Annotated in this window: 59 protein-coding genes, 4 tRNA genes and 1 rRNA gene (1 of these 64 running past the window's edge); 6 read left to right on the top strand and 58 right to left on the bottom strand. The window is 58.1% G+C overall.

The features are described from left to right. Positions 1 to 826: the 5' portion of a sugar nucleotide-binding protein gene (locus ACZYR5_RS25865; protein ID WP_489092217.1), read on the bottom strand. Its footprint begins 59 nt before the window's first position; only the first 826 of its 885 coding nucleotides appear in the window; its start codon is at positions 824 to 826; the stop codon falls past the left edge of the window. 213 nt (positions 827 to 1,039) lie between these two features. Here ACZYR5_RS25865 and ACZYR5_RS25860 point away from each other — a divergent pair, with 213 nt between their 5' ends. Continuing rightward, positions 1,040 to 5,359 carry a DEAD/DEAH box helicase gene (locus tag ACZYR5_RS25860; protein WP_489092216.1) on the top strand — a complete coding sequence of 1,440 codons (4,320 nt, stop codon included), beginning with the start codon at positions 1,040 to 1,042 and terminating at the stop codon, positions 5,357 to 5,359. 13 nt (positions 5,360 to 5,372) lie between these two features. Here the strand turns inward: ACZYR5_RS25860 and ACZYR5_RS25855 are convergent, their stop codons facing one another. Then, complete coding sequence (locus ACZYR5_RS25855; protein ID WP_489092215.1) at positions 5,373 to 7,514, bottom strand: mechanosensitive ion channel family protein; 2,142 nt, start codon at positions 7,512 to 7,514, stop codon at positions 5,373 to 5,375. Positions 7,515 to 7,713: 199 nt separating this feature from the next. Between ACZYR5_RS25855 and ACZYR5_RS25850 the strand changes: the two genes are divergently transcribed. The 3 genes from ACZYR5_RS25850 to ACZYR5_RS25840 are packed head-to-tail and all read left to right on the top strand — an operon-like array spanning position 7,714 to position 10,788. Then, the gene (locus tag ACZYR5_RS25850) at positions 7,714 to 8,523 is read left to right on the top strand and encodes an endonuclease/exonuclease/phosphatase family protein (RefSeq protein WP_489092214.1); all 810 of its coding nucleotides are present in this window, start codon (positions 7,714 to 7,716) and stop codon (positions 8,521 to 8,523) included. Next, positions 8,520 to 9,827: a cardiolipin synthase ClsB gene (gene clsB / locus ACZYR5_RS25845; RefSeq protein ID WP_489092213.1), complete on the top strand. Its 1,308-nt coding sequence runs from the start codon at positions 8,520 to 8,522 to the stop codon at positions 9,825 to 9,827. The genes ACZYR5_RS25850 and clsB overlap by 4 nt, the downstream gene beginning before the upstream one ends. Beyond that, positions 9,814 to 10,788 carry a lysylphosphatidylglycerol synthase domain-containing protein gene (locus tag ACZYR5_RS25840; protein WP_489092212.1) on the top strand — a complete coding sequence of 325 codons (975 nt, stop codon included), beginning with the start codon at positions 9,814 to 9,816 and terminating at the stop codon, positions 10,786 to 10,788. The genes clsB and ACZYR5_RS25840 overlap by 14 nt, the downstream gene beginning before the upstream one ends. A 1-nt stretch (position 10,789) precedes the next feature. Here ACZYR5_RS25840 and ACZYR5_RS25835 read toward each other — a convergent pair whose 3' ends face one another. From ACZYR5_RS25835 to ACZYR5_RS25825, 3 genes are all read right to left on the bottom strand, one after another. Continuing rightward, on the bottom strand, positions 10,790 to 11,539 hold the full coding sequence (locus ACZYR5_RS25835) for an alpha/beta hydrolase family protein (RefSeq protein ID WP_489092211.1): 750 nt from the start codon (positions 11,537 to 11,539) through the stop codon (positions 10,790 to 10,792). Further along, positions 11,529 to 12,638: a DUF3182 family protein gene (locus tag ACZYR5_RS25830; RefSeq protein WP_489092210.1), complete on the bottom strand. Its 1,110-nt coding sequence runs from the start codon at positions 12,636 to 12,638 to the stop codon at positions 11,529 to 11,531. Before ACZYR5_RS25830 ends, ACZYR5_RS25835 begins: the two co-directional genes overlap by 11 nt. A gap of 176 nt (positions 12,639 to 12,814) precedes the next feature. Further along, entirely contained in the window at positions 12,815 to 13,807 is a 993-nt protein-coding gene (locus tag ACZYR5_RS25825; RefSeq protein ID WP_489092209.1) for a GlxA family transcriptional regulator, read from the bottom strand. A 95-nt stretch (positions 13,808 to 13,902) separates the two neighbouring features. Between ACZYR5_RS25825 and ACZYR5_RS25820 the strand changes: the two genes are divergently transcribed. Further along, a complete protein-coding gene (locus ACZYR5_RS25820) occupies positions 13,903 to 14,451 on the top strand; it encodes a cysteine hydrolase family protein (RefSeq protein ID WP_489092208.1) in 549 nt (182 codons plus the stop codon). 84 nt (positions 14,452 to 14,535) lie between these two features. Here the strand turns inward: ACZYR5_RS25820 and ACZYR5_RS25815 are convergent, their stop codons facing one another. Continuing rightward, a complete protein-coding gene (locus ACZYR5_RS25815) occupies positions 14,536 to 15,045 on the bottom strand; it encodes a single-stranded DNA-binding protein (RefSeq protein ID WP_027617696.1) in 510 nt (169 codons plus the stop codon). Between the two features lie 9 nt (positions 15,046 to 15,054). Further along, a complete protein-coding gene (locus ACZYR5_RS25810) occupies positions 15,055 to 16,452 on the bottom strand; it encodes an MFS transporter (RefSeq protein WP_489092207.1) in 1,398 nt (465 codons plus the stop codon). Between the two features lie 188 nt (positions 16,453 to 16,640). On the opposite strand from ACZYR5_RS25810, the gene uvrA reads away from it, so the two are divergent. Further along, positions 16,641 to 19,475: an excinuclease ABC subunit UvrA gene (uvrA, locus tag ACZYR5_RS25805; protein ID WP_489092206.1), complete on the top strand. Its 2,835-nt coding sequence runs from the start codon at positions 16,641 to 16,643 to the stop codon at positions 19,473 to 19,475. A gap of 66 nt (positions 19,476 to 19,541) precedes the next feature. On the opposite strand, the gene bfr is transcribed toward uvrA, so the two are convergent. The 51 genes from bfr to rrf form a co-directional block, all read right to left on the bottom strand. After that, positions 19,542 to 20,006 (bottom strand): bacterioferritin, encoded by a 465-nt coding sequence (gene bfr, locus ACZYR5_RS25800; RefSeq protein WP_489092205.1) that lies wholly within the window; start codon positions 20,004 to 20,006, stop codon positions 19,542 to 19,544. Between the two features lie 149 nt (positions 20,007 to 20,155). After that, positions 20,156 to 21,610, bottom strand: coding sequence for a catalase (locus ACZYR5_RS25795; RefSeq protein ID WP_489092204.1), 1,455 nt, complete (start codon positions 21,608 to 21,610; stop codon positions 20,156 to 20,158). Positions 21,611 to 21,833: 223 nt separating this feature from the next. Then, positions 21,834 to 22,220: a 50S ribosomal protein L17 gene (gene rplQ, locus ACZYR5_RS25790; RefSeq protein WP_003176402.1), complete on the bottom strand. Its 387-nt coding sequence runs from the start codon at positions 22,218 to 22,220 to the stop codon at positions 21,834 to 21,836. Positions 22,221 to 22,262: 42 nt separating this feature from the next. Further along, positions 22,263 to 23,264, bottom strand: a complete 1,002-nt coding sequence (locus tag ACZYR5_RS25785) for a DNA-directed RNA polymerase subunit alpha (protein ID WP_007924176.1) — start codon at positions 23,262 to 23,264, stop codon at positions 22,263 to 22,265. 26 nt (positions 23,265 to 23,290) lie between these two features. After that, positions 23,291 to 23,911: a 30S ribosomal protein S4 gene (rpsD, locus tag ACZYR5_RS25780; protein ID WP_027617691.1), complete on the bottom strand. Its 621-nt coding sequence runs from the start codon at positions 23,909 to 23,911 to the stop codon at positions 23,291 to 23,293. 18 nt (positions 23,912 to 23,929) lie between these two features. Then, positions 23,930 to 24,319 (bottom strand): 30S ribosomal protein S11, encoded by a 390-nt coding sequence (rpsK, locus tag ACZYR5_RS25775; protein ID WP_002555466.1) that lies wholly within the window; start codon positions 24,317 to 24,319, stop codon positions 23,930 to 23,932. 30 nt (positions 24,320 to 24,349) lie between these two features. Next, positions 24,350 to 24,706, bottom strand: coding sequence for a 30S ribosomal protein S13 (rpsM, locus tag ACZYR5_RS25770; RefSeq protein WP_042729624.1), 357 nt, complete (start codon positions 24,704 to 24,706; stop codon positions 24,350 to 24,352). A gap of 130 nt (positions 24,707 to 24,836) precedes the next feature. After that, positions 24,837 to 24,953, bottom strand: coding sequence for a 50S ribosomal protein L36 (rpmJ, locus tag ACZYR5_RS25765; RefSeq protein WP_002555468.1), 117 nt, complete (start codon positions 24,951 to 24,953; stop codon positions 24,837 to 24,839). Positions 24,954 to 24,977: 24 nt separating this feature from the next. Next, the gene (secY, locus tag ACZYR5_RS25760; protein WP_027617690.1) at positions 24,978 to 26,306 is read right to left on the bottom strand and encodes a preprotein translocase subunit SecY; all 1,329 of its coding nucleotides are present in this window, start codon (positions 26,304 to 26,306) and stop codon (positions 24,978 to 24,980) included. Next, a complete protein-coding gene (gene rplO, locus ACZYR5_RS25755) occupies positions 26,307 to 26,744 on the bottom strand; it encodes a 50S ribosomal protein L15 (protein ID WP_003228720.1) in 438 nt (145 codons plus the stop codon). A gap of 3 nt (positions 26,745 to 26,747) precedes the next feature. Beyond that, entirely contained in the window at positions 26,748 to 26,924 is a 177-nt protein-coding gene (gene rpmD / locus ACZYR5_RS25750; RefSeq protein ID WP_003176408.1) for a 50S ribosomal protein L30, read from the bottom strand. 2 nt (positions 26,925 to 26,926) lie between these two features. Next, positions 26,927 to 27,427: a 30S ribosomal protein S5 gene (rpsE, locus tag ACZYR5_RS25745; protein WP_010566852.1), complete on the bottom strand. Its 501-nt coding sequence runs from the start codon at positions 27,425 to 27,427 to the stop codon at positions 26,927 to 26,929. Between the two features lie 3 nt (positions 27,428 to 27,430). Then, a complete protein-coding gene (rplR, locus tag ACZYR5_RS25740) occupies positions 27,431 to 27,781 on the bottom strand; it encodes a 50S ribosomal protein L18 (protein WP_003186037.1) in 351 nt (116 codons plus the stop codon). Positions 27,782 to 27,791: 10 nt separating this feature from the next. Next, the gene (rplF, locus tag ACZYR5_RS25735) at positions 27,792 to 28,325 is read right to left on the bottom strand and encodes a 50S ribosomal protein L6 (protein WP_025129400.1); all 534 of its coding nucleotides are present in this window, start codon (positions 28,323 to 28,325) and stop codon (positions 27,792 to 27,794) included. A 12-nt stretch (positions 28,326 to 28,337) separates the two neighbouring features. Further along, positions 28,338 to 28,730 carry a 30S ribosomal protein S8 gene (rpsH, locus tag ACZYR5_RS25730; protein ID WP_003186040.1) on the bottom strand — a complete coding sequence of 131 codons (393 nt, stop codon included), beginning with the start codon at positions 28,728 to 28,730 and terminating at the stop codon, positions 28,338 to 28,340. A 208-nt stretch (positions 28,731 to 28,938) separates the two neighbouring features. Continuing rightward, the gene (rpsN, locus tag ACZYR5_RS25725; RefSeq protein WP_027617689.1) at positions 28,939 to 29,244 is read right to left on the bottom strand and encodes a 30S ribosomal protein S14; all 306 of its coding nucleotides are present in this window, start codon (positions 29,242 to 29,244) and stop codon (positions 28,939 to 28,941) included. A gap of 13 nt (positions 29,245 to 29,257) precedes the next feature. Continuing rightward, positions 29,258 to 29,797: a 50S ribosomal protein L5 gene (rplE, locus tag ACZYR5_RS25720; protein WP_003210069.1), complete on the bottom strand. Its 540-nt coding sequence runs from the start codon at positions 29,795 to 29,797 to the stop codon at positions 29,258 to 29,260. A gap of 20 nt (positions 29,798 to 29,817) precedes the next feature. After that, positions 29,818 to 30,132, bottom strand: a complete 315-nt coding sequence (gene rplX / locus ACZYR5_RS25715) for a 50S ribosomal protein L24 (RefSeq protein ID WP_003186046.1) — start codon at positions 30,130 to 30,132, stop codon at positions 29,818 to 29,820. Positions 30,133 to 30,143: 11 nt separating this feature from the next. Beyond that, positions 30,144 to 30,512 (bottom strand): 50S ribosomal protein L14, encoded by a 369-nt coding sequence (gene rplN, locus ACZYR5_RS25710; protein WP_008089810.1) that lies wholly within the window; start codon positions 30,510 to 30,512, stop codon positions 30,144 to 30,146. Between the two features lie 23 nt (positions 30,513 to 30,535). Next, positions 30,536 to 30,802: a 30S ribosomal protein S17 gene (rpsQ, locus tag ACZYR5_RS25705; RefSeq protein WP_003176419.1), complete on the bottom strand. Its 267-nt coding sequence runs from the start codon at positions 30,800 to 30,802 to the stop codon at positions 30,536 to 30,538. A 2-nt stretch (positions 30,803 to 30,804) separates the two neighbouring features. After that, positions 30,805 to 30,996 carry a 50S ribosomal protein L29 gene (rpmC, locus tag ACZYR5_RS25700; protein ID WP_002555481.1) on the bottom strand — a complete coding sequence of 64 codons (192 nt, stop codon included), beginning with the start codon at positions 30,994 to 30,996 and terminating at the stop codon, positions 30,805 to 30,807. Then, complete coding sequence (gene rplP, locus ACZYR5_RS25695) at positions 30,996 to 31,409, bottom strand: 50S ribosomal protein L16 (RefSeq protein ID WP_003228729.1); 414 nt, start codon at positions 31,407 to 31,409, stop codon at positions 30,996 to 30,998. Before rplP ends, rpmC begins: the two co-directional genes overlap by 1 nt. Positions 31,410 to 31,421: 12 nt before the next feature. Beyond that, on the bottom strand, positions 31,422 to 32,108 hold the full coding sequence (gene rpsC / locus ACZYR5_RS25690) for a 30S ribosomal protein S3 (RefSeq protein ID WP_007970424.1): 687 nt from the start codon (positions 32,106 to 32,108) through the stop codon (positions 31,422 to 31,424). Positions 32,109 to 32,121: 13 nt separating this feature from the next. Then, positions 32,122 to 32,454: a 50S ribosomal protein L22 gene (gene rplV, locus ACZYR5_RS25685; protein ID WP_003103908.1), complete on the bottom strand. Its 333-nt coding sequence runs from the start codon at positions 32,452 to 32,454 to the stop codon at positions 32,122 to 32,124. Positions 32,455 to 32,465: 11 nt separating this feature from the next. Continuing rightward, a complete protein-coding gene (rpsS, locus tag ACZYR5_RS25680; RefSeq protein WP_002555486.1) occupies positions 32,466 to 32,741 on the bottom strand; it encodes a 30S ribosomal protein S19 in 276 nt (91 codons plus the stop codon). A 16-nt stretch (positions 32,742 to 32,757) separates the two neighbouring features. Then, positions 32,758 to 33,582: a 50S ribosomal protein L2 gene (gene rplB, locus ACZYR5_RS25675; RefSeq protein WP_007924198.1), complete on the bottom strand. Its 825-nt coding sequence runs from the start codon at positions 33,580 to 33,582 to the stop codon at positions 32,758 to 32,760. Between the two features lie 14 nt (positions 33,583 to 33,596). After that, on the bottom strand, positions 33,597 to 33,896 hold the full coding sequence (gene rplW / locus ACZYR5_RS25670) for a 50S ribosomal protein L23 (protein WP_002555488.1): 300 nt from the start codon (positions 33,894 to 33,896) through the stop codon (positions 33,597 to 33,599). Then, positions 33,893 to 34,495: a 50S ribosomal protein L4 gene (rplD, locus tag ACZYR5_RS25665; RefSeq protein WP_003228735.1), complete on the bottom strand. Its 603-nt coding sequence runs from the start codon at positions 34,493 to 34,495 to the stop codon at positions 33,893 to 33,895. The genes rplW and rplD overlap by 4 nt, the downstream gene beginning before the upstream one ends. Positions 34,496 to 34,507: 12 nt before the next feature. Beyond that, on the bottom strand, positions 34,508 to 35,143 hold the full coding sequence (gene rplC / locus ACZYR5_RS25660) for a 50S ribosomal protein L3 (protein WP_003228738.1): 636 nt from the start codon (positions 35,141 to 35,143) through the stop codon (positions 34,508 to 34,510). 80 nt (positions 35,144 to 35,223) lie between these two features. Continuing rightward, positions 35,224 to 35,535: a 30S ribosomal protein S10 gene (gene rpsJ / locus ACZYR5_RS25655; protein ID WP_003186070.1), complete on the bottom strand. Its 312-nt coding sequence runs from the start codon at positions 35,533 to 35,535 to the stop codon at positions 35,224 to 35,226. Between the two features lie 141 nt (positions 35,536 to 35,676). Beyond that, on the bottom strand, positions 35,677 to 36,870 hold the full coding sequence (gene tuf / locus ACZYR5_RS25650) for an elongation factor Tu (protein WP_027617687.1): 1,194 nt from the start codon (positions 36,868 to 36,870) through the stop codon (positions 35,677 to 35,679). Between the two features lie 30 nt (positions 36,871 to 36,900). After that, on the bottom strand, positions 36,901 to 39,006 hold the full coding sequence (fusA, locus tag ACZYR5_RS25645; RefSeq protein WP_489092203.1) for an elongation factor G: 2,106 nt from the start codon (positions 39,004 to 39,006) through the stop codon (positions 36,901 to 36,903). Between the two features lie 30 nt (positions 39,007 to 39,036). Next, on the bottom strand, positions 39,037 to 39,510 hold the full coding sequence (rpsG, locus tag ACZYR5_RS25640) for a 30S ribosomal protein S7 (RefSeq protein ID WP_027617685.1): 474 nt from the start codon (positions 39,508 to 39,510) through the stop codon (positions 39,037 to 39,039). 108 nt (positions 39,511 to 39,618) lie between these two features. After that, entirely contained in the window at positions 39,619 to 39,990 is a 372-nt protein-coding gene (rpsL, locus tag ACZYR5_RS25635; RefSeq protein WP_003186084.1) for a 30S ribosomal protein S12, read from the bottom strand. A 217-nt stretch (positions 39,991 to 40,207) separates the two neighbouring features. Beyond that, positions 40,208 to 44,407: a DNA-directed RNA polymerase subunit beta' gene (rpoC, locus tag ACZYR5_RS25630; RefSeq protein WP_489092202.1), complete on the bottom strand. Its 4,200-nt coding sequence runs from the start codon at positions 44,405 to 44,407 to the stop codon at positions 40,208 to 40,210. Positions 44,408 to 44,471: 64 nt separating this feature from the next. Further along, positions 44,472 to 48,545 carry a DNA-directed RNA polymerase subunit beta gene (gene rpoB, locus ACZYR5_RS25625; RefSeq protein WP_489092201.1) on the bottom strand — a complete coding sequence of 1,358 codons (4,074 nt, stop codon included), beginning with the start codon at positions 48,543 to 48,545 and terminating at the stop codon, positions 44,472 to 44,474. A 220-nt stretch (positions 48,546 to 48,765) separates the two neighbouring features. Beyond that, positions 48,766 to 49,131 (bottom strand): 50S ribosomal protein L7/L12, encoded by a 366-nt coding sequence (rplL, locus tag ACZYR5_RS25620; protein WP_018925654.1) that lies wholly within the window; start codon positions 49,129 to 49,131, stop codon positions 48,766 to 48,768. 78 nt (positions 49,132 to 49,209) lie between these two features. Further along, complete coding sequence (gene rplJ / locus ACZYR5_RS25615; protein ID WP_489092200.1) at positions 49,210 to 49,710, bottom strand: 50S ribosomal protein L10; 501 nt, start codon at positions 49,708 to 49,710, stop codon at positions 49,210 to 49,212. Positions 49,711 to 49,909: 199 nt separating this feature from the next. Further along, a complete protein-coding gene (rplA, locus tag ACZYR5_RS25610; RefSeq protein WP_489092199.1) occupies positions 49,910 to 50,605 on the bottom strand; it encodes a 50S ribosomal protein L1 in 696 nt (231 codons plus the stop codon). Then, complete coding sequence (gene rplK / locus ACZYR5_RS25605; protein WP_003176435.1) at positions 50,605 to 51,036, bottom strand: 50S ribosomal protein L11; 432 nt, start codon at positions 51,034 to 51,036, stop codon at positions 50,605 to 50,607. Before rplK ends, rplA begins: the two co-directional genes overlap by 1 nt. 117 nt (positions 51,037 to 51,153) lie before the next feature. Further along, entirely contained in the window at positions 51,154 to 51,687 is a 534-nt protein-coding gene (gene nusG / locus ACZYR5_RS25600; RefSeq protein WP_010443972.1) for a transcription termination/antitermination protein NusG, read from the bottom strand. Positions 51,688 to 51,696: 9 nt separating this feature from the next. After that, complete coding sequence (secE, locus tag ACZYR5_RS25595) at positions 51,697 to 52,065, bottom strand: preprotein translocase subunit SecE (RefSeq protein WP_064680062.1); 369 nt, start codon at positions 52,063 to 52,065, stop codon at positions 51,697 to 51,699. A gap of 45 nt (positions 52,066 to 52,110) precedes the next feature. Beyond that, a tRNA-Trp gene (locus ACZYR5_RS25590) sits at positions 52,111 to 52,186 on the bottom strand. Positions 52,187 to 52,239: 53 nt separating this feature from the next. Next, complete coding sequence (gene tuf / locus ACZYR5_RS25585) at positions 52,240 to 53,433, bottom strand: elongation factor Tu (RefSeq protein ID WP_489092198.1); 1,194 nt, start codon at positions 53,431 to 53,433, stop codon at positions 52,240 to 52,242. Positions 53,434 to 53,518: 85 nt separating this feature from the next. After that, positions 53,519 to 53,594 (bottom strand) — tRNA-Thr (locus ACZYR5_RS25580). A gap of 26 nt (positions 53,595 to 53,620) precedes the next feature. Continuing rightward, positions 53,621 to 53,694 (bottom strand) — tRNA-Gly (locus tag ACZYR5_RS25575). 25 nt (positions 53,695 to 53,719) lie between these two features. Beyond that, positions 53,720 to 53,804 (bottom strand) — tRNA-Tyr (locus ACZYR5_RS25570). 143 nt (positions 53,805 to 53,947) lie between these two features. Beyond that, a complete protein-coding gene (locus ACZYR5_RS25565) occupies positions 53,948 to 54,391 on the bottom strand; it encodes a hypothetical protein (RefSeq protein WP_489092197.1) in 444 nt (147 codons plus the stop codon). A gap of 8 nt (positions 54,392 to 54,399) precedes the next feature. Further along, entirely contained in the window at positions 54,400 to 55,149 is a 750-nt protein-coding gene (locus ACZYR5_RS25560) for a pantothenate kinase (RefSeq protein WP_489092196.1), read from the bottom strand. Further along, positions 55,139 to 56,098, bottom strand: a complete 960-nt coding sequence (gene birA / locus ACZYR5_RS25555) for a bifunctional biotin--[acetyl-CoA-carboxylase] ligase/biotin operon repressor BirA (protein WP_489092195.1) — start codon at positions 56,096 to 56,098, stop codon at positions 55,139 to 55,141. The genes ACZYR5_RS25560 and birA overlap by 11 nt, the downstream gene beginning before the upstream one ends. 135 nt (positions 56,099 to 56,233) lie before the next feature. Continuing rightward, positions 56,234 to 56,336, bottom strand: a 5S ribosomal RNA gene (gene rrf / locus ACZYR5_RS25550); the annotation flags it as partial.

Raw genomic sequence — 56,336 nt, 5'->3', positions numbered from 1 at the left:
GCTTGATCCCGAAAGTGTGCAGAATTTTCTTGCAGGCCAGCACCGCATGTTGCGGCTCTTCGGCGGCATCCGGACGCGCCGCGTGGGCCTGGGCGGTCGGTGCTTCAATGGCCAGCGGGTGCAGGGTACGGGCCTCGGTGAGGATCGCCTGGCCCAGCGCCAGCGGGGTGGTCGCCTCGTGCCCGGCGTAGTGGTAGGTGCCCCACAGTGGCGCGGCGCAATCGAGTTGCTTGAGCACCGAAATGATCACTCGCGCGGCGTCATCCACCGGGGTCGGGTTGCCCCGTCGATCATCGGCCAGCAGCAGCTCTCCGGGCTGTTCGGCGCGCGCGAGGAAGCGCCCGAGGGAGCCTTCGGCGCTGTCGTCGAGCAACCAGCCGAAACGCAGCATCACGTGCTGCGGACAGGTCGCGCGCACGCTTTGCTCAATGCGCCACAACGCCTGTCCGCGCAGGCCCAGTGGCACCGGTTCGTCTTTTTCGCTGTAGGCGGTGGCCCGCGAGCCATCGAATACCCGATAGCTGGAAGGCTGGATCAGCACGATGTTGTGGTGCTGGCAAAGTTCAGCCAGGCGCTCCACCGCGCGTTCCTGTCCGGCCAGGCGTGCCTCGGGCACTTGCTCGGCCTGGAACCAGTCGAAGTAATAGGCGAGATTGATCAGCGCGTCCGGACGCGTGTCGTCGAGCAGTTGCGTCAGGCTCGCGGCGTCCCAGCCGTCTTGCGGGGGACGAGGGGCGAGGAAACCGATGTCTTCCTCCGCACCGAGGCGAATCAGCGCCTGCCCAAGGGCATTTCCGCCACCCAGTAACATAAGGCGCATTCGCATAGAGTCAGCAGGCCCAGTCTGTTGGAAACGATGAGTGTAGCGACAGCGCCCACAGGCTATGCCGCTGAGAGATGCCAGAATCGTGACATTTTGCGGGTTTAATACGCAACCGTCACCCGTAAAGTATAGAACGCGCGGGTAACGGCCCAAGTCACGGCAGTTATAAGGCCCTGCCACTTGCAACTTGGAGCGGGCGGTCGCATAACTTGACCCATGAATCTCCCCGCAGCCACGCCGCCCGTGCTCGACGGTTTTCATTCTGCCGTCAGCGCCTGGTTCACCCGCACGTTCCCTTCGGTCACCGCCGCCCAGGCGCGCGCCTGGCCGCTGATTCGCCAGCGTCGCTCGACGCTGATCGCCGCACCCACCGGCTCCGGAAAAACCCTCACCGCCTTTCTCGCGGTGATCGACGATCTGGTCCGGCAAGGGCTGGTGCTGGGTGGCGAGCTGCCCGACGCCACCCTGGTGGTCTACGTCTCGCCTTTGAAGGCACTGTCCAACGACATCCAGATCAACCTGCAAAACCCGCTGGCCGGCATCAGTGAACAGTTGCTCCGCCAGGGCTATCCCGAGTTGCGCATCCGTACAGCGGTGCGCACCGGCGATACGCCGCAGAAGGAGCGTTCGGCGATGCGCAAAAGCGCGCCGCACATTCTGGTGACCACCCCGGAATCGCTGTACGTGCTGCTCGGCTCCGACTCCGGCCGGCGCATGCTCGCCAGCACGCGCACGGTGATCGTCGACGAAATCCACGCCATCGCCGCGAGCAAGCGCGGCAGCCATCTGGCCCTGAGCCTGGAGCGTTTGCAGGCGCTGTGCGACGAGCCGCTGATGCGCATCGGCCTGTCCGCTACACAAAAGCCGATCGAAGCGGTGTCGCGATTCCTGGTGGGCACCGACCGACCTTGCGAGATTGTCGACATCGGCCACGCCCGCCCCCGGGACCTCGCCATCGAAGTGCCGCCGGTGCCGTTATCGGCGGTGATGGCCAATGACGTCTGGGAGCTGGTCTACAACCGCATCGCCGAGCTCGCCCGGGAACACCGCACCACACTGATTTTCGTCAACACCCGGCGCCTGGCCGAGCGCTTGAGCCGCCACCTCAGCGAACGGTTGGGCAAGGACGCGGTGGCGGCGCACCATGGCAGCCTGGCCGGGGAGTTTCGCCTGGACGCCGAACAGCGGCTCAAGCGCGGCGACTTGCAGGTGTTGATCGCCACCGCATCACTGGAACTGGGGATCGACATTGGTGATGTCGACCTGGTCTGCCAGATTGCCTCGCCGCGCTCGATTGCCGGCTTTCTACAGCGGGTCGGGCGTTCCGGGCACCAGGTCGGCGGCACGCCCAAGGGCCGGTTGTTCGCCACCACCCGAGACGACCTGATCGAGTGCGCCGCGCTGCTTGATTGCGTGCGTCGCGGCGAACTCGACAACCTGCTGATTCCGGTGGCGCCGCTGGATGTGCTGGCCCAGCAGATCATCGCCGAGGTCAGTTGCCAGGAATGGCAGGAGCAGGCGCTGCTCGCCGTGCTGCGCCGCGCTTCACCCTACGCTGCGCTGGACGAGACCCACTACCAGGCCCTGCTGAAGATGCTCGCCGAGGGCTACAACGGCCGCCAGGGTATCCGCAGCGCCTACCTGCACCGCGACGCCGTCAGCGGCAATCTGCGTGGCCGGCGCGGCGCCAGGCTGACCGCCGTGACCAGTGGCGGGACCATCCCCGACAACGCCGACTACGCTGTGCTGCTGGAACCTCAAGCGCTGAACATCGGCAGCGTCAACGAAGACTTCGCCGTGGAAAGCATCGCTGGCGACGTGTTTCAACTGGGCAATACCTCTTATCGAATCCTGCGGGTGGAAACCGGCAAGGTCCGGGTCGAGGACGCCCAGGGCCAGCCGCCGACCATCCCGTTCTGGCTCGGGGAAGCGCCGGGGCGCAGCGCCGAGTTGTCGTTCGCCGTGGCACGCCTGCATGGGCAGCTCGACGAACTGCTGGGCGCCAGCCCCGGTGATTTGCAGCCGAGCCTGGACTGGCTGACCGAAACCCTCGGCCTGGACCTGGCCAGCGCCGAACAGATCGTCGAATACCTGGCCCCGGCGCGCCTGACCCTGGGCGCCCTGCCGTCCCAGGACACGCTGCTGATGGAACGCTTTTTCGACGAGTCCGGCGGCACTCAACTCATCATCCACACACCCTTCGGCAGTCGCATCAACCGAGCCTGGGGCCTGGCGCTGCGCAAGCGTTTCTGCCGTACCTTCAACTTCGAGTTGCAGGCCGCCGCCAGCGAAGACGCAATCGTGCTGTCGCTGTCCACCAGCCACAGCTTCGAGCTCGACGAGATCTGGCGTTACCTGCACAGCAACAGCGCCGAGCAGGTGTTGATCCAGGCACTGCTGGATGCGCCGCTGTTCGGTGTGCGCTGGCGCTGGAATGCCGGCGTGGCTCTGGCGCTATCGCGCTACAGCGGCGGACGCAAAGTGCCACCGCAAATCCAGCGGATGAAGAGCGAAGACTTGATCGCCAGCGTCTTTCCCGACCAGATCGCCTGCCTGGAAAATCTCGCCGGCGAACGGGAAATTCCCGACCACCCGCTGGTCGAGCAGACCCTCGACGATTGCCTGCACGAAGCCATGGACAGCGAAGGCTGGCTGCGGCTTCTGCGACGTATGGAACAAGGCGAGCTGCGCCTGATCAGTCGCGACCTGCCGGCGCCTTCGCCGTTGGCGGCGGAGATTCTCAGCGCCCGCCCCTACACCTTCCTCGACGATGCGCCGCTGGAGGAACGCCGTACCCAGGCGGTGCTCAACCGGCGCTGGAGCGACCCGCAATCCACCGACGATCTCGGCGCCCTCGACCCGCAAGCCATCGAGGCGGTCCGCGAAGAAGCCTGGCCGCAACCGACCCGCGTCGATGAAATGCACGAAGCCCTGATGAGTCTCGGCGCCATCAGCGATGCCGAGGTGGCGCTGGACGAACGCTGGCCGGGGTGGCTGCAACAGTTGGCGGAATCGGGCCGCGCCAGTCGCTTGCGGATCAATGCCGATCAAGGCCTGTGGTTGGCGCTGGAGCGGCTGACCTGCCTGCAGGCGATCTATCCTCAGGCGCCTCTGCAACCACCCCTCGGCGCCCTGCCGGGGTTTGACGAAAACTGGGACCGCGACGAGGCCTGTGTCGAGCTGATCCGCGCCCGCCTCAGTGCCTTCGGCCCGCTGACGGTCAGCGCGATCGGCGGACCGTTGGGGCTGCCCGACAAGCAGGTCGAACAGGCCCTGGCGCAGCTGGAGCGTGACGGTTACGTGCTGCGCGGACGCTTCAGTCCGGGCGCCACCACGGACCAATGGTGCGAGCGGCATTTGCTCGCGCGCATTCACCGTTACACCGTGAAGCGCCTGCGCCGGGAAATCGAGCCGGTGGCCCTGCAGGACTTCATGCGCTTTCTGTTCGACTGGCAGCACCTGACCCCAGCCACTCAAGGCCAGGGCAGCGCGATGTTGCCGGTGATCGTCGCGCAATTCGAAGGCTACCCGGCGGCGGCCTCGGCCTGGGACAGCGACCTGCTGCCCGCGCGACTCAAGGGTTATTCAGGCGCCTGGCTGGACGAACTGTGCCGCAGCGGCAAACTGGTCTGGACTCGCCTGAGCGCCCGGCACAAGGCCGCCAGCGTGGCCCTGCGCAGCACGCCGATCCTGCTGCTGCCACGCGCCCAGGTGCCGCTGTGGAGCAGCCTGACCGAGCAAGCGCAAGTCAGTGAGCTGTCACCCAAGACGCAAAAAGTGCATCAGGCCCTGAGCCAGCACGGCGCACTGTTTTTTGATGAACTGCTGCACGAGGCCCATCTGCTGCGCAGCGAGCTGGAGATCGCCTTGCAGGAGTTGGTCGGCGCCGGGCTGGTCAACGCCGACAGCTTCGCCGGCCTGCGCGCGCTGATCACGCCGGCGAGCAAACGCCAGGCACGCAGCCCTCGTCGCGGGCGGGGGGCGTTGATCGGCGGCATGGACGATGCCGGGCGTTGGGCATTGTTGCGCCGCGGCACTGGGTCGACACCGTCCAGCGTGCCCACTGACACCCTCGAACATATCGCCATGACCCTGTTGCGCCGCTACGGCGTGGTGTTCTGGCGCCTACTGGAACGCGAGGCGGACTGGCTGCCGAGCTGGCGTGAATTGCTGCGCACCTTCCATCGCCTGGAGGCCCGTGGCGAGATTCGTGGCGGGCGTTTTGTCAGTGGCCTGGCCGGTGAACAGTTCGCCCTGCCGGAAGCGATTCCGTTGCTGCGCGAAGTGCGCCGCCGGCCCCACGATGGCAGTCTGGTGAGTATCTGCGGCGTCGATCCGCTGAACCTGGTGGGCACCGTTCTGCCGGGGCAGAAAGTCCCGGCGCTGGCGAGCAATCGCCTGGTGTTCCGCGATGGCGTGCCGGCGGCGGCGGAGATTGCCGGGGTGCAGCATGTCTGGCTGCAGCTCGATCAGCCGCAGCACCTCGAACTGCAGCGCACGTTGACCCAATACCGCGTCGCCCCCGCTGCCGACTAAGCCGCCGAGCGAATCAGGAATGCAGCGGCGATTTCGGCATCACCAGCACTGAATCGTCCTTGCCAACATCGTCCCGTTGCGCGCTGTCGTCGGGCGTATCCGCATGCCGCTCATGCATCAGCACCTGCTGTGGATAAGTCTGCGCGAAATGCACCCAGGGGCAGTTATCCACAAGCTTTTTCAGGCTCAGGTTGAAGGCGCGATTCACGGCGTACTGACCGCCGGACACGGTGCGGAACTGCGCGGTCAGCACCACGCCGTTAAGGTCCATTTTGTCGACCCCGAACACCTCCAGCGGACCTTGCAGGTTGTACTTGAGGAACGGGTCGTCGCTGATCGAGCGCCCCGCTTCGCGAATCAGCGCGATGGCTTTGTCGACATCGGTGTCGTAGGTGAATTGCACCGAGAAGAACGCAAAGGCGAACTGCCGGGACTGGTTGGTCACCGCCTTGATCTGGCCAAACGGCACCGAATGCACGAAGCCCTTGCCGTCGCGCAGGCGCAGGGTGCGGATGGTCAGCCCCTCGACCGTGCCGGCGTGACCCGAGTCGAGCACCACCCAGTCGCCGATCGACAGGGTGTCTTCGATGATGATGAACAGCCCGGTGATTACGTCCTGGACCAACTGCTGCGAACCGAAGCCGATGGCCAGGCCGACCACCCCGGCACCGGCGAGGAACGGCGCGACGTTGATCCCCAGGTTGGCCATGGTGGTGATTGCGCAAATCACTACCAGGATGATTTTGATCGCGTTGCGCAGCAGCGGCAGGATGGTCTTGATCCGGGTGCTGGGCTGGCGCGCGTTGCGCTTGCTGACCTGCGGCTTGAGGGCTTCGCGGATGGCGGTGTCGAGCACCACCCAGACCATCCAGGTCACCAGGAAAATCAGGCCGATGCGACTCAGCGAATCACTGATGGCCCGGCCAATGGCGTTGCTCACCGCGAATTCGAACAGTGAAACGCCCCAGATCCGCCCGAGGACATCGATAAACACCACCGCCATGACAATCCGCAACAAGGCGTGGGACAGGCTCAGGAAGCGCTCCCTGTAGGCCCCGCCACGCTGCACCGCCAGCGCCCCGGGGGACTTGAACAGGTGCTGGAGCATGGTGCTGATGAACACCGTGGCAATCAGCAGGATGGTGGTGAACAACGCACAGCGCAGGACTTTCTGATTGTCATCACCGATCCCGATCAGGTTGATCAGCGACACCAGCACCATCAACAGAATCGGCCAGTACCAGATCCCGGAAAATATCCGCAGGGTCTCACGCAATGCCGGTTGGCTGCGCCGTTGGGCCAGCGGCAGGATGCGGATCAACTGCCCGACGGGCCGGCGCAAGCGAATCACCAGCAAGCCGAAAATGATCGACGCCGACATGCCGGTAAACACCGCAATACTGTCGGTGAGGTTGTCGCCGAGGCGATTGGCGATCTGCGGGCTGGTCAATGCATCGCTCAAGGCCACCAGAAAGCCCATGGCGAACAAGGGCCGGGGGCAGTTCTGGCGAATGATCTGCACCGCGCGGCGTTTGTGCCCGACGTTGAACAGCACCACCAGCGACAGCAGCAACGAGGCGGCGAAAATCCCGGCGCTGGTGGCGTACGCCAGGCTCAACGCCAGCGCCCGACCGGCGGACGGTTGCAGGAAGTGGCTGCAATACAGGGTCACCGGCAAGCTGATAAACGCCGGCAGACTGTAGGGCAACACGTAGCCCAGCAAACCCTGGGCACGCTCGCGATTGCGCAGCAGTCTCGACTGGGCGCAGCGCCTGGCAAGCAAGCCGCCGAGCAACCAGAGCGCGGCAAACACCGCGCACCAAGCCGCACTTAACAAGGCAAAGTCACGGGCCACGCTCCAGGTGGAACGCGGCGATGGCTGATTGACCAACTGGTCCACCTCATCCGCCGCGCGATCCGCACGCTCGCGCCAGGCCTCGACCAGGTGTTCGTTGATGTCGAGTTTTTCCTGGACGTCATCGATGCTCGAACTGATCGCCCCAAGCAACCCGCCCTGCACCAGAGGTTCGGCTTTTTCCGCGGCGGCGGGATCCTTGCCGGTCACGGCGGCCACCCCGGGCAAGGCGGCGAGCGCTTGAGTGCTGCCGATACTCAGGAGTATCGCCAGGCCTATCGTGGCTTTGAACTGAGACAAGGCGCGTCGCTCCTGTTCAACGATGACAATGGTTAGAGAAGATCGCTGCCTTCAGCTACAAGTTCCAGCGTGAATTTCCCACACGCCTGCCGGCTGCTTTCCATGCCTGCCGCCGGTAATGCCAGCGAAACTTTCCGCCTCGCCCGACAGTCATCCACTCACAGGGGGGTAGCCCGAGACTAGCAGGCGGGGAGGATCCATGGCGGTGTTTGACAGCAATGGCGAGCAAGCCGGTGCGCCCGAGGCGGCGCACGAATGCAGCGCCGCGATTCGTCGTTTTACCGTGCTGACGGTCAATACCCACAAGGGGTTTGCCGCGCTGAACCGGCGCTTCATTCTTCCGGAATTGCGCGAAGCGGTGCGCAGCGTGTCCGCCGACGTGGTGTTTCTGCAGGAAGTCCACGGCACCCACGAACACCATCCCCAGCGCTACAGCAATTGGCCGAGCATGCCGCAATACGAGTTCCTCGCCGACAGCCTCTGGCCGCAGTTCGCCTATGGCCGCAACGCGGTGTACCCCGCCGGCGATCACGGCAATGCGCTGCTGGCGAAATTCCAGATCATTCGCCACGACAATCTGGATGTCAGCATCGACGGCCACGAGAGCCGCGGCCTGCTGCACTGCGTGTTGCGCCTGCCGGGCAGCGAGCAACCGCTGCATGCGATCTGCGTGCACCTGGGCCTGCGCCAGGCCCATCGCGATCAACAACTGGCGCTACTGCTGCAGCGCCTCGACGAGCTGCCGGAAGACGCCAGGGTGATTGTCGCCGGCGACTTCAATGACTGGCGCCAACGCGCCGATGCCGTGCTCAAGCCCTGGGGCTTGCGCGAGGTATTTGGCGAACATCACGGCCAGCCCGCACGCAGTTTTCCGGCACGCCTGCCGTTGCTGCGCCTGGACCGCATCTACCTGCGCAATCTCACCGCCCACCGCCCTAAAGTGCTGGCCTCGCGTCCGTGGTCGCACCTTTCCGACCATGTCCCGCTGTCCGTGGAGATCGAACTATGAGCAGCACACCGCTGGAAAAAAACCGCTTCGAGCCAGCGGCCCCCAGCGCCGAGACACCGGCCATCGAGCGCGCCCTGAGCGATCTCGACTATGGCTGGCACGGCAACAATCGCGTCGAGTTGCTGGAGAACGGCGAAGCCTACTTCCCCAGGGTGTTCGAGGCCATGCGCCAGGCCAGAAGCGAAATCCTGCTGGAGACCTTTATTCTGTTCGACGACAAGGTCGGCAATGAGCTGCAGCAGATTCTGATCGAGGCGGCGCAGCGCGGGGTGCGTGTCACCGTGAGTCTCGATGGATTTGGCTGTGGTGAACTGCCCCAGGCATTTCTCCTGGCAATGTGCGACGCCGGCGTCCACCTGCAAATCTTCGACCCGGCGCCGCGACGCCTGGGTATCCGCACCAACTGGTTCCGTCGCCTGCACCGCAAGATAGTGGTGGTAGACGGCGCCACTGCGTTTATCGGCGGCATCAATTTCAGCGCCGATCATCTGGCGGATTTCGGCCCTGAAGCGAAACAGGACTATGCCGTCCAGGTCGAGGGCCCGGCAGTGGTCGACATCCACCATTTCGCCCTGCTGCAAAGTGGTCGCCATTCCAGGGCGCGCTACGGCTGGCTGCGCCGCAAGCGCCGGCGCACGGAACTGGCGCTTAACGATCACGATGGCCAGGTGCGGCTGGTTTATCGCGATAACAACGAGCATCCGCGCGACATCGAAGACGTCTATCTGCAGGTGCTGCGCAGCGCGCAACGCCGGGTGATCATCGCCAATGCCTATTTCTTCCCCGGCTACCGCTTGCTGCGCGAGATCCGCAATGCCTCACGACGCGGCGTCGACGTGCGGCTGATCCTCCAGGGCCAACCGGACATGCTGGTGGCCAAGCTCGCGGCCCGCCTGACCTACGATTACCTGCAGCAATCCGGGGTGAAGATCTACGAATACTGCGACCGCCCGCTGCACGGCAAGGTCGCGCTGGTGGATGAGGACTGGAGCACGGTCGGCTCGAGTAATCTCGACCCGCTGAGCCTGTCGCTGAACCTGGAAGCCAACGTGCTGATTCGCGACCGGGCGTTCAATCGCGAGTTGTTCGAGCGCCTCGATGAGCTGAGCAATCACCACTGCAAAGTCATGCCCACCCCCGAATCGCCCCGCGGTTTGCTGTGGCGCATGACCATCGGCTTCCTGGCGTTCCACTGCCTGCGCCATTTCCCCGCCTGGGCCGGCGGTTTGCCCGCGCACAAACCCCGTCTGCAGCCCTTGAAGCCCATGCCGCAGGTTCGTGATGACCGCCATGAATCGCTCTGAATCGGCGGCGGCGGCCCACTCCCCGTCACGCTGGACACGCCTGAAAAAACCGCTGACGGCGCTGTTCTTCCTGGTGTTGATCGTGCTCTTCACCATGCTCGCCCGGCGCATCGACTGGAACGAAGTCTTCGCCACCCTCGGCGACTTCAAGGTGCGCACGCTGGTCATTGCCTCGGCCATTACCCTGTTGAGCTTCCTGACCTACGCCTGCTTCGACCTGATCGGCCGCACCTACATCCGCCAGGACCTGACCTGGCGGCAGATCCTTCCAGTCGGGGTCATCAGTTATGCCTTCAACCTGAATCTCAGCGCCTGGGTTGGCGGCATCGCCATGCGCTACCGCCTGTACTCACGGCTCGGTGTCAGCAAGGGCAATATTGCCAAGATCCTCGGCCTGAGCCTGGCCACCAATTGGTTCGGCTACATGCTGGTGGCCGGGGCGATTTTCAGTAGTGGCCTGGTGCATATGCCACCTGGCTGGAAACTCAGCAGCACCGCGCTGCAAGGTGTGGGCATCCTGTTACTGCTGCTGAGTGCCGGGTATCTGGCGGCGTGTCGGTTTTCCAACCGGCGCGAATGGGCGATTCGTGGCGTGGAAATCAACTTGCCCTCACTGCGCATGGCGGTGTTGCAACTGGCGCTGGGCGCATTGAACTGGTCGTTGATGGCGGCGGTGATCTTCACCTTGTTGCCGAGCAAACTCGATTACCCCTTGGTGCTGGGGGTGTTGCTGATCAGCGCCATCGCCGGCGTCATTACCCATATTCCGGCGGGTCTCGGTGTGCTCGAGGCGGTGTTCGTCGCGCTGCTGCAGCACCAGGCATCGCGCGGCAGTCTGGTCGCCGGGTTGCTGGCCTATCGGGCGATCTATTTCCTGTTGCCGCTGCTGATCACCGTGGCCATGTACCTGGTGGTGGAAGCCAAGGCCAAGGCGCTGCGGATCGAGAAGAAACCGTCCTGACTCACAAGATACGCAGGCGCTCGCCGACCACCATTTCGGTCACCCAGTCGACCAGGATCGAGGTGTACGCCTGTTGCGCCACCGGCTCGCTCAAGGCGTGGTCGGCGCCGTCGATGATGCGGTGAGTCAGCGAGTGCGTCTGCTGGCATGCCGCGCGGTAACTCATGATGGTGGCGTGGGGCACAAAGCTGTCGCTTTCCGACTCCACCAGCAACACATCACCGGTGAACTGTGAACAGGCGTGCAGCGCCCGATTGCTGTCGGCGCGCACCAGCGTGCTGCGGTAATCCAGCAGGTCCTGTTTGTCGAGGTCGCGCTTGGGGGTGTGCCATTGCTCGTCGCGGTACAGCGCCGGCACGCGAAGCGCCAGCCAGCGCACCGGGCGCAGGGTGGTGAGGATGGCCGCCAGGTAGCCGCCATAGCTGGTGCCGACTACCGCCACCGCCGAGGTATCGATGGCCGGGTGCGCCAGCAGGCGATCGTAGGCCGCCAGCAAGTCCTTGAGATTATCTTCGCGGGTGACCCGCGCCAGCGGAATTCCGACGTCACCGGTGTGCCCGCGCAAGTCGAAGGTCAGGCACACGCAGCCCAGCCCGGCGATGCCTTTGGCGCGTTCCAGGTCCCGCTCCTGACTCCCGCCCCAACCGTGCACGAACAACACGCCCGGCACCTTGGATTTGGGGCTGAGGAAGGTCGCGCTCATCTGTTCATCGTCGATGTCGATTTGAATGCTTTCGCTTCTAGCCGTCATAAGAGTTGACCGTTACGTATTTGAGAAGGAATTCGCTGTTCTCCGCCGGGCCGCGATACACCTCGATCGCCCCTGCCGGCAGTGGTGAGTCGAGGTAGGTTTCTACCGACGACACGCGAATCGCCTTCAGCCCGGGGTTGTTGACGAAGCGTTGCAGCGCGGCCACTTCAGCACTGCTGGCGCCTCCCATGCGCCAGGATTGTTCAAGCACCCCGCTGCAGCGTTGGCCCTGGGCATCCAGGCCCTGGGCAATGTCGTAGTTGCGCCGCGAGGCGTAGAAACCGGGGTAGGCTTCGTCCGCAGCGGCGTCGAATACCTGGGCCTGCTCGATGGCCAGGCGCACGTCGTCAGCCAGCTCCAGGGCGAGCAAATCGTCGTAGTAGCCCTGCACCACCAGCAGGTCAGAGCCGCCGTAGACCTGCTCACCCTGCCCGTCTTCGGTCAGATATTGCTGCCCGCAGTAACTGAGCACGGTGTCGCCGAAAAAGCTCTGGCCGACGCTGTGGGTGATGACCTTCTTGAGGTCCTGCTCCAGCACCACGCCGCTGGCGAACTGTTCGGCAATTTCGGGGCGCTTGAGCAACTGCCGCAAGGCATCGAGGTCACGAATCACCTCCTGGCCGCGGCCGGCGCAGGCGTGAATCGGTTTGAGGCGGATCGGCCCATGCGCCAGCAACTGCTCGGCAGCAGGTTGGGCATCGTCGAGGGAGAACACGCTGATGCCGTCGAGCACCACTTTGCGCACGCGCTCGGCGAACAGCGGCGCCCAGCCCGGGGGGGCGATCGCATCGCGGCTCAGCAAACCATGGGTAATGGCTTTGGTGCAGATGAAGTCATGGTCGACGTAGCCGCCCCACAGGTCCTCCGGCCCGCTGACGCCCAACTGCCGGGCGGCGGCGCCACCCACCAGAGTCTGGGTTGGCAGCAGGTACAGGTCGTGCCCGTCATGCAGCGTCGGGTCGTAGCTGCCAGCAAAGGGCAAACCGAGAATCTGCGCCAGCCAATGGGCCAGCTTGCGGTTAGTCTCGACCTCATGCCGGGGCGCCTGAGGCCGGGTCGAGTGCGCGACCACCTGTTTGTTGCGGTTCTTCGGGGTCATGCGTCCCCCTTCGCCTGCGCTCGATGGATATAGCTTTGGGAATTGCAGGGATCGGGCCAACACCTCAACGCGTCTGGGGCTAGTACCAGACAGGCACTACGGCGTTGGGTAGTGGCTCAGCGCCTGCCTTATTCTGCACGACCTTTCTCGACTTTCCGGCGTTTTGCACGATGGCACTAACGCGCCACTGCCGCTGGCGTCACGCCGAATCGACTGCGGTAATCGCTGGGTGCCAACCCGGTGATCTTTTTGAACGTGGCGCGGAACGCTCCCGGATCGGCATAGCCGACATTCCAGGCGATGTGGTCGATGGTGCCGTTGGTGAACTCGAGCATTTCCCGGGCTTTGCCAACCCGCAGGTGCTGACAGTACTGGGTCGGTTTCAGTCCGGTGGCGGCACGAAAGCGCCGCAGGAAGGTGCGCTCCTCCAAACCCGCCTGTTCGGCCATGGCCGTCAACGAAACCTCCACCGCGCCATTGGTTTGCAGCCAGTGCTGGACCTTGATAATCGCCCCATCGCCATGACTGAGAATGGGCGCAAAGTTGCTGCCGCACTGGCTCGCACTGTCGCTGTGCTCGACCACCAGGAAGCGCGCGGTACCGGTCGCGACGGTGGGGCCCAGCAGCCGGTCGACGAGGCGCAGGCCCAGCTCCGACCAGGCCATCAGGCCAGCAGTGGTAATCAGGTCGCCATCATCGACGATAGGCTTCTCGGCATTCAGCCGCACCTTGGGATAACGCTCGGCGAATTGCTTGGCCGAAGTCCAGTGGGTGGTGGCACTGCGCCCGTCGAGCAGACCACTCTCCGCCAGCAGGATCGAACCCACGCACACCCCCCCCAAGGTCGCGCCGCTGGCGTGTTGCTCGCGCAACCAGTGGAACAGCGCTGGGGATGCCTGGCCCTCGGAAAAACCAGCGATCGACGGCGGAATCAACAGCGCCATCAACCCGCCCTCTTTCCCGGGGACACTGTCGAAGACTCGTTGCGGTGCGTGTTCGGCGTCCGCCTGCCAATGACTGACCCGCAGCACCGGCAATGACGCGCTCTGGTATTCGGCGGCAATGCGATTGGCGACGCCGAACAGGTCGGTCAAGCCATGGACCGCCGCCATCTGTGCGCCGGGATAGATCAGCACGCCCATCTCGACGACTGTGCGTTCTGCGCCCATTGTCAGTTTTCCCCTTGTTATTGTCGGTGCGGCCAATTCTCGATGCGCGTGGCAGCTTCGATACTGAGCTCACACACATTGCAGAGGAAACACCCATGGCCAAGCAAGCGCTCATCGTAGTCGATATCCAGAACGACTACTTCCCTCAAGGCAAATGGCCACTAGTGGGTGCCGACGCCGCTGCCGACAACGCCGTACGCCTGATCAAGGCCTTCCGCGATGCTGGCGATTCGGTGGTGCATATCCGCCACGAATTCACCTCCGAAGAGGCGCCGTTTTTTACCCCGAACTCCGACGGCGCCAAGCTGCACCCGAAAGTGCTCAACCGTGACAACGAACCGGTGGTGCTCAAGCACTTCGTCAACTCGTTCCGCGAAACCGAACTGAAGTCCATCCTCGACGAACAAGGCATCAAGGAACTGGTGATCGTGGGCAGCATGAGCCACATGTGCATCGACGGCGTCACCCGCGCGGCGGCAGATTTCGGCTACAGCGTCACCGTGATCCACGACGCCTGCGCCACCCGTGACCTGGAATTCAATGGCGTCGCGGTGCCGGCAGCGCAGGTGCATGCGGCATTCATGGCGGCCCTGGCGTTTGCTTATGCCAGCGTGGTATCAGCTGACGAATTCCTTGCCGCCTGAGTCTTCATAGACCGTCAGCTACCCATAAAAAAACCCGCACTTCATACCGAAGTGCGGGTTTTGTTTGGTCGGCTTGCAGCTTTCTCAGAACGGAATATCGTCATCGAAGCTGTCGAAATCCGGAGCCGGTTGCGGCGCAGCCTGTTGCGGGGCTGGACGCTGTGGCTGCTGTTGCGGAGCAGGACGTGGAGCCTGCTGGCGCGGCGCGGATTGCTGGTAGTTGTTGCCGCCTTGCTGCTGGTCACCCTGTGGACGGCCGCCCAGCAGTTGCATGGTGCCTTGCATGTCGACCACGATTTCAGTGGTGTAGCGCTTGATACCGTCTTTTTCCCACTCGCGGGTTTGCAGCTTGCCTTCGATGTATACCTGCGAACCTTTGCGCAGGTATTCGCCGGCGATTTCCGCAACCTTGCCGAACATCGATACGCGGTGCCATTCAGTCTTTTCGACTTTCTGGCCTGTCTGCTTGTCGGTCCACTGTTCGCTGGTCGCCAGACTCAGGTTGGTCACGGCGTTACCGTTAGGCAAGTAGCGAACTTCGGGATCCTGGCCGCAAGTGCCGACCAATATGACTTTGTTAACCCCACGGGCCATAACGTTCTCCTAGGCTTCACACGCTGCCGAGGCCGGGTCGTTGACCAGGCGCTCGAGGGTGGTGCGATCCAATAGTTCGGTGTCCAATTTGATGTAAATGGCTGCTTCATCAGCAACCACGATGGCATCGGTTACCCCAACGACGGCCAGCAGGCGCTCAACCAGACCCGCTTCGCGGATCGCTTCAGGCGATAACGGCAAGCGCAGGCTCGTCACATAGGGAGGTTCGCGCATGGTAACAGCAAAGGCCAACCAGAGGGCAGCCAGACCTGCGCATCCGAGGAACACAACCGACAGACCGCCATGCTGGAACATCCAGCCGCCCATGATCCCGCCCAGTGCCGAACCGAGGAACTGGCTGGTGGAGTACACCCCCATCGCCGTGCCCTTGCCGCCCGCCGGTGAAACCTTGCTGATCAGCGACGGCAGCGAAGCTTCCAGCAGATTGAACGCGGTGAAGAACACCACCGTACCAATCACCAGGGCTCGCAGGCTGTCGCCGAACTGCCAGAAGAATAGCTCAGTGAGCATCAGCGTCGCGACGGCACCGAGCAAAACTCGTTTCATTTTGCGTTTCTTCTCGCCGTAGATGATGAACGGGATCATGGCGAAGAACGAAATCAGCAGCGCGGTGAGGTAAACCCACCAGTGTTGCTCCTTGGGCAGGCCGGCCTTCTCCACCAGCGCCAACGGCAAGGCGACAAAACTCGACATCAACATCGCATGCAACACAAAAATGCCAAGGTCCAGGCGTAACAGGTCGGGATGTTTAAGCGTTGGCATCAGTGCCTGACGGGCGACGCCGGATTCACGATGCTGCAGCGGGCCGGTGGAGCGCGGCACCATGAACATCACAATGATGATGCCCAGCAGCGCCATGCCGCCGGTCGCCAGGAACAGCCCGGAAAGGCCAAAGGCGCGGGTCAGCAATGGGCCGACCACCATCGCCACGGCAAATGAAAGGCCGATGGTCATGCCGATCATGGCCATCGCCTTGGTACGGTGTTGCTCGCGAGTCAGGTCGGAGAGCAAGGCCATGACCGCGGCGGAAATCGCCCCGGCGCCCTGCAGGATCCGGCCGGCGATCACGCCCCAGATCGAGTCGGCATTCGCTGCCAGCACGCTGCCCAGGGCAAAGACAATCAATCCCAGGTAAATCACCGGACGCCGGCCGATACGATCGGAAATGATCCCGAAGGGAATCTGGAACACGGCCTGGGTCAGGCCGTAGGCGCCGATGGCCAGGCCAATCAGGGCCGGAGTCGCGCCTGCCAGGTCCATGCCGTAGGTCGCCAGCACCGGCAACACCATGAACATGCCAAGCATACGGAACGCGAACACCAGGGCCAGACCGCTTGCTGCGCGGGTCTCGCTACCACTCATGCGTTCGCTGTGGGGATCGTGCATGGAATTACCTCATGTGAACCGGCGGCGATTCTATCAGTCCCATCGATTGACGGGGTATAGGGCGACGCTTTGACGCGCAAGGATGACAAACTCTTCATTGAAGGCTGGAAAACACACATTTGATAGTGTGCATCCATCCAGTATTTGGCCTTATACTCCTACGTTTACGCCCGCCGAGCGAGGCCACCTTGGACAAGATCCTGATTCGTGGGGCTCGAACCCACAACCTGAAGAATATCGACCTGACCCTGCCACGGGACAAGCTGATCGTCATCACCGGCTTGTCCGGGTCCGGCAAGTCGTCCCTGGCTTTCGATACGCTGTACGCTGAAGGCCAGCGACGCTATGTCGAGTCGCTGTCAGCCTATGCCCGGCAGTTCCTGTCGATGATGGAAAAGCCTGACGTCGATACCATCGAAGGCCTGTCACCGGCCATTTCCATCGAGCAGAAGTCGACCTCGCACAACCCGCGCTCCACGGTCGGCACCATCACCGAAATCTACGACTACCTGCGCTTGCTTTACGCACGCGTGGGTATTCCGCGCTGCCCGGATCACGACATCCCGCTGGAAGCCCAGACCGTCAGCCAGATGGTCGACCTGGTGCTGGCCCAGCCCGAAGGCAGCAAGTTGATGCTGCTGGCTCCGGTGATTCGCGAGCGCAAGGGCGAACATCTATCGGTCTTTGAAGAGTTGCGGGCCCAGGGTTTTGTTCGCGCCCGGATCAACGGCAAGCTGTATGAGCTGGACGAAGCGCCGAAGCTGGATAAACAGAAGAAGCACACGATTGATGTCGTGGTCGACCGCTTCAAGGTGCGTGACGACCTGCAGCAACGTTTGGCCGAATCGTTCGAGACCGCGCTGAAACTGGCCGACGGCATTGCCCTGGTCGCGCCAATGGATGACGAGCCGGGCGAGGAGCTGATCTTCTCCGCACGCTTTGCCTGCCCGATCTGCGGTCACGCCATCAGCGAGCTGGAACCCAAGCTGTTCTCCTTCAACAACCCGGCGGGCGCCTGCCCGACCTGTGATGGCCTGGGGGTCAAACAGTTCTTCGACATCAAGCGCCTGGTCAATGGCGAGCTGACCCTGGCCGAGGGCGCGATTCGTGGCTGGGACCGGCGCAATGTCTATTACTTCCAGATGCTCGGGTCGCTGGCCAGCCATTACGGATTCAGCCTGGAAGTGCCGTTCAACCAGTTGCCGGCCGACCAGCAGAAAATCATCCTGCACGGCAGCGGCACGCAGAGTGTCGATTTCAAATACCTGAACGACCGCGGCGATATCGTCAAACGCTCGCACCCGTTCGAAGGCATCGTGCCGAATCTGGACCGGCGTTACCGTGAAACCGAGTCGGCCTCGGTGCGCGAAGAGCTGGCCAAGTTCCTCAGCACCCAGCCGTGCCCGGACTGCCGCGGCACTCGCCTGCGTCGCGAGGCGCGGCATGTGTGGGTCGGCGAGAAGACCCTGCCGGCAGTGACCAACCTGCCGATTGGCGATGCGTCCGATTACTTCGGCACGCTGAAGCTCACCGGCCGGCGTGGCGAAATCGCCGACAAGATCCTCAAGGAAATCCGCGAGCGCCTGCAGTTCCTGGTCAACGTCGGCCTCGACTATCTGTCGCTGGATCGCAGCGCCGACACCCTGTCCGGTGGCGAGGCGCAGCGGATTCGCCTGGCGAGCCAGATCGGCGCGGGCCTGGTGGGGGTGCTGTACATCCTCGACGAGCCATCTATTGGCCTGCACCAGCGCGACAACGACCGGCTGTTGGGCACTCTCAAGCACCTGCGGGACATCGGCAACACGGTAATCGTGGTCGAGCACGACGAAGACGCCATTCGCCTGGCCGACTACGTGGTGGACATCGGCCCGGGAGCCGGCGTGCATGGCGGTCACATCGTCGCCGAAGGTACGCCGGCCGAAGTCATGAGCCATCCGGACTCGCTGACCGGCAAATACCTGTCGGGCCGGGTGAAGATCGAAGTACCGGCCAAACGTACGCCGCGCAACAAGAAGCTGTCGCTGTCGCTCAAGGGCGCTCGGGGCAATAACCTGCGCAACGTCGACCTGGAGATTCCGATCGGCCTGCTGACTTGCGTGACGGGTGTCTCCGGCTCGGGCAAGTCGACGCTGATCAACAACACCCTGTTTCCCTTGAGCGCCACTGCACTCAACGGCGCGACCACCCTGGAGGCCGCCGTCCACGACAGCATCAAGGGCCTGGAACACCTCGATAAAGTGGTCGACATCGACCAGAGCCCGATCGGCCGCACACCGCGCTCCAACCCGGCGACCTATACCGGCCTGTTCACCCCGATTCGCGAGTTGTTCGCCGGCGTGCCGGAGTCCCGCTCACGGGGTTATGGTCCGGGGCGCTTCTCGTTCAACGTCAAGGGCGGGCGCTGCGAGGCCTGCCAGGGCGACGGCCTGATCAAGGTGGAAATGCACTTCCTGCCGGATATCTACGTGCCGTGCGATGTGTGCAAGAGCAAGCGCTACAACCGCGAGACCCTGGAGATCAAGTACAAGGGCAAGAGCATCCACGAAACCCTCGAGATGACCATCGAAGAGGCGCGGGTGTTCTTCGACGCGGTCCCCGCGCTGGCTCGCAAACTCCAGACGCTGATGGATGTGGGCCTGTCGTACATCAAGCTGGGGCAATCGGCGACCACCCTGTCGGGCGGTGAAGCGCAGCGGGTGAAACTGTCCCGCGAGCTGTCCAAGCGAGATACCGGCAAAACCCTGTACATCCTCGATGAGCCGACCACCGGGCTACATTTTGCGGATATCCAGCAATTGCTCGACGTCTTGCACCGCCTGCGCGATCACGGCAACACCGTGGTCGTGATCGAGCACAACCTGGATGTGATCAAGACCGCTGACTGGCTGGTCGACCTGGGGCCGGAAGGGGGTTCCAAAGGGGGCCAGATCATCGCCGTCGGTACGCCAGAGGAAGTCGCCGAGATGGAGCAGTCTCATACCGGCTACTACCTCAAGCCACTGCTGGAGCGTGATCGAGCCTGAGTCCGAGCCATGAAAAAGCCCCGGTCACTGATCAAGTGACCGGGGCTTTTTTTGTACAGGGAAGTATCAGGCGTGAGATTGCAGGTAGTTCTCGAGACCGATCAACTTGATCAGGCCCAACTGCTTTTCCAGCCAGTAGGTGTGATCTTCTTCGGTGTCGTTGAGCTGCACCCGCAACATCTCGCGGCTGACGTAATCCTTGTGCTGTTCGCACAGTTCAATACCCTTGCACAGCGCGGCGCGCACCTTGTACTCCAGGCGCAGGTCGGCGGCGAGCATGTCAGGCACTGTAATGCCGACATCGAGATCATCCGGACGCATGCGTGGCGTGCCCTCGAGCATGAGGATACGACGCATCAGTGCATCGGCGTGCCCGGCTTCTTCTTCCATTTCGTGATTGATGCGTTCGTAGAGCTTGGTGAAACCCCAGTCCTCATACATCCGCGAATGCACGAAATATTGATCACGCGCTGCCAGTTCGCCGGTGAGCAACGTGTTGAGGTAATCGATAACGTCTGGGTGGCCTTGCATCGCCCTACATCTCCCTGCTTGAAAGTCTGTAGTTTGAACCACGGCGACCATTTGGTCACTTGATTCGCGCGATAAAAGTGAAGATATTCTGAGAAAAGCGGTTTAAATAACGCAAAAACCGCCCAGATGAGGGCGGTTCTGCTTCTCGTTTAGACTTCGTTAAGCTCTACACCCAAGGCCTTCGCGATTGCTTCTCCATACGCCTGATCAGCGCGGAAGAAATGCTGCAACTGGCGGTCAACCACGTCACCCGAAACACCGGCCATGGCGCCTGCGATGTTGCTGACCAGCAATGCTTTCTGCTCATCGCTCATCAAGCGGAACAGCGCGCCGGCATGGCTGTAGTAATCCGTGTCTTCGCGGTGATCGTAACGGTCTGCCGCTCCAGACAAGGCCAACGCCGGCTCGGCATAGTGTGGCGCCTGTTTTGGCGAATTTACGTAGCTGTTCGGCTCATAGTTGGGCGCAGCACCGCCGTTACTGCCAAAGGCCATGGAGCCGTCGCGTTGGTAGCTGTTGACCGGGCTGCGCGGTGCATTCACCGGCAATTGCTGGTGATTGGTACCAACGCGGTAGCGGTGGGCATCCGCGTAGGCGAACACGCGGCCTTGCAGCATGCGGTCAGGTGACAAACCAACGCCTGGCACCATGTTGCTCGGTCCAAACGCAGCCTGCTCGACTTCGGCGAAGTAGTTCTGCGGGTTGCGGTTCAACTCCAGCTCGCCGACCTCGATCAGTGGAAACTCTTTCTGCGACCAGGTTTTGGTCACGTCGAACGGGTTTTCGTAGTGAGCTGCAGCCTGGTCTTCACTCATGATCTGGATGCACACCCGCCACTTTGGAAACTCGCCACGCTCGATGGCATTGAACAAGTCGCGCTGAGCGTAATCCGGATCTGTGCCTGCCAGGCGCGCTGCCTCAGCGGGCGCAAGGTTCTTGATGCCTTGCAGGGTCTTGTAGTGCCACTTGACCCAATGGCGCTCGCCGGCCGCGCTGATGAGGCTGTAGGTGTGGCTACCGAAGCCGTGCATGTGCCGGTAGCCGTCCGGAATCCCGCGATCAGAGAACAGGATGGTCACCTGATGCAACGCTTCGGGGGAATGTGACCAGAAATCCCACATCGCTTGAGCACTTTTCAGATTGCTCTGCGGCAGACGTTTTTGGGTGTGGATAAAGTCCGGGAACTTCAGCGGATCACGGATGAAAAATACCGGGGTATTGTTACCAACAATGTCCCAGTTGCCCTCTTCGGTGTAGAACTTCAAGGCAAAGCCACGTGGATCGCGTTCGGTATCCGCCGAGCCGCGCTCGCCACCAACGGTCGAGAACCGCAGGAAGGTAGGAGTTTGTTTACCCACCGACTCAAACAGCTTGGCGCTGGTGTACTGGGTAATGTCGCGGGTCACGGTGAACGTACCGTAGGCACCCGAGCCCTTGGCGTGTACGCGGCGCTCAGGGATGTTCTCGCGATTGAAGTGGGCAAGCTTCTCGATCAGGTGGAAGTCGTCGAGCAGCAGCGGGCCGCGAGGGCCGGCGGAGCGGGAATTCTGGTTATCAGCAACAGGGGCGCCACTGGCGGTGGTCAGCGTTTTGTTTTGGCTCATGCGCATACTTCCTCTTCAGTCCTGGAAACTGCCGGCTAATCGGCTGAAAAGGAGTATTGACCATGAACATGACACCTTCAAATTCATTAACTGATCGTGATCAATAGAAAATAACTAATAGTCAGTCAATGGGCAGAGTCGAAACTGGCAGTACACCCTGCACTTTTTGGACAGGCACAAAAAACCGGGCGCTAGGCCCGGTTCTTCGTTTCAGACTGACGTCTTACTCGGCGGATACAGCTTCGCCAGCAGTAGCACGATCAACCAACTCGACGTACGCCATAGGCGCGTTGTCGCCAGCGCGGAAACCGCACTTGAGGATGCGCAGGTAGCCACCCTCACGGGTAGCGTAACGCTTGCCCAGGTCGTTGAAGAGCTTACCAACGATAGCTTTCGAACGAGTACGGTCGAAAGCCAGACGGCGGTTAGCCAGGCTGTCTGTCTTGGCCAGAGTGATCAGCGGCTCGGCAACGCGGCGCAGTTCTTTGGCTTTTGGCAGAGTAGTTTTGATCAGCTCGTGCTCGAACAGCGACACCGCCATGTTTTGGAACATGGCCTTGCGGTGCGAGCTGGTGCGGCTCAGGTGACGACCACTTTTACGATGACGCATGGTTCATTCCTTACCAAACACAACGTTCGGTGATTACGACGATCAGGCAGTCGCCTTGTCGTCCTTCTTAAGACTTGCAGGCGGCCAGTTGTCGAGGCGCATGCCGAGGGACAGACCGCGGGAGGCCAGAACGTCCTTGATTTCAGTCAAGGATTTCTTGCCCAGGTTCGGAGTCTTCAACAGTTCTACTTCGGTACGCTGAATCAGGTCGCCGATGTAGTAAATGTTTTCCGCCTTAAGGCAGTTAGCCGAACGTACAGTCAGTTCCAGATCGTCAACCGGGCGAAGCAGGATCGGATCGATCTCGTCTTCCTGCTCGATTACCACTGGCTCACTGTCACCTTTGAGGTCGACGAACGCAGCCAACTGCTGTTGCAGGATGGTTGCAGCACGACGGATAGCCTCTTCAGGATCCAGGGTACCGTTGGTTTCCAGATCAATAACCAGCTTGTCCAGGTTAGTACGCTGTTCGACACGGGCGTTTTCCACCACGTATGCGATACGGCGAACCGGGCTGAACGAAGAGTCAAGCTGCAAGCGACCAATGCTGCGGCTTTCGTCTTCATCGCTCTGACGCGAGTCGGCCGGTTCATAACCACGACCACGAGCTACTACGAGCTTCATGTTCAGGGCGCCGTTAGACGCCAGGTTAGCGATTACGTGATCGGGATTAACGATCTCGACATCATGATCCAGCTGAATATCGGCAGCGGTAACCACCCCCGAACCCTTCTTCGACAAGGTCAGCGTAACTTCGTCACGACCGTGCAGCTTGATGGCCAGACCTTTAAGGTTCAACAGGATTTCAATTACGTCTTCCTGTACACCTTCGATGGCGCTGTACTCGTGGAGCACACCGTCAATCTCGGCCTCGACTACTGCGCAGCCGGGCATTGAGGACAACAGGATGCGGCGCAGCGCGTTGCCCAGGGTGTGGCCAAAACCACGCTCGAGAGGCTCGAGAGTGATCTTGGCGCGGGTTGGACTGACAACCTGCACGTCGATGTGACGGGGTGTCAGGAACTCATTTACCGAAATCTGCATGGATGCACCTATTTTCTAGCCCTTACTTACTTGGAGTAGAGCTCGACAATCAGGCTTTCGTTGATGTCGGCGGACAGATCACTGCGAGCAGGAACGTTCTTGAAAACGCCCGACTTCTTCTCAGCATCTACCTCTACCCATTCTACGCGACCACGTTGGGTGCACAGTTCGAGAGCCTGGCCAATGCGAAGCTGATTCTTTGCTTTCTCGCGAACTGCAACCACGTCACCAGCACGAACCTGGAAGGACGGGACGTTTACGGTCTGACCGTTAACGCTGATGGACTTGTGCGATACCAGCTGACGGGATTCGGCACGAGTCGAACCAAAGCCCATACGGTATACAACGTTGTCCAGACGGCATTCCAGCAGTTGCAGCAGGTTCTCACCGGTTGCGCCTTTCTTGCTGGCAGCAGCTTTGTAGTAACCGCTGAACTGACGCTCGAGAACGCCGTAGATACGACGGACCTTCTGCTTCTCGCGCAGTTGGGTGCCGTAGTCGGATTGGCGACCGCGGCGTTGGCCGTGGATACCAGGTGCAGCTTCAATGTTGCACTTCGATTCGATCGCGCGCACGCCGCTCTTCAGGAAGAGATCGGTGCCTTCGCGACGAGCGAGTTTGCATTTTGGACCAATGTAACGAGCCATTCTTTACGATCTCCTGGATTACACGCGGCGCTTCTTCGGCGGACGGCACCCGTTGTGCGGGATTGGCGTCACGTCGGTGATGCTGGCGATCTTGTAGCCACAGCCGTTCAAAGCACGAACTGCGGATTCACGACCTGGACCTGGACCCTTGACGTTAACGTCGAGGTTTTTCAGGCCGTATTCCAGCGCAGCTTGACCAGCACGTTCAGCAGCTACTTGAGCAGCGAACGGGGTGGACTTGCGGGAACCGCGGAAACCCGAACCACCGGAGGTAGCCCAGGAAAGAGCGTTACCTTGACGGTCGGTGATGGTCACGATGGTGTTGTTAAAAGAAGCATGGATGTGGGCGATGCCATCAACCACTGTCTTTTTAACTTTTTTACGAGGACGAGCAGCAGGTTTTGCCATGATTAAATTCCTGTCGATTCGCTGGGGCGATTACTTGCGGATCGGCTTACGCGGACCTTTACGGGTACGCGCGTTGGTCTTGGTACGCTGACCGCGTACTGGCAGACCACGACGATGACGCAGACCGCGATAGCAACCGAGGTCCATCAAGCGCTTGATTTTCATGTTGATTTCGCGACGCAGGTCACCTTCAGTGGTGAACTTCGCCACTTCGCCACGCAGCTGTTCAATCTGCTCGTCGCTCAGATCCTTGATCTTTGCGGCTGGGTTTACACCAGCGTCTGCACAGATCTTCTGTGCAGTTGTGCGACCAACACCATAGATGTAGGTCAGCGAGATAACAGTATGCTTGTTATCTGGAATGTTGACGCCTGCAATACGGGCCATTCAGTGGGACTCCAATTGACAGCTACCTACGCCCCGGAAGCCAAGAAATAGGGCGCGAGATAATATCGCTGTAATAACAAATAATCAACCCAGCAGCGCACTAGCTGCTGGGCTTGAAGCACAATCACACTCAGCCTTGGCGCTGTTTGTGACGCGGTTCCGCGCTGCAAATTACTCGAACAACACCTTCGCGGCGAATAATCTTGCAGTTACGGCACAGCTTTTTCACCGATGCACGAACTTTCATCACCAACTCCTCGAACCTTATGGGTCAGCGCAGCATGCCGCTGCCGTAACCCTTCAGGTTGGCTTTCTTCATCAGGGATTCGTACTGGTGCGAAACGAGGTGCGATTGTACTTGGGACATGAAGTCCATCACAACCACGACGACGATCAGCAACGAGGTCCCGCCAAGGTAGAACGGAACGTTTGCTGCAACCACCAGGAACTGGGGCAACAGGCAGACGGCCGTCATATAGAGAGCACCGAACATGGTCAAGCGAGTCAGAACGCCATCAATATAGCGTGCAGACTGCTCACCTGGACGGATACCCGGAATAAAGGCACCGGACTTCTTCAGGTTTTCCGCTACGTCTTTCGGATTGAACATCAACGCCGTATAGAAGAAGCAGAAGAAAATAATCCCTGCACTAAACAGCAGAATATTCAACGGCTGACCAGGAGCGATCGACTGCGAGATGTCCTGCAACCAGCCCAAACCTTCAGACTGACCAAACCAGGCACCCAACGAAGCCGGAAACAGCAAAATGCTGCTTGCGAAAATAGCCGGAATAACACCGGCCATGTTCACCTTCAGCGGCAAGTGGCTAGTCTGCGCAGCAAAAACCTTGCGGCCCTGCTGACGCTTGGCGTAGTGAACAGCGATACGACGCTGACCACGCTCAATGAACACCACGAAACCGATAATCGCTACTGCCAGCAAACCGATGGCAACCAGGGCGAAGATGTTGATATCACCCTGACGCGCAGACTCGAAAGACTGCCCGATTGCTCTCGGAAGACCGGCGACGATACCCGAAAAAATCAACATCGAGATACCGTTGCCAACACCACGCTCAGTAATCTGCTCACCCAGCCACATCATGAACATTGCGCCAGCCACAAAAGTGGTTACCGCAACGAAATGGAAGCCAAAGTCACCAGTGAACGCAACGCCCTGCCCCGCCAAACCAATGGACATGCCAATAGCCTGAACGAGAGCGAGGACGACAGTGCCGTAGCGGGTGTACTGGCTGATCTTGCGACGGCCAGCTTCACCTTCCTTCTTCAACTGCTCCAGCTGCGGGCTGACGGCTGTCATCAGTTGCATGATGATCGATGCCGAAATGTACGGCATGATCCCCAGTGCAAAGATGCTCATCCGCTCCAGCGCGCCGCCGGAAAACATGTTGAACAAGCTAAGAATGGTCCCCTCATTCTGTCGAAACAGGTCCGCGAGTCGGTCCGGGTTGATACCTGGAACCGGGATGTGTGCGCCTATTCGGTAGACGATAATCGCCAGGAACAGAAAACGCAGACGAGCCCAGAGTTCAGACATACCGCCTTTGCCGAGCGCAGAGAGAGCACCTTGCTTAGCCATTTATTCCTCGAACTTGCCGCCAGCTGCTTCGATAGCCGCACGCGCACCTTTGGTGGCGCCGATTCCCTTGCCGATAGTCACAGCGCGAGTCACTTCACCGGACAGCATGATTTTCACACGCTGAACGTTGACGTTGATCACGTTGGCATCTTTCAGGGACTGCACGGTGACGATGTCGCCTTCCACTTTAGCCAGCTCGGACAGACGCACTTCTGCGCGATCCATGGCTTTCAGGGAAACGAAACCGAACTTCGGCAGGCGACGATGCAGCGGCTGTTGACCGCCTTCAAAGCCTGGAGCGATGGTGCCACCGGAACGGGAGGTCTGACCTTTGTGACCACGGCCACCAGTCTTACCCAAACCGCTACCGATACCACGGCCCGGACGATGCTTTTCGCGACGGGAACCCGGCGCTGGACTCAGATCATTGAGTTTCATCGATTAACCCTCGACACGCAGCATGTAGTAGGCCTTGTTGATCATCCCGCGATTCTCGGGAGTATCCTGGACTTCTACAGTGTGACCGATGCGACGCAGACCCAGACCCTTAACGCACAGTTTGTGGTTAGGGATGCGGCCGGTCATGCTTTTGATCAGCGTTACTTTTACGGTAGCCATGATCAGAAGATCTCCTGGACGCTTTTGCCACGCTTGGCGGCAATGGATTCAGGGGATTGCATAGCTTTCAAACCTTTGAAAGTGGCGTGAACCACGTTTACCGGGTTAGTCGAGCCGTAGCACTTGGCCAGAACGTTCTGAACGCCAGCAACTTCGAGGACAGCACGCATAGCGCCGCCAGCGATGATACCGGTACCTTCAGAAGCAGGCTGCATGTACACCTTCGAAGCGCCGTGAGCGGACTTCATAGCGTACTGCAGAGTGGTGCCGTTCAGGTCAACCTGGATCATGTTGCGGCGAGCAGCTTCCATTGCCTTCTGGATCGCAGCAGGCACTTCACGCGACTTGCCACGGCCGAAGCCAACGCGCCCTTTACCATCACCCACCACGGTCAACGCGGTGAAGGTGAAGATACGGCCGCCTTTAACGGTTTTGGCTACGCGGTTAACTTGAACCAGCTTCTCGATGTAGCCTTCGTCGCGCTTTTGGTCGTTATTTGACATAACTTAGAACTCCAGCCCAGCTTCACGAGCAGCATCAGCCAGCGCTTTAACGCGGCCGTGGTACTTGAAGCCAGAGCGGTCGAAAGCCACTTGCGAGACGCCAGCGGCCTTAGCACGCGTAGCGACCAGCTGGCCAACCTTTGTGGCCGCGTCGATGTTGCCAGTGGCACCATCACGCAGTTCTTTATCCAAAGTCGAGGCAGATGCCAGAACTTTGTTGCCGTCGGCCGAAATGACCTGGGCGTAGATGTGCTGCGACGAGCGGAACACGCAGAGACGCACGACTTCGAGTTCGTGCATTTTCAGGCGTGCTTTGCGAGCGCGACGCAGTCGAGTAACTTTTTTGTCGGTCATTTGCTATGCCCTACTTCTTCTTGGCTTCTTTACGACGGACGACTTCGTCCGCGTAGCGCACACCTTTGCCTTTGTACGGCTCTGGTGGACGGAAGTCGCGGATCTCGGCGGCCACTTGACCTACCAGCTGCTTGTCGATGCCCTTGATCAGGATATCGGTCTGGCTAGGAGTCTCAGCGGTGATGCCTTCCGGCAGTTCATAATCCACTGGGTGCGAGAAGCCAAGAGCCAGGTTCAGCACTGTGCCTTTTGCTTGCGCTTTGTAACCAACACCGACCAGCTGGAGCTTGCGCTCGAAGCCTTGGCTTACGCCTTGGACCATGTTGTTTACCAACGCACGAGTGGTACCGGCCATTGCGCGAGTTTGTTGATCGCCATTGCGAGCAGCGAAACGCAGCTCACCAGCTTCTTCAACGATCTCAACGGACGAATGGACGTTCAGTTCGAGAGTGCCCTTGGCACCCTTCACCGAAAGCTGTTGGCCTGCGAATTTTACTTCGACACCGGCTGGCAGCTTAACGGGGTTCTTAGCGACGCGAGACATGCTTATCCCCCCTTAGAACACAGTGCAAAGAACTTCGCCGCCGACACCGGCAGCGCGCGCAGCACGATCAGTCATCACACCTTTGTTGGTGGAGACGATAGACACACCGAGACCGCCACGTACTTTTGGCAGATCATCGACGGACTTGTACTGACGCAGGCCTGGACGGCTAACGCGCTTCACTTCCTCGATGACCGGACGGCCTTCGAAGTACTTCAGCTCGATGGACAGCAGTGGCTTGATTTCGCTGCTGATCTGATAACCCGCAATGTAACCTTCGTCCTTCAGGACTTTGGCAACAGCTACCTTCAAAGTAGAAGATGGCATGCTTACGACGGACTTTTCAGCCATCTGGGCATTACGGATTCGAGTTAGCATGTCCGCTAACGGGTCCTGCATACTCATGGGCTAGACGCTCCTAATACAAAAAAATAAGCCTTGCGGCTACTACCTTCGCCGAGAACATCCGCGCAGAAAAAGCACGGGCTCAGGCGAGCCGGGTATTCTAGACACACCCCACAAATGAATCAAGCCCCAAAAGGGGCTTGATTCAAGTTCAAGGTCACCGGCGGTCAGGATCTTGCGATTCCAACCACCGAGACTTTGACAGTGCTTACCAGCTGGCTTTAACCAGACCAGGTACGTCACCACGCATGGCAGCTTCACGCAGTTTGTTACGGCCCAGGCCGAACTTGCGGTAAACGCCGTGTGGACGACCGGTCAGGCGGCAGCGGTTACGCATGCGCGAAGCGCTCGCGTCACGTGGCTGCTTCTGCAGTGCTACGGTAGCTTCCCAACGCGCTTCTGGACTTGCGTTCAGATCAACGATGATAGCTTTCAGCGCTGCACGCTTTTTGGCGTACTTGGCAACCGTGAGCTGACGCTTCAGCTCGCGGTTTTTCATGCTCTTCTTGGCCATTTTCCTACTCCAATCAGTTGCGGAACGGGAATTTGAAAGCACGCAGCAGAGCGCGGCCTTCATCATCGTTCTTGGCAGTGGTGGTCAGGGTAATGTCCAGACCGCGGAGAGCATCGATCTTGTCGTAGTCGATTTCCGGGAAAATGATCTGCTCTTTCACGCCCATGCTGTAGTTACCACGACCATCGAAGGACTTGGCATTCAGGCCGCGGAAGTCGCGAACCCGAGGCAGGGAGATCGACAGCAGACGATCCAGGAACTCGTACATACGCTCACGGCGCAGGGTCACTTTGACGCCGATCGGCCAACCTTCGCGGACTTTAAAGCCGGCGATGGATTTGCGAGCGTAGGTCACAACGACTTTCTGGCCGGTGATCTTTTCCAGGTCAGCAACAGCGTGCTCGATGACTTTCTTGTCGCCGATCGCTTCGCCCAGACCCATGTTCAGGGTGATTTTGGTAACGCGCGGAACTTCCATCACGTTCGAAAGCTTAAGTTCTTCCTTAAGTTTCGGAGCGATTTCCTTCCGGTAAATCTCTTTTAGTCGTGCCATGGTCTTCTACCTAGCAGTGTTCAAGCATCAACCGCTTTTTGGGTCGACTTGAAGACACGAATTTTCTTACCGTCTTCTACTTTGAAACCAACGCGGTCAGCCTTGTTGGTTTCGCCGTTGAAGATGGCGACGTTGGAAGCGTGCAATGGCGCTTCTTTCTCGACGATACCGCCCTGTACGCCCGACATCGGGTTAGGCTTGGTATGACGCTTGACCAGGTTCAGACCACCAACAACCAGACGGTTGTCAGCAAGAACCTTCAGCACCTTACCGCGCTTACCTTTGTCTTTGCCGGCGATCACGATGATCTCGTCGTCACGACGAATCTTTTGCATGTCGGATCTCCTTACAGCACTTCTGGGGCGAGCGAGACGATCTTCATGAACTTCTCAGTACGAAGTTCACGGGTCACTGGCCCAAAGATACGGGTGCCGATCGGCTCTTGCTTGGTGTTCAACAGAACAGCAGCGTTGCCATCAAAGCGGATGATAGAGCCGTCTGCACGGCGAACGCCGTGACGAGTGCGGACTACAACAGCAGTCATCACTTGGCCTTTTTTCACTTTACCGCGCGGAATTGCTTCCTTGACGGTTACTTTGATGATGTCACCGATACCAGCGTAACGACGATGGGAGCCACCCAGCACCTTGATGCACATAACGCGGCGCGCGCCGCTGTTATCGGCCACATCGAGCATGGATTGAGTCTGAATCATATAATTTCTCCGACCCCTAGTCCTTAGACTTCCACAGCGCGTTCGAGAACATCAACCAGCGCCCAAGACTTGGTCTTGGCCAGCGGACGAGTTTCACGAATAGTGACTTTGTCGCCGATGTGGCACTGATTGGTTTCGTCGTGCGCGTGCAGCTTAGTCGAACGCTTAACGTATTTACCGTAGATCGGGTGCTTAACGCGACGCTCGATCAGAACGGTGATGGTTTTGTCCATCTTGTCGCTGACAACACGGCCAGTCAGCGTACGGACAGTCTTTTCGGCTTCAGCCATGATCACTTACCTGCCTGCTGGTTGAGCACAGTTTTCACGCGAGCGATGTCACGCTTAACTTGCGAGAGCAGATGAGACTGCCCCAACTGGCCAGTTGCTTTCTGCATACGCAGATTGAACTGGTCGCGCAGCAAGCCGAGCAGTTGCTCGTTCAGCTGCTGTGCGGATTTTTCACGAAGTTCATTCGCTTTCATCACATCACCGTCCGTTTAACAAAGGAGGTGGCGAGCGGCAGCTTTGCAGCAGCCAGGGCGAAAGCCTCACGCGCCAGCTCTTCAGAAACACCCTCGATTTCATACAGGACTTTGCCTGGCTGAATCTGGGCAACCCAGTATTCCACGTTACCCTTACCTTTACCCATCCGAACCTCGAGAGGTTTTTTGGAAATCGGCTTGTCCGGGAATACACGGATCCAGATCTTGCCACCACGTTTTACGTGACGGGTCAGAGCACGACGCGCTGACTCGATCTGACGAGCGGTGAGACGACCACGAGCAACAGACTTCAGCGCGAACTCGCCGAAGCTGACTTTGCTACCGCGCAGTGCCAGACCACGGTTGTGGCCGGTCATCTGCTTGCGGAACTTCGTACGCTTAGGTTGCAACATTTGGCGTACCCCTTACTTAGCAGCTTTTTTACGAGGCGCTGGTGCTTGTGGTTTCAGTTCTTCTTGGCGACCACCAATTACTTCGCCTTTGAAGATCCAAACCTTTACACCGATCACACCGTAAGTGGTGTGCGCTTCGTAGTTGGCATAGTCGATGTCGGCACGCAGGGTGTGCAGTGGCACACGACCTTCGCGATACCATTCAGTACGTGCGATTTCAGCACCGCCGAGACGACCGCTCACTTGGATTTTGATGCCCTTGGCACCAATGCGCATGGCGTTCTGTACTGCGCGCTTCATAGCGCGACGGAACATTACGCGACGCTCCAGCTGCTGAGCTACGCTCTGCGCAACCAGCATACCGTCGAGTTCCGGCTTGCGGATCTCTTCGATATTGATGTGCACAGGCACACCCATTTGCTTGGTCAGGTCCTGACGCAGCTTCTCAACATCTTCACCTTTCTTCCCGATAACGATACCTGGACGAGCGGTGTGGATGGTGATGCGTGCAGTTTGGGCCGGACGATGGATATCGATACGGCTTACGGACGCGCTTTTTAGTTTGTCTTGGAGATACTCACGCACATTCAGATCTGCGAGCAAATAGTCCGCATAAGTCCGACCGTCTGCGTACCAGACGGAGGTGTGCTCCTTGACGATTCCCAGGCGAATGCCAATGGGATGTACTTTCTGACCCATCTCTTCGACTCCGTTACTTGTCAGCAACCTTGACAGTGATATGGCAAGACCGCTTGACGATGCGATCAGCACGGCCTTTGGCACGTGGCATGATGCGCTTCAGCGAACGCCCTTCGTTGACGAAAACAGTGCTGACCTTCAGGTCATCAACGTCTGCGCCTTCGTTATGCTCGGCGTTGGCTACGGCCGACTCCAGCACTTTCTTCATGATCTCGGCGGCTTTCTTACTGCTGAAAGCCAACAGGTTGAGCGCTTCGCCCACCTTTTTCCCGCGGATCTGGTCGGCGACCAAGCGGGCTTTTTGGGCGGAGATTCGAGCGCCCGACAACTTAGCGGCTACTTCCATTTCCTAACCCCTTAACGCTTGGCTTTCTTGTCTGCCACGTGCCCGCGATAAGTGCGGGTACCGGCGAACTCGCCCAGTTTGTGGCCGACCATGTCTTCGTTCACGAGAACTGGGACGTGCTGACGACCGTTGTGTACTGCGATGGTCAGACCGACCATTTGTGGCAGGATCATCGAACGACGCGACCAGGTTTTCACCGGTTTGCGATCGTTCTTCTCCGCCGCCACTTCGATCTTCTTCAGTAGGTGAAGATCGATAAAAGGACCTTTTTTCAGAGAACGTGGCACTGTCGTATCCCTCTATTTACTTGCGACGACGGACGATCATTTTGTCGGTACGCTTATTACCACGAGTCTTCGCGCCCTTAGTCGGGAAGCCCCATGGCGATACCGGATGACGACCACCAGAGGTACGACCTTCACCACCACCATGTGGGTGGTCAACCGGGTTCATGGCAACACCACGAACGGTTGGGCGAACGCCACGCCAGCGTTTGGCACCAGCTTTACCCAGCGAACGCAGGCTGTGCTCGGAGTTCGAGACTTCGCCCAGGGTCGCGCGGCACTCAGCCAGCACTTTACGCATCTCACCGGAACGCAGACGCAGGGTCACGTAGACACCTTCGCGAGCGATCAGCTGAGCCGAAGCACCAGCGGAGCGAGCAATTTGCGCGCCTTTGCCTGGCTTCAATTCGATGCCGTGTACGGTGCTACCAACTGGAATGTTACGCAGTTGCAGAGCGTTGCCCGGCTTGATCGGTGCCAGGGCACCTGCGATCAGCTGGTCGCCAGCGCTCACGCCTTTAGGGGCGATGATGTAGCGACGCTCGCCATCTGCGTACAGCAGCAGAGCGATGTGAGCAGTACGGTTTGGATCGTATTCGATACGCTCGACAGTGGCAGCGATGCCATCTTTGTCGTTGCGACGGAAGTCGACCAGACGATAATGCTGCTTATGACCACCACCAACGTGACGAGTGGTAATGCGGCCATTGTTGTTACGACCACCAGACTTCGATTTTTTCTCGAGCAGCGGTGCGTGAGGAGCGCCTTTGTGCAGCTCCTGGTTGACCACCTTGACCACAAAACGGCGGCCAGGGGAAGTCGGTTTGCATTTAACGATTGCCATGATGCACCCCTTCCTTACTCAGCACTGCTGCTGAAATCGAGATCTTGGCCTGGCTGAAGGGAGATAACTGCCTTCTTCCAGTCATTACGCTTGCCCAGACCGCGAGCAGTGCGCTTGCTCTTACCCAGAACGTTCAGGGTAGTAACACGCTCTACTTTCACGCTGAACAGGCTTTCGACGGCCTTCTTGATTTCCAGCTTGGTTGCATCAGTAGCAACCTTGAAAACGAACTGGCCTTTCTTGTCAGCCAGAACCGTAGCCTTCTCGGAAACGTGCGGGCCAAGCAGAACTTTAAATACGCGTTCCTGGTTCATCCCAGCAGCTCCTCGAATTTCTTCACGGCCGACACAGTGATCAACACTTTGTCGTATGCGATCAGACTAACTGGATCGGAACCTTGCACGTCACGTACATCTACGTGTGGCAGGTTACGAGCAGCCAGGTACAGGTTCTGATCAACAGCGTCCGACACGATCAGAACGTCGGTCAGGCTCATGTTGTTCAGTTTGCCCAGCAGATCTTTGGTTTTCGGAGTTTCAACAGCGAAATCCTGAACCACGACCAGACGATCAGTACGCACCAGCTCAGCAAGGATGGAACGCATTGCTGCGCGATACATCTTCTTGTTCAGCTTCTGGGAGTGATCTTGTGGACGAGCTGCGAAAGTGGTGCCGCCGCCGCGCCAGATTGGGCTACGGATAGTACCGGCACGAGCACGGCCAGTACCTTTCTGACGCCAAGGGCGCTTACCGCCACCACGAACGTCGGAACGGGTCTTTTGCTGCTTGCTACCTTGACGGCCGCCGGCCATGTAGGCCACGACTGCTTGGTGAACCAGCGTCTCGTTGAATTCGCCGCCAAATGTCAGTTCGGAAACTTCGATCGCTTGAGCGTCATTTACATTTAATTGCATGTCAGCTTCCCCTTAACCGCGAGCCTTGGCTGCTGGACGTACAACCAGGTTGCCGCCAGTAGCGCCAGGAACAGCGCCCTTGACCAACAACAGATTGCGTTCAGCGTCCACGCGCACTACTTCCAGGGACTGCACGGTCACGCGCTCAGCGCCCATATGACCGGACATTTTTTTGCCCTTGAATACACGACCAGGAGTCTGGCACTGGCCGATAGAGCCTGGGACGCGGTGGGATACGGAGTTACCGTGGGTGTTATCTTGCCCGCGGAAGTTCCAACGCTTGATCGTACCCTGGAAGCCTTTACCCTTGGACTGACCGGTTACATCAACCAGTTGACCAGCGGCGAAGATTTCAGCGTTGATCAGATCGCCAGCCTGGTACTCGCCTTCTTCAAGACGGAATTCCATGGTGGTGCGACCAGCGGCAACGTTCGCCTTGGCGAAGTGGCCAGCCTGAGCTGCTGTTACACGCGAAGCGCGACGCTCGCCGACAGTGACTTGCACTGCACGATAGCCATCGGTCTCTTCAGTTTTGAACTGGGTGACGCGATTCGGCTCGATCTCAATGACCGTGACCGGAATGGAGACACCTTCTTCGGTGAAAATACGGGTCATACCGCATTTACGACCGACTACACCAATAGTCATGTTGTAAACCTCATGAGTGTACGGGGCTTTCACCCGCTATGGCCGCCCATTTCAGAGCGTTACACGACTAAGACCGAGTCTTAGCCGAGGCTGATCTGCACTTCCACACCGGCCGCAAGATCAAGCTTCATAAGTGCATCAACGGTTTTATCCGTTGGCTGGACGATGTCCAGAACGCGCTTATGAGTACGGATCTCGTACTGGTCACGCGCGTCTTTGTTGACGTGCGGGGAGACCAGAACGGTGAACCGCTCTTTACGGGTAGGCAGTGGAATTGGACCACGCACTTGAGCACCAGTACGTTTCGCGGTTTCCACGATTTCCTGGGTGGATTGGTCGATCAGGCGATGGTCAAAAGCCTTCAACCTGATACGGATTTGCTGATTTTGCATTGGATTTCAGACTCCGGCTGCTATTCCCAGCGAGCGCAATACGCCCGTTAAAAGGAGGCGCAATTCTATAGAGGGGCCACCATAGTGTCAACCCAATAAAAAAGCCCCCGCTGAGCGGGGGCTTTTTCAAGTCATCACTTATTAAGCGATGATTTTGGCTACGACGCCAGCGCCGACGGTACGACCGCCTTCACGGATAGCGAAACGCAGACCATCTTCCATTGCGATGGTTTTGATCAGGGTAACAGTCATCTGAATGTTATCGCCTGGCATTACCATTTCAACGCCTTCCGGCAGCTCGCAGTTACCGGTCACGTCAGTGGTACGGAAGTAGAACTGTGGACGGTAGCCTTTGAAGAACGGAGTGTGACGACCGCCTTCTTCTTTGCTCAACACATACACTTCTGCAGTGAAAGTGGTGTGCGGCTTAACCGAACCCGGCTTAACCAGAACCTGACCACGCTCAACGTCGTCACGCTTGGTGCCACGCAGCAGAACGCCGCAGTTCTCACCAGCACGACCTTCGTCCAGCAGCTTGCGGAACATCTCAACACCGGTGCAGGTGGTGGTGGTGGTGTCACGCAGACCAACGATTTCCAGAGCGTCTTGAACGCGAACGATACCGCGCTCGATACGACCAGTTACTACAGTACCGCGACCGGAGATCGAGAATACATCTTCGATTGGCATCAGGAACGGCTTGTCGGTCAGACGAACTGGTTCTGGGATGTAGGTATCCAGAGTTTCAACCAGTTTACGAACGGCAGTGGTGCCCATTTCGTTGTCGTCTTTGCCTTCCAGAGCCATACGAGCCGAACCGATGATGATCGGAGTGTCGTCGCCTGGGAAGTCGTAGGTGGACAGCAGGTCGCGAACTTCCATCTCAACCAGTTCCAGCAGCTCTGCGTCGTCTACCAGGTCAGCCTTGTTCAGGAAAACCACGATGTACGGAACGCCAACCTGACGGGACAGCAGGATGTGCTCACGGGTTTGTGGCATCGGACCATCAGCGGCCGAGCAAACCAGGATCGCGCCGTCCATCTGGGCAGCACCGGTGATCATGTTCTTCACGTAGTCAGCGTGACCTGGGCAGTCAACGTGAGCGTAGTGACGAATAGTCGAGTTGTACTCAACGTGCGCGGTGTTGATGGTGATACCACGAGCTTTTTCTTCTGGAGCGCTGTCGATCTTGTCGAACTCAACGATTGCAGAACCGAAAACTTCGGAGCAAACGCGAGTCAGAGCAGCGGTCAGAGTGGTTTTACCGTGGTCAACGTGACCGATGGTGCCAACGTTGACGTGAGGTAGGGAACGATCAAATTTTTCTTTAGCCACGACAATTAACTCCTTGCCTAAAGGACTGAATCAGCCTTGTTTTTTGGTAACGGTTTCGACGATGTGCGACGGAGCCGTATTGTATTTTTTGAATTCCATAGAGTAGCTTGCGCGACCTTGGGACATGGAGCGAACGTCGGTTGCGTAACCGAACATCTCACCCAGCGGAACTTCGGCACGAATTACTTTGCCGGAGACCGTGTCTTCCATACCCAGGATCATGCCGCGACGACGGTTAAGGTCGCCCATCACGTCACCCATATAGTCTTCAGGCGTAACAACCTCGACCGCCATGATCGGCTCAAGCAGCTCACCACCGCCCTTCTGGGCCAGCTGTTTGGTCGCCATGGAAGCAGCCACCTTAAACGCCATCTCGTTGGAGTCGACGTCGTGGTAAGAACCATCGAACACGGTTGCCTTCAGGCCGATCAGCGGATAGCCGGCAACAACGCCGTTCTTCATCTGCTCTTCGATACCCTTCTGGATAGCCGGGATGTATTCCTTAGGAACCACACCACCTACTACTTCGTTCACGAATTGCAGACCTTCCTGACCTTCGTCAGCAGGAGCAAAACGGATCCAGCAATGGCCAAACTGACCACGACCGCCGGACTGACGAACGAACTTGCCTTCGATTTCACAGTTCTTCGTGATGCGCTCACGATAGGAAACCTGAGGCTTGCCGATGTTGGCTTCAACGTTGAACTCACGGCGCATCCGGTCAACCAGGATGTCCAGGTGCAACTCACCCATACCCGAGATGATCGTCTGACCAGTCTCTTCGTCGGTTTTTACGCGGAAAGATGGATCTTCCTGAGCAAGCTTGCCCAGTGCGATACCCATTTTTTCCTGGTCATCCTTGGTCTTTGGCTCAACGGCAACCGAGATAACCGGCTCCGGGAAGTCCATACGAACGAGGATGATTGGCTTGTCAGCGTTGCACAAGGTTTCACCAGTGGTGACATCCTTCATGCCGATCAGGGCCGCGATGTCGCCAGCGCGCACTTCCTTGATCTCTTCACGGGCGTTTGCGTGCATTTGCACCATACGACCCACGCGCTCTTTCTTGCCTTTAACCGAGTTGATCACGCCGTCGCCGGATGCCAACACGCCCGAGTAAACGCGGACGAAGGTCAAGGTACCCACGAATGGGTCAGTAGCGATCTTGAACGCCAGAGCCGAGAACGGCTCGTTGTCGTCTGCGTGACGCTCCATTTGAACTTCTTCGTCATCCGGGTCGGAACCCTTGATGGCTGGAATGTCAGTTGGGGCAGGCAGGTAGTCGATAACGGCGTCGAGAACCAGGGGAACGCCCTTGTTCTTGAACGAAGAACCGCAAACAGCCAGGACGATTTCGCCAGCGATAGTACGCTGACGCAGAGCGGCCTTGATTTCCTCGGTAGTGAGCTCTTCGCCCTCGAGGTACTTGTTCATCAGCTCTTCGCTGGCTTCGGCCGCAGCCTCAACCATGTTGCTGCGCCACTCTTCAGCCAGCTCCTGCAGCTCGGCAGGGATAGCTTCGCGACGTGGAGTCATGCCCTTGTCAGCATCGTTCCAGTAAACGGCTTCCATGGTCATCAGATCGATCTGACCCTGGAAGTTGTCCTCGGAACCGATAGCCAACTGGATAGGCACTGGAGTGTGACCCAGGCGCTGCTTGATCTGAGCGATTACGCGCAGGAAGTTAGCACCGGCACGGTCCATCTTGTTCACGTAAACGATACGCGGAACACCGTACTTGTTGGCTTGACGCCATACGGTTTCGGACTGCGGCTCAACACCAGAGGTACCGCAGAACACAACGACCGCGCCGTCGAGTACACGCAGGGAACGCTCAACTTCAATAGTGAAGTCTACGTGACCCGGGGTATCGATGACGTTGAAGCGGTACTGGTCCTTGTGCTGCTTTGCAGAACCCTGCCAGAAGGCGGTAATGGCAGCAGAAGTAATGGTAATACCACGCTCCTGCTCCTGAACCATCCAGTCTGTGGTCGCGGCGCCGTCATGCACCTCGCCCATCTTGTGGCTTTTGCCTGTGTAAAAAAGGACGCGCTCGGTGGTGGTGGTTTTACCAGCATCCACGTGAGCGACGATACCGATGTTACGGTAGCGGCTAATCGGAGTAGTACGAGCCATAAAGCCCTCGCAAAATTAGTGAAGCTGAAATTAGAAGCGGTAGTGCGAGAAAGCTTTGTTGGCTTCGGCCATACGGTGCACGTCTTCACGCTTCTTAACTGCTGCACCTTTACCTTCAGCAGCATCCAGCAGTTCGCCAGCCAAACGCAGAGCCATGGACTTCTCGCCGCGCTTGCGGGCGAAGTCTACCAACCAGCGCATTGCCAGAGCGTTACGACGGGACGGACGAACTTCAACCGGAACCTGGTAAGTAGCACCACCAACGCGGCGCGACTTCACTTCGACCAGCGGAGCGATGGCGTCGAGTGCTTTTTCGAAGAGTTCCAGGGGATCGGTGCCGTTCTTACGAGCCGCAACGGTTTCCAGGGCACCATAAACGATACGCTCGGCAACGGCTTTCTTGCCGCTTTCCATAACGTGGTTCATGAATTTGGCGAGGATTTGGCTTCCGTATTTCGGATCGTCCAGAATCTCACGCTTTGCTGCTACGCGACGTCTTGGCATTGATAAGCCCTCAAACGGTCTTCAGGTTAGCCCGGGACAGATCCTGCGGATGCGTGCCCGACCTTACTCTTATCGACTCAATAAAATAAAAATCTGCAAAACGGCCGATTACTTCGGACGTTTGGTACCGTACTTCGAACGACCCTGGTTACGACCTTTAACGCCGGAAGTATCCAAAGAACCGCGAACGGTGTGGTAACGAACACCTGGCAAGTCTTTTACACGACCGCCGCGGATCAGTACCACGCTGTGCTCTTGCAGGTTGTGGCCTTCACCGCCGATGTACGAGGAAACCTCGAAACCGTTGGTCAGACGCACACGGCATACTTTACGCAGTGCCGAGTTAGGTTTTTTCGGCGTAGTGGTGTACACACGGGTGCACACGCCACGACGTTGCGGGCAGTTCTGCAGCGCAGGTACGTCGGATTTCTCGACGATACGCTTACGCGGCTGACGTACCAGCTGGTTGATAGTTGCCATCTACTAGCTCCACTGTTGTCTTGCGACGCTATTGTCTTGCAAGAAAAGCAAAATGGCAGGAACGAATTCCCGCCAAATTTAGGGGATCAAGAGTCTAAAGAGGATCTTGGCCCCAGTCAAGGCAAGGCCCCGACCTCCCCCTTCATCAAACCGGGACAATAATGTCTCGGTCCGACGAACGGGGCAGCCAGGGCCCGGCACTTATTTATCGCAGAACTCAATTACCACTCGAGTTCAGCGCTTCGGTCAGTGCAGCTTCCACTTCACTGGCGCTTACACGCAACGGCTTGTCTGCATCACGGCGACGCTTGCGCTCGCTGTGGTACGCCAGACCGGTACCCGCCGGGATCAGACGACCCACGACCACGTTTTCTTTCAGGCCGCGCAGGTAGTCACGCTTGCCGGTTACCGCCGCTTCGGTCAGTACGCGAGTGGTTTCCTGGAAGGAAGCCGCCGAGATGAACGATTCGGTGGACAACGACGCCTTGGTGATACCCAGCAGAACGCGAGTGAACTTGGAGACAAACTTGTCTTCGCCGCTCAGACGCTCGTTCTCTACCAGTACGTGAGTCAGCTCCATCTGGTCACCCTTGATGAAGCTGGAATCGCCAGATTCAGCGATCTCAACTTTACGCAGCATCTGACGCAGGATGGTCTCGATGTGTTTGTCGTTGATCTTCACGCCTTGCAGGCGGTAAACGTCCTGGATCTCGTTGACGATGTACTTGGCCAGCGCACTCACACCCAGCAGACGCAGGATGTCGTGCGGATCGCTTGGGCCGTCGGAGATAACTTCGCCGCGGTTTACCTGTTCGCCTTCGAACACGTTCAGGTGGCGCCACTTCGGAATCAGTTCTTCATACGGATCGCTACCGTCGTTCGGGGTAATAACCAGACGGCGCTTGCCTTTGGTTTCTTTACCGAACGCGATGGTGCCGCTGACTTCAGCCAGAATCGACGCTTCCTTCGGACGACGAGCTTCGAACAAGTCGGCAACACGCGGCAGACCACCGGTGATGTCGCGTGTTTTCGAAGTTTCTTGCGGGATACGAGCGATAACGTCACCGATCGCGATCCGCGCACCGTCCGCAACACCGACCAGGGCGTTGGCTGGCAGGAAGTACTGAGCGATTACGTCAGTGCCTGGCAGCAACAGATCCTTGCCGTTGTCGTCGACCATCTTCACGGCTGGACGGATGTCCTTGCCGGCAGCTGGACGATCTTTCGGATCAAGTACTTCAATGTTGGTCATACCGGTCAATTCGTCTGTCTGACGCTTGATCGTGATGCCTTCTTCCATGCCCACGTAGGTCACGGTACCTTTCATTTCGGTAACGATTGGGTGAGTGTGCGGATCCCACTTGGCCACGATTGCGCCAGCGTCGACCTTGTCACCTTCTTTAACCGAAATTACAGCACCGTACGGCAGCTTGTAACGCTCGCGCTCACGACCGAAGTCATCCGCGATTGCCAGCTCACCGGAACGGGACACAGCTACCAGATGACCATCCACACGCTCAACGTGCTTCAGGTTGTGCAGACGGACGGTGCCGCCATTCTTCACCTGAACGCTGTCGGCCGCGGAGGTCCGGCTTGCCGCACCACCGATGTGGAACGTACGCATCGTCAGCTGGGTACCCGGTTCACCGATAGACTGGGCAGCGATAACGCCAACCGATTCACCAATGTTCACCTGGTGACCACGGGCCAGATCACGGCCGTAGCACTTGGCGCAAATGCCGTAGCGGGTTTCGCAGCTGATCGGCGAACGCACGATCACTTCGTCGATGCTGTTCAGCTCGATGAACTCGACCCACTTCTCGTCTACCAGGGTGCCGGCAGGAACGATAACGTCCTCGGTACCCGGCTTGAATACGTCACGGGCAATAACACGACCCAATACGCGCTCACCCAACGGCTCTACAACGTCACCGCCTTCAATGTGCGGAGTCATCAGCAGACCGTGTTCGGTGCCGCAATCGATCTCGGTTACCACCAGATCCTGCGCAACGTCTACCAGACGACGAGTCAGGTAACCGGAGTTCGCAGTTTTCAACGCGGTATCCGCCAGACCTTTACGAGCACCGTGAGTGGAGATGAAGTACTGGAGTACGCTCAAACCTTCACGGAAGTTCGCAGTAATCGGCGTTTCGATGATGGAACCGTCCGGCTTGGCCATCAGACCACGCATACCGGCCAGCTGACGAATCTGTGCTGCGGAACCCCGCGCACCCGAGTCAGCCATCATATACATCGAGTTGAACGATTCTTGCTCGACTTCGTCGCCATGACGGTCGATGACCTTCTCTTTCGAGAGGTTGGCCATCATAGCCTTGGATACTTCGTCGTTCGCCTTGGACCAAAGGTCGATCACTTTGTTGTACTTCTCGCCCTGGGTTACCAGGCCGGAGGCGTACTGACTTTCGATCTCTTTCACTTCATCGGTAGCAGTACCGATGATGCGGGCTTTTTCATCCGGGATAACGAAGTCGTTAACGCCGATGGAAACGCCGGAAATGGTCGAATAGGCAAAACCGGTGTACATCAACTGGTCAGCGAAGATCACGGTCTCTTTCAGACCAACCACGCGGTAGCACTGGTTGATCAGCTTGGAGATCGCCTTTTTCTTCATCGGCAGGTTGACGACGTCATACGACAGACCTTTTGGCACAACCTGGAACAACAGCGCACGACCGACAGTGGTGTCGACGATACGGGTGTTGGTCACGCTGCCGCCATCACGGTCGTTGACGGTTTCGTTGATCCGCACTTTAACCTTGGCGTGCAGTGCGGCTTCGCCGGCACGGAACACACGGTCAACTTCCTGCAGATCCGCGAACACACGACCTTCGCCCTTGGCGTTGATCGCTTCACGAGTCATGTAGTACAGACCCAATACAACGTCCTGCGACGGAACGATGATTGGCTCACCGTTGGCTGGCGACAGAATGTTGTTGGTCGACATCATCAACGCACGCGCTTCCAGCTGGGCTTCCAGCGTCAGCGGTACGTGCACGGCCATTTGGTCGCCGTCGAAGTCGGCGTTGTACGCGGCGCAGACCAGCGGGTGCAGCTGAATAGCCTTACCTTCGATCAGAACCGGTTCAAACGCCTGGATACCCAGACGGTGAAGGGTCGGTGCACGGTTGAGAAGAACCGGGTGTTCGCGAATCACTTCAGCGAGAACGTCCCAAACTTCCGGCAGTTCGCGCTCGACCATCTTCTTGGCAGCTTTGATGGTGGTAGCGAGACCACGCATTTCCAGCTTGCCGAAAATGAACGGCTTGAACAGCTCGAGCGCCATCTTCTTCGGCAGACCGCACTGGTGCAGACGCAGGGTCGGACCTACGGTAATTACCGAACGGCCGGAGTAGTCAACACGCTTACCGAGCAAGTTCTGACGGAAACGACCCTGCTTACCCTTGATCATGTCAGCCAGGGATTTCAGAGGACGCTTGTTCGAACCAGTGATAGCGCGGCCACGACGACCGTTGTCGAGCAGTGCGTCGACAGCTTCCTGCAACATACGCTTTTCGTTGCGCACGATGATGTCCGGAGCGGACAGATCCAGCAGGCGCTTCAAACGGTTGTTACGGTTGATCACTCGACGATACAGATCGTTGAGGTCGGAAGTCGCGAAACGACCGCCATCCAGCGGGACCAGTGGACGCAGATCTGGCGGCAGAACCGGCAGAACGGTCAACACCATCCACTCTGGCAGGTTGCCGGAACCCTGGAAGGCCTCCATCAACTTCAGACGCTTGGACAGCTTCTTGATCTTGGTTTCCGAGTTGGTTTGCGGAATTTCTTCGCGCAGACGGCCAATCTCGTGTTCCAGGTCGATAGCGTGCAGCAGTTCACGGACAGCTTCGGCACCCATGCGGGCATCGAAATCGTCACCGAACTCTTCCAGCGCTTCGAAGTACTGTTCGTCGTTGAGCAGCTGACCTTTTTCGAGGGTGGTCATGCCTGGATCGATAACGACATAGCTCTCGAAGTAGAGAACGCGTTCGATATCACGCAGGGTCATGTCCATCAGCAAGCCGATACGGGACGGCAGCGATTTCAGGAACCAGATGTGGGCAACTGGCGAAGCCAGTTCGATGTGCGCCATGCGCTCACGACGAACCTTGGCCAGTGCAACTTCAACGCCGCACTTCTCGCAGATCACACCACGATGCTTCAAGCGCTTGTACTTACCGCACAGGCACTCGTAATCCTTTACCGGGCCAAAGATCTTGGCGCAGAACAGGCCGTCACGCTCAGGCTTGAACGTACGGTAGTTGATGGTTTCCGGCTTTTTAACTTCACCGAACGACCACGAACGGATCATCTCAGGCGATGCCAATCCAATACGGATGGCGTCGAACTCTTCGACTTGACCCTGGTTTTTCAGCAAATTCAGTAGGTCTTTCAAGGCCTTTCCTCCTGGCGGAGCAGAGAGCGGGCAATCCAGCCCCGCTCTCGATTCACGTCACGTGTTATTCGGTTTCCAGATCGATATCGATGCCGAGGGAACGAATTTCCTTGATCAACACGTTGAAGGACTCGGGCATGCCCGGCTCCATACGGTGATCGCCATCCACGATGTTCTTGTACATCTTGGTACGGCCGTTCACATCGTCCGACTTCACTGTGAGCATTTCTTGCAGAGTGTATGCAGCACCGTATGCTTCCAGTGCCCAGACCTCCATCTCCCCGAAACGCTGACCACCGAACTGCGCCTTACCACCCAGCGGCTGCTGGGTAACCAGGCTGTACGAACCGGTAGAACGCGCGTGCATCTTGTCGTCTACCAAGTGGTTCAGCTTCAGCATGTACATGTAGCCAACGGTAACCGGACGTTCGAACTTGTTGCCGGTACGGCCGTCGGTCAGCTGCATCTGGCCGCTTTCTGGCAGGTCTGCCAGTTTCAGCATGGCCTTGATTTCGCTTTCCTTGGCGCCGTCGAACACTGGGGTCGCCATCGGCACACCGCCACGCAGGTTCTTCGCCAGATCCAGGATTTCCTGGTCGGAGAAGTCGTCAAGGCTCTCTTGACGCCCGCCGATCTCGTTGTAGATCTCGTGCAGGAACTTGCGCAGTTCGGCAACCTTGCGCTGCTCTTCGACCATACGATTGATCTTCTCGCCCAGACCTTTGGCCGCGAGGCCCAGGTGAGTTTCGAGAATCTGACCAACGTTCATACGCGAAGGTACGCCCAATGGGTTGAGGACTACGTCGACCGGGGTGCCATTGGCATCGTGCGGCATGTCTTCAACCGGCATGATCACGGAGACCACACCCTTGTTACCGTGACGACCGGCCATCTTGTCGCCCGGCTGGATGCGACGACGGATTGCCAGGTAAACCTTGACGATTTTCAGCACGCCTGGAGCCAGGTCATCGCCCTGCTGCAGTTTGCGCTTCTTGTCTTCGAACTTGTCGTCCAGCAGGCGGCGACGATCAACGATGTAGGCCTGAGCCTTCTCGAGTTGCTCATTCAGAGCATCTTCAGCCATGCGCAGTTTGAACCACTGGCCGTGCTCAAGACCGTCGAGTACTTCGTCGGTGATGTCCTGGCCTTTCTTCAGACCGGCGCCGCCTTCGGCTTTGTGGCCGACCAGAGCGGAACGCAGACGTTCGAAAGTAGCACCTTCAACGATACGGAACTCTTCGTTGAGGTCCTTGCGGATCTCGTCCAGCTGGGACTTCTCGATCGACAGGGCACGAGCGTCACGCTCAACGCCGTCGCGGGTGAAGACCTGTACGTCGATGACAGTACCTTTGGTACCGGTAGGTACGCGCAGGGAGGTGTCTTTAACGTCGCTGGCTTTTTCACCGAAGATCGCACGCAGCAGTTTTTCTTCCGGAGTCAGTTGAGTCTCGCCTTTCGGAGTGACCTTACCAACCAGGATGTCGCCAGCGCCAACTTCAGCACCTACGTAAACGATACCGGCTTCGTCCAGCTTGTTCAGTGCAGCTTCACCCACGTTCGGGATGTCCGCAGTGATTTCCTCTGGGCCAAGCTTGGTGTCACGGGCCACACAGGTCAGTTCCTGAATGTGGATCGTGGTGAAACGGTCTTCCTGAACAACGCGTTCCGACAGGCAGATGGAGTCTTCGAAGTTGAAGCCGTTCCATGCCATGAAGGCGATACGCATGTTCTGACCCAGCGCCAGTTCACCCATGTCGGTGGACGGACCGTCGGCCATGATGTCGCTACGCTGAACCCGATCACCCTTGCTCACCAGCGGACGCTGGTTGATGCAGGTGTTCTGGTTGGAGCGGGTGTACTTGGTCAGGTTGTAGATGTCGACACCAGCTTCGCCGGTTTCAACTTCATCATCAGCAACACGAACCACGATACGGCTGGCGTCGACGGAGTCGATCACGCCGCCACGACGAGCCACGACGCAAACGCCGGAGTCACGGGCTACGTTACGCTCCATGCCGGTACCGACCAGCGGCTTGTCAGCGCGCAGGGTTGGTACAGCCTGACGCTGCATGTTCGAACCCATCAACGCACGGTTGGCGTCGTCGTGCTCGAGGAACGGAATCAGCGACGCAGCAACCGAGACAACCTGCTTCGGCGATACGTCCATCAAGGTGACGTCTTCCGGCGCCTTGACGGTGAATTCGTTCAAGTGACGAACAGCTACCAGTTCGTCGATCAGGACTTTCTGTTCGCTCATCGTGGCCGAAGCCTGGGCGATCACGTGATCGGCCTCTTCGATAGCGGACAGGAACACGATCTCGTCGGTAACCAGTGCGTCTTTCACCACGCGGTACGGGCTCTCGAGGAAACCGTACTGGTTGGTGCGCGCATAGGCTGCCAGGGAGTTGATCAGACCGATGTTCGGACCTTCCGGCGTTTCGATCGGGCAAACACGACCGTAGTGCGTCGGGTGTACGTCACGAACTTCAAAGCCGGCACGCTCACGGGTCAAACCACCTGGGCCGAGTGCGGAGACACGACGCTTGTGGGTGATCTCGGACAGCGGGTTGTTCTGGTCCATGAACTGGGACAGCTGGCTCGAACCGAAGAACTCTTTCACCGCCGCAGCCACTGGCTTGGCGTTGATCAGGTCTTGCGGCATCAGGCCTTCGCTTTCAGCCATCGACAGACGCTCTTTGACCGCACGCTCAACACGTACCAGGCCAACGCGGAACTGGTTCTCAGCCATTTCGCCTACGCAGCGAACACGACGGTTACCCAGGTGGTCGATGTCATCGACGATGCCTTTGCCGTTACGGATGTCGACCAGGGTCTTCAGTACCGCGACGATGTCTTCCTTGCACAGCACGCCCGAACCTTCGATTTCGGTGCGACCGATTCGACGGTTGAACTTCATCCGGCCGACCGCAGACAGGTCGTAGCGCTCAGGGCTGAAGAACAGGTTGTTGAACAGGGTTTCAGCAGCGTCTTTGGTCGGTGGCTCGCCTGGACGCATCATGCGATAGATTTCGACCAGCGCTTCCAATTGGTTGCTGGTGGAGTCGATCTTCAGGGTGTCGGAGACGAACGGACCGCAGTCGATATCGTTGGTGTACAGAGTTTCAATACGTACGACGCCAGCCTTGGCGATTTTCGCCAGGATCTCGGTGTTCAGCTCGGTATTGCACTCTGCCAGGATTTCGCCGGTTGCCGGATGCACGATGACCTTGGCGGTAGTACGGCCCAGAACGTAGTCCAGCGGCACTTCCAGCTCTTTGATCCCGGCTTTTTCCAGCTGGTTGATGTGACGAGCGGTGATACGACGACCCTGCTCGACAATAACCTTGCCGTTGTCATCCTGGATATCCAGGACAGCGATTTCACCACGCAGGCGCTGAGGCACCAGCTCCAGGCTCAGGCTCTCGCCCTTCACATGGAATACGTTGGTGGTGTAGAACGCGTCCAGCACTTCTTCAGTGCTATAGCCCAGCGCGCGCAGCAGTACCGATGCCGGCAGCTTGCGACGACGGTCGATACGCACGAAAACGCAATCTTTCGGGTCGAACTCGAAGTCCAGCCACGAACCGCGGTAAGGAATGATTCGCGCCGAGTACAGCAGTTTGCCAGAGCTGTGTGTCTTGCCACGGTCGTGGTCGAAGAACACGCCCGGGGAACGGTGCAACTGGGAAACGATTACACGCTCGGTACCGTTGATTACGAAGGTACCGTTCTCAGTCATCAGTGGGATTTCACCCATGTAGACTTCTTGCTCTTTGATGTCCTTGATCGCTTTGTTCGACGATTCTTTGTCGAAAATGATCAGGCGCACTTTTACCCGCAAAGGTACGGCGTAAGTTACACCGCGCAATACGCATTCTTTGACATCAAATGCCGGATCGCCCAGACGATAACCAACGTACTCCAGAGCAGCATTGCCGGAGTAGCTGATGATCGGGAAAACGGATTTGAAGGCCGCATGCAGGCCCACGTCGCGGAACTGATCTTTAGTCGCTCCCGCTTGCAAGAATTCACGATACGAATCCAGCTGGATGGCCAGGAGGTAAGGCACATCCATGACGTCCGGCAACTTGCTAAAGTCCTTGCGGATACGTTTTTTCTCAGTATATGAGTAAGCCATCAGCGTTCCCCAGCTTGGTCACCTGCTTGTTTGGCCCCTCCCGACGGGAGCAACCAGAAAATCGTGCAAACCCCATGGTTTGCGCCACCGCATCGGGTGGTTACAGCACGTTATCGGCGCCGACCGAGTCGGCCGCCAATAACGGAAAAAGGCCGGTGGCAAGAGCCACCAGCCATCAGCCTTTCGCTTAACGCTCGGGCTGGAGACGCAAGGTCTGAGCTTACTTCAGCTCGACTTTAGCGCCTGCTTCTTCCAGAGCTGCTTTGGCTTTGTCAGCTGCGTCTTTGGCAACAGCTTCCAGAACCATGGCAGGAGCGCCGTCAACTACAGCCTTGGCTTCTTTCAGGCCCAGACCGGTCAGTTCACGTACTGCCTTGATCACGTTTACCTTCTTCTCGCCAGCTTCGGTCAGCATGACGTTGAATTCGGTTTGCTCTTCAACAACAGCGGCAGCAGCAGCTGGACCAGCAGCAGCAACAGCGGCGGTCACGCCGAAGGTTTCTTCCATTGCTTTGATCAGCTCAACAACTTCCAGAACGGTTTTCTGGCCGATTGCTTCGATGATTTGTTCGTTAGTCAGAGACATGACTTGAATCCTGTATTGGGGTGACAGCTTACGCAGCCATCAAATTAAACATATGATTTTGAAAGGTACGACTGCGCCTTAGGCTGCAGCAGCTTCTTTCTGGTCGCGAACGGCTGCCAGGGTACGAGCCAGCTTGCTGGTAGCGCCTTGAATCACGCTCATCAGCTTTGCAATAGCTTCGTCACGGGTCGGCAGGGTAGCCAACACGTCGATCTGGTTAGCGGCAAGGAACTTGCCATCAAACGCAGCTGCCTTGATCTCGAACTTGCTCTGACCCTTTGCGAACTCTTTGAAAATCCGGGCAGCAGCGCCTGGATGTTCTTTGGAGAATGCGATCAGGGTAGGGCCGGTGAACACGTCGTTGAGGACACTGAATTCAGTGTCGGCAACAGCGCGCTTGAGCAGGGTGTTACGTACGACACGTACGTAAACGCCAGCTTCACGAGCCTCTTTGCGGAGTCCGGTCATTGCGCCTACTGTTACGCCACGGGCATCAGCCACGACAGCGGACAGAGCGACTTTGGCAGCCTCGTTGACTTCAGCGACGATGGCCTTCTTGTCTTCGAGTTTAATTGCCACGGGTTTAACTCCTGCTTGTTACCGTTTCATCTGATCGAAACCAGATGTCGTTTTGGTGTCTGATTCGGTAAGGAACCGGGAGCACCATCTGCGTAGGCTTGAGGTTTAAGACTTGCGTCGCCTACGGTCTTGGATAGCCCCCGCCAGGCAGGGACCCCAATTTTTTCAACTGGCACGATCACTCATGCCAATGCATTGCTTATACGTCCAGCGAGCCTTGGTCGATGACCAGACCTGGGCCCATAGTGGTGCTCAGGGTAACGCGCTTGACGTAGATACCTTTCGAGGAAGCAGGCTTGATACGCTTCAGGTCAGCGATCAGGGCTTCAACGTTTTCCTTCAGCTTGACGGCATCGAAACCGACCTTGCCAACGGAAGTGTGGATGATGCCGTTTTTGTCAGTGCGATAACGAACCTGACCAGCCTTGGCGTTTTTAACCGCGTTGGCTACGTCTGGAGTTACGGTGCCGACTTTCGGGTTAGGCATCAGACCACGTGGACCGAGGATCTGACCCAACTGACCTACAACGCGCATTGCATCCGGGGATGCGATCACTACGTCATAGTTCAGGTCGCCGCCTTTCATTTCGGCAGCCAGATCGTCCATGCCTACGCGATCAGCGCCAGCAGCCAGAGCAGCTTCAGCTGCTGGGCCCTGGGTGAACACAGCAACGCGAACAGTCTTGCCAGTGCCGTGTGGCAGCACGGTAGCGCTACGAACAACCTGGTCAGATTTACGCGGGTCAACACCCAGGTTAACAGCGATGTCCATGGACTCGCTGAACTTGACGGTCGACAGCTCGGTCAGGAGAGCAGCTGCGTCAACGAAGCTGTAGGACTTGCCCGCTTCGATTTTGCCGGCGATAGCCTTTTGGCGCTTGGTCAGCTTAGCCATTACACACCCTCCACGTTAAGGCCCATGCTACGAGCAGAACCGGCGATAGTACGCACGGCTGCATCCATATCAGCTGCAGTCAGATCCGCGTTTTTGGTTTTCGCGATTTCTTCCAGCTGAGCACGGGTTACGGTGCCAACCTTAACGGTGTTTGGACGAGCGGAACCGCTAGTCAGACCAGCAGCCTTCTTCAGCAGAACCGAAGCAGGGGTCGACTTGGTTTCGAACGTGAAGCTACGGTCGCTGTAGACAGTGATGATCACTGGAGTCGGCAGACCTGGCTCAAGACCCTGGGTACGGGCGTTGAAAGCCTTGCAGAATTCCATGATGTTCACGCCGTGCTGACCCAGAGCAGGACCAACAGGTGGGCTTGGGTTAGCCTGAGCGGCCTTCACTTGCAGCTTGATGTAAGCGGTAATCTTCTTGGCCATGAGGCACTCCAATTACGGGTTCAAACGCCTCGAGAGGCTCCCCGGTTACTTGCGCGTTTATCCCAGTGACGACAAAACCCCACAGCCTTGGGCTGCGGGGTTGGGATGCTTGTTCGGCTAGACCTTTTCGACCTGGCTGAACTCCAACTCTACCGGGGTAGAGCGACCGAAAATGAGCACCGCGACCTGAATCCGGCTCTTTTCGTAGTTAACTTCTTCGACCGTGCCGTTGAAATCGGCAAACGGACCGTCGGTGACGCGAACCACTTCGCCCGGCTCGAACAATGTCTTCGGCTTCGGCTTGTCGCTACCATCAGCAACACGACGCAGAATCGCTTCTGCCTCCTTATCAGTGATCGGCGCAGGCTTGTCGGCGGTACCGCCAATAAAGCCCATCACCCGAGGAGTATCCTTGACCAAGTGCCAAGTACCCTCATTCATATCCATCTGAACCAGCACGTAACCTGGGAAGAATTTGCGCTCGCTTTTGCGTTTCTGGCCATTACGCATTTCAACCACTTCTTCAGTGGGAACCAGAATTTCGCCGAAGCCATCTTCCATGCCAGCCAGCTTTACGCGCTCGATCAACGAACGCATGACATGCTTCTCGTAACCCGAGTAAGCATGCACAACGTACCAACGCTTAGCCACGGGACACCCTTAGCCAACAATCAAGGAAACAAGCCAACCGAGCAGGGAATCGAGCCCCCACAACAGCAACGCCATAACCAGGACAACAGCCACCACAATCAAGGTGGTCTGCGTGGTTTCTTGGCGAGTTGGCCACACGACTTTACGAATCTCGGTGCGAGCTTCCTTAACCAGTACAAAGAAAGACTTGCCCTTCGCCGTCTGCAGGCCTACAAAGGCAGCTACAGCAGCAATGACAAGCAAAGCGAGTACGCGGTACAGGATCGGCGAAGCAGAGTAGTACTGATTGCCAACGACGCCTACAACCACCAAAGCAGCCACTGCTAGCCACTTGAGCAAATCGAAGCGAGAGCCTTGAGCTTCAGCTTTAGGAGTCATCTATGAAGATCCTGTGAAAAGAAAGCCAGACACACTGAGTGAATCTGGCAGGTCAGGAGGGAATCGAACCCCCAACCTACGGTTTTGGAGACCGTCGCTCTGCCAATTGAGCTACTGACCTAAAACAAAATCAGGCCGACCATTATGCCGGCCTGAAAAAGACATTACAACAACTTACTCGATTACTTTGGCTACGACGCCTGCGCCGACGGTACGACCGCCTTCACGAATAGCGAAACGCAGACCATCTTCCATTGCAATGGTCTTGATCAGGGTAACAGTCATCTGAATGTTATCGCCCGGCATTACCATTTCAACGCCTTCCGGCAGCTCGCAGTTACCGGTCACGTCAGTGGTCCGGAAATAGAACTGAGGACGGTAGCCCTTGAAGAATGGCGTGTGACGACCACCCTCTTCCTTGCTAAGAACGTAAACCTCTGCAACAAACTTGGTGTGCGGCTTCACAGTACCCGGCTTGACCAGGACCTGCCCACGCTCAACGTCATCACGCTTGGTACCACGCAGCAACACGCCGCAGTTTTCACCAGCACGACCTTCATCAAGCAGCTTGCGGAACATTTCAACACCCGTGCAAGTCGTCTTGACCGTGTCACGAAGACCAACAATCTCGACTTCTTCCTGGATGCGAACAATACCGCGCTCAACACGACCAGTTACAACCGTACCACGACCAGAGATCGAGAATACGTCTTCAATCGGCATCAGGAACGGCTTATCAATAGCGCGCTCAGGCTGCGGGATATAAGCATCCAGGGTCTCGACCAACTTCTTGACAGCAGTTGTGCCCATCTCGTTGTCGTCTTGACCATTCAACGCCATCAGCGCCGAACCAATTATGATCGGAGTGTCGTCGCCCGGGAAATCGTAAGTGCTGAGCAAATCACGCACCTCCATCTCGACCAGCTCTAACAACTCGGCATCATCCACCATGTCAGCCTTGTTCAGGAAGACGACGATGTAAGGAACACCAACCTGACGGGACAACAGGATATGCTCACGGGTTTGCGGCATCGGACCATCAGCGGCCGAGCAAACCAGAATCGCGCCATCCATCTGCGCCGCACCGGTAATCATGTTTTTTACGTAATCGGCGTGACCTGGGCAGTCAACGTGAGCGTAGTGACGCTCTGCCGAATCATACTCAACGTGAGCGGTGTTAATGGTGATACCACGTGCTTTTTCTTCCGGCGCGCTATCGATCTTGTCGAAGTCAACCTTGGCAGAACCGAAAACCTCGGAGCAGACACGAGTCAGAGCTGCGGTCAGCGTGGTCTTGCCATGGTCTACGTGACCAATCGTACCTACGTTAACGTGCGGCTTGTTACGTTCGAACTTTTCCTTAGCCATCGAATTCACCCCTAATGAGAAGAATCAATCAAGTGACGCCAGCCATTAAAACAAAGGCAGATATTTTCATATCTGCCTTGTTATATGGAGCTCTTGAGCGGATTTGAACCGCTGACCTCACCCTTACCAAGGGTGTGCTCTACCAACTGAGCTACAAGAGCGTAACACTTTGCACAACCTGCAAACTTGGAGCGGGTAGCGGGAATCGAACCCGCATCATCAGCTTGGAAGGCTGAGGTTCTACCACTAAACTATACCCGCGTAAGCTTGCAGCTCACGCTAAAAATGGTGGAGGGGGAAGGATTCGAACCTTCGAAGTCGTAGACGTCAGATTTACAGTCTGATCCCTTTGGCCGCTCGGGAACCCCTCCTAAGCGAGCCAGCATTTTACATCATGCTAGCCTTCTGTCAAGCATTTTTCTCATTAAAATCCTGAGCTTAGCTGCGTTGACGTCGCTTCACTTCGTTTTCCGTTTCCGGTGTTCGCTGTGGAGCGGGCGCCATTCTATGCAACCTATTGAGTAGTTGCAACCCCCCCACACCGCATTATTTTATGTTTTAACTCATTGAATTCGTTAGCAAGGTTCATCAGCACGGAATCATTGGCCAAACGCCGGCTTTCGGGAGAAACCTGCATCCAGAATCCTGCCGAATCTGGCAGCGAAGTCGTAAGTTGCTGCACCTTGATATCGAGCGCCGCCAATCGTGCCTCTACGGCCCTTGCCGTCTCCTGGCGCGCAAAGCCTCCCAGATAGAGACAGGACTCATCCGCTGCAGACGCTCTGACAGCATTACGGCTAGCTACATCCGGCGTTTCGCTCAACAAACGGATATCTTGCTGGGAACCCTTATATAAGCTCAACGGGGTAACGTCCTTGGCGCGCAACGGCGCCTCCTGCTGATGCCAGACGTAATAGAAGACGTTGAGAACCAACAACAACAGAAACAGCCAGCGCATAGAACACCTCAGGACAACGGACAGGCCATGGCCAGACCTACAAATACCAGATCTGGCACGACTCGCGCGTTAGGCACTACGCCTGCCACCAGATCCGCATCCCCCCCCGTGAGGAAGACCGAGAAGCTCTGCCCCCAATATTCCCGCGCGAGCTCCAGCTGGGTCAGCACGAAGCCCCTGAGCATCAACGAACACCCGCGCTCTACTGCTTCTACCGTATTGCGACCAGGCCGCAGGCTCTCCACCGCCCTGGATGCCGCGACGTCGTCGTAACGAATGCGTCGGGTATGTGTGCGCAACTGATGGCGCATCAAAGGCATTCCTGGACAAATGAACCCCCCAAGATGCTGACCATCCACAGCAATGAAGTCCGCCGTCACCGCGGTGCCGAAATCGAGCACCAGGCACGCCCCAGCGGCCAGGTGATGCGCTCCGAGCATCGCCAACCACCGATCGAGCCCCAGGCGTTGGTATTCCTCGTAGCCATTGTGCACCCCGGACATTTCTCGCGCCGGCGCAGCACACATTGCGATGACACCAAAGGCATCATTCAACGCATTTACCAGTGCAGCCGTCTCATCAGCGGTCCTGACACTGACCAACCGGCAGTACTGCAGATTCAATCCCGCACAGGCACGCAAGCTCTGCAGCAACGCCAGATCAGAGTCCACCACCCCTTCGGCAAACAGCTGCAAGGCATCCGCTTGCATGACTCGCCATTTGATAAAGCTGTTCCCACAATCGAGCTCAAGAATCATCACGCAGCCTCAGACTTAGCTCGCCACCACTGAATACTTTTTCCACGCCATCGACTTTCAATCGCAACGCACCCTGAGCATCGATACCCAGCACAACACCATCAATACGATTAACTCCAGCGATCAGCGACACCGAGCGCCCTTGCCAAAGATGGCCCTGCTCCCATTGCGCCTGAAGCGCTGAAAAGCCTTCCGATTGTTGACGCACCAGGTACTCACTAAGCACGCCACTCAAATGCGCAACCAATCGATTGCGATCAAACGCCCTTCCCGCCTCGAGAAGCATTGAGGTCCACTGTTGATCCACCTCGTCTGCTTCTCGCATGTTGACATTGATGCCCACACCCAAGACCACGTGACACACGTCAGCGGGGTCTCCGACTAACTCAAGCAATATTCCCGCGATCTTTTTCTCACCGACCAATACATCATTCGGCCACTTCAAGCCGGCAGTCACGATCCCGAGCTCCCTGAGCGTCTGCATCACAGCAAGGCCTACAACCAGGCTCAGCCCCTCCAATTGACGCATACCACCGTCAATACGCAAGACCAGGCTGTAATAGATATTCTCAGCAAATGGGCTGACCCATTTGCGGCCTCGGCGACCTCGACCTGCAGTTTGACGCTCGGCGAGCATTAAAAAGGGAGCCGACGCACCACGCTCAACAGCCCGCAGGGCTTCAGCGTTGGTTGAATCAAGGGTGTCAAAGACCTGGACCGGCCAATGTTCAAAGGACGAATGCTCGTCGATCCGAGCAGAATCGAGCAGCGTCAGAGGAGCCTGAAGCTGGTAGCCACGACCTCGCACCTTATGAATAGTGAGACCCAGTTCCGCCTCTAGGTGCTGGAGCTGCTTCCAGACAGCACTGCGACTGATCCCCAGAGCAGCGCCAAGCGCCTCACCTGAGTGAAATCGACCGTCTTTCAAAAGTTTTAACAACGTCAGCATGCAACTATCGCCTCACAATGAGGCCGCATGATAGCCATGCCCTGCGCCGTTGCATAGAAATCATGAACCACAACTTTCCCGCGCGCAAAAACAAAACCCCTACCTGCATATGCAGATAGGGGTTTCGGAATTTAATCTTGACGATGACCTACTCTCACATGGGGAAACCCCACACTACCATCGGCGATGCATCGTTTCACTGCTGAGTTCGGGATGGGATCAGGTGGTTCCAATGCTC

It is taken from the genome of Pseudomonas sp. F007 (assembly GCF_057814275.1).
The sequence above is the reverse complement of the archived record's forward strand: the minus strand, read 5'-3'. Positions and strand labels throughout refer to the sequence as shown.

Excerpts from the sequence above, each read along its gene's own strand:
- ACZYR5_RS25860 (WP_489092216.1), top strand. The coding sequence starts at position 1,040 with ATGAATCTCCCCGCAGCCACGCCGCCCGTGCTCGACGGTTTTCATTCT.
- ACZYR5_RS25850 (WP_489092214.1), top strand. The coding sequence starts at position 7,714 with ATGGCGGTGTTTGACAGCAATGGCGAGCAAGCCGGTGCGCCCGAGGCG.
- clsB (WP_489092213.1), top strand. The coding sequence starts at position 8,520 with ATGAGCAGCACACCGCTGGAAAAAAACCGCTTCGAGCCAGCGGCCCCC.
- ACZYR5_RS25840 (WP_489092212.1), top strand. The coding sequence starts at position 9,814 with ATGAATCGCTCTGAATCGGCGGCGGCGGCCCACTCCCCGTCACGCTGG.
- ACZYR5_RS25835 (WP_489092211.1), bottom strand. The coding sequence starts at position 11,539 with ATGACGGCTAGAAGCGAAAGCATTCAAATCGACATCGACGATGAACAG.
- ACZYR5_RS25830 (WP_489092210.1), bottom strand. The coding sequence starts at position 12,638 with ATGACCCCGAAGAACCGCAACAAACAGGTGGTCGCGCACTCGACCCGG.
- ACZYR5_RS25825 (WP_489092209.1), bottom strand. The coding sequence starts at position 13,807 with ATGGGCGCAGAACGCACAGTCGTCGAGATGGGCGTGCTGATCTATCCC.
- ACZYR5_RS25820 (WP_489092208.1), top strand. The coding sequence starts at position 13,903 with ATGGCCAAGCAAGCGCTCATCGTAGTCGATATCCAGAACGACTACTTC.
- ACZYR5_RS25815 (WP_027617696.1), bottom strand. The coding sequence starts at position 15,045 with ATGGCCCGTGGGGTTAACAAAGTCATATTGGTCGGCACTTGCGGCCAG.
- ACZYR5_RS25810 (WP_489092207.1), bottom strand. The coding sequence starts at position 16,452 with ATGCACGATCCCCACAGCGAACGCATGAGTGGTAGCGAGACCCGCGCA.
- bfr (WP_489092205.1), bottom strand. The coding sequence starts at position 20,006 with ATGCAAGGCCACCCAGACGTTATCGATTACCTCAACACGTTGCTCACC.
- ACZYR5_RS25795 (WP_489092204.1), bottom strand. The coding sequence starts at position 21,610 with ATGAGCCAAAACAAAACGCTGACCACCGCCAGTGGCGCCCCTGTTGCT.
- rplQ (WP_003176402.1), bottom strand. The coding sequence starts at position 22,220 with ATGCGTCATCGTAAAAGTGGTCGTCACCTGAGCCGCACCAGCTCGCAC.
- ACZYR5_RS25785 (WP_007924176.1), bottom strand. The coding sequence starts at position 23,264 with ATGCAGATTTCGGTAAATGAGTTCCTGACACCCCGTCACATCGACGTG.
- rpsD (WP_027617691.1), bottom strand. The coding sequence starts at position 23,911 with ATGGCTCGTTACATTGGTCCAAAATGCAAACTCGCTCGTCGCGAAGGC.
- rpsK (WP_002555466.1), bottom strand. The coding sequence starts at position 24,319 with ATGGCAAAACCTGCTGCTCGTCCTCGTAAAAAAGTTAAAAAGACAGTG.
- rpsM (WP_042729624.1), bottom strand. The coding sequence starts at position 24,706 with ATGGCCCGTATTGCAGGCGTCAACATTCCAGATAACAAGCATACTGTT.
- rpmJ (WP_002555468.1), bottom strand. The coding sequence starts at position 24,953 with ATGAAAGTTCGTGCATCGGTGAAAAAGCTGTGCCGTAACTGCAAGATT.
- secY (WP_027617690.1), bottom strand. The coding sequence starts at position 26,306 with ATGGCTAAGCAAGGTGCTCTCTCTGCGCTCGGCAAAGGCGGTATGTCT.
- rplO (WP_003228720.1), bottom strand. The coding sequence starts at position 26,744 with ATGAAACTCAATGATCTGAGTCCAGCGCCGGGTTCCCGTCGCGAAAAG.
- rpmD (WP_003176408.1), bottom strand. The coding sequence starts at position 26,924 with ATGGCTACCGTAAAAGTAACGCTGATCAAAAGCATGACCGGCCGCATC.
- rpsE (WP_010566852.1), bottom strand. The coding sequence starts at position 27,427 with ATGTCAAATAACGACCAAAAGCGCGACGAAGGCTACATCGAGAAGCTG.
- rplR (WP_003186037.1), bottom strand. The coding sequence starts at position 27,781 with ATGACCGACAAAAAAGTTACTCGACTGCGTCGCGCTCGCAAAGCACGC.
- rplF (WP_025129400.1), bottom strand. The coding sequence starts at position 28,325 with ATGTCTCGCGTCGCTAAGAACCCCGTTAAGCTGCCAGCCGGTGTCGAA.
- rpsH (WP_003186040.1), bottom strand. The coding sequence starts at position 28,730 with ATGAGTATGCAGGACCCGTTAGCGGACATGCTAACTCGAATCCGTAAT.
- rpsN (WP_027617689.1), bottom strand. The coding sequence starts at position 29,244 with ATGGCCAAGAAGAGCATGAAAAACCGCGAGCTGAAGCGTCAGCTCACG.
- rplE (WP_003210069.1), bottom strand. The coding sequence starts at position 29,797 with ATGGCACGACTAAAAGAGATTTACCGGAAGGAAATCGCTCCGAAACTT.
- rplX (WP_003186046.1), bottom strand. The coding sequence starts at position 30,132 with ATGCAAAAGATTCGTCGTGACGACGAGATCATCGTGATCGCCGGCAAA.
- rplN (WP_008089810.1), bottom strand. The coding sequence starts at position 30,512 with ATGATTCAGACTCAATCCATGCTCGATGTGGCCGATAACAGCGGCGCG.
- rpsQ (WP_003176419.1), bottom strand. The coding sequence starts at position 30,802 with ATGGCTGAAGCCGAAAAGACTGTCCGTACGCTGACTGGCCGTGTTGTC.
- rpmC (WP_002555481.1), bottom strand. The coding sequence starts at position 30,996 with ATGAAAGCGAATGAACTTCGTGAAAAATCCGCACAGCAGCTGAACGAG.
- rplP (WP_003228729.1), bottom strand. The coding sequence starts at position 31,409 with ATGTTGCAACCTAAGCGTACGAAGTTCCGCAAGCAGATGACCGGCCAC.
- rpsC (WP_007970424.1), bottom strand. The coding sequence starts at position 32,108 with ATGGGTCAGAAAGTACATCCCATTGGCATTCGCCTGGGAATCGTCAAG.
- rplV (WP_003103908.1), bottom strand. The coding sequence starts at position 32,454 with ATGGAAGTAGCCGCTAAGTTGTCGGGCGCTCGAATCTCCGCCCAAAAA.
- rplB (WP_007924198.1), bottom strand. The coding sequence starts at position 33,582 with ATGGCAATCGTTAAATGCAAACCGACTTCCCCTGGCCGCCGTTTTGTG.
- rplW (WP_002555488.1), bottom strand. The coding sequence starts at position 33,896 with ATGAACCAGGAACGCGTATTTAAAGTTCTGCTTGGCCCGCACGTTTCC.
- rplD (WP_003228735.1), bottom strand. The coding sequence starts at position 34,495 with ATGCAATTAAATGTAAATGACGCTCAAGCGATCGAAGTTTCCGAACTG.
- rplC (WP_003228738.1), bottom strand. The coding sequence starts at position 35,143 with ATGACTATTGGTGTAGTCGGTCGTAAATGCGGTATGACCCGTATTTTC.
- rpsJ (WP_003186070.1), bottom strand. The coding sequence starts at position 35,535 with ATGCAAAATCAGCAAATCCGTATCAGGTTGAAGGCTTTTGACCATCGC.
- fusA (WP_489092203.1), bottom strand. The coding sequence starts at position 39,006 with ATGGCTCGTACTACTCCGATTAGCCGCTACCGTAACATCGGTATCGTC.
- rpsG (WP_027617685.1), bottom strand. The coding sequence starts at position 39,510 with ATGCCAAGACGTCGCGTAGCAGCAAAGCGTGAGATTCTGGACGATCCG.
- rpsL (WP_003186084.1), bottom strand. The coding sequence starts at position 39,990 with ATGGCAACTATCAACCAGCTGGTACGTCAGCCGCGTAAGCGTATCGTC.
- rpoB (WP_489092201.1), bottom strand. The coding sequence starts at position 48,545 with ATGGCTTACTCATATACTGAGAAAAAACGTATCCGCAAGGACTTTAGC.
- rplL (WP_018925654.1), bottom strand. The coding sequence starts at position 49,131 with ATGTCTCTGACTAACGAACAAATCATCGAAGCAATCGGCCAGAAAACC.
- rplA (WP_489092199.1), bottom strand. The coding sequence starts at position 50,605 with ATGGCTAAGCTGACCAAGCGCCAAAAGGCTATCGCCGGCAAAATCGAA.
- rplK (WP_003176435.1), bottom strand. The coding sequence starts at position 51,036 with ATGGCCAAGAAGATTACCGCTTACATCAAGCTGCAAGTGAAGGCCGCT.
- secE (WP_064680062.1), bottom strand. The coding sequence starts at position 52,065 with ATGACTCCTAAAGCTGAAGCTCAAGGCTCTCGCTTCGATTTGCTCAAG.
- tuf (WP_489092198.1), bottom strand. The coding sequence starts at position 53,433 with ATGGCTAAGGAAAAGTTCGAACGTAACAAGCCGCACGTTAACGTAGGT.
- ACZYR5_RS25565 (WP_489092197.1), bottom strand. The coding sequence starts at position 54,391 with ATGCGCTGGCTGTTTCTGTTGTTGTTGGTTCTCAACGTCTTCTATTAC.
- ACZYR5_RS25560 (WP_489092196.1), bottom strand. The coding sequence starts at position 55,149 with ATGATTCTTGAGCTCGATTGTGGGAACAGCTTTATCAAATGGCGAGTC.
- birA (WP_489092195.1), bottom strand. The coding sequence starts at position 56,098 with ATGCTGACGTTGTTAAAACTTTTGAAAGACGGTCGATTTCACTCAGGT.